At 71.4% G+C, this 57,671-nt stretch carries 47 protein-coding genes, 2 tRNA genes and 1 pseudogene (2 of these 50 only partly in view); 27 read left to right on the plus strand and 23 right to left on the minus strand.

The features are described from left to right. The 5 genes in view from L3Q67_RS38190 to L3Q67_RS38210 are tightly spaced (at most 39 nt apart) and all read right to left on the minus strand, a layout consistent with a single transcriptional unit that may run on beyond the window. On the minus strand, nt 1–1,258 hold the 5' portion of the coding sequence (locus tag L3Q67_RS38190; protein WP_499186276.1) for an acyl-CoA synthetase. It extends 347 nt beyond the left edge of the window; 1,258 of the gene's 1,605 nt are visible here — the first part of the coding sequence; its start codon is at nt 1,256–1,258; the stop codon falls past the left edge of the window. Nucleotides 1,259–1,297: 39 nt separating this feature from the next. Next, entirely contained in the window at nt 1,298–2,479 is a 1,182-nt protein-coding gene (locus L3Q67_RS38195; protein WP_499186277.1) for an ROK family protein, read from the minus strand. Next, entirely contained in the window at nt 2,463–3,329 is an 867-nt protein-coding gene (locus tag L3Q67_RS38200; RefSeq protein ID WP_499186278.1) for a carbohydrate ABC transporter permease, read from the minus strand. The genes L3Q67_RS38195 and L3Q67_RS38200 overlap by 17 nt, the downstream gene beginning before the upstream one ends. Continuing rightward, nucleotides 3,326–4,264: a carbohydrate ABC transporter permease gene (locus L3Q67_RS38205; RefSeq protein ID WP_499186279.1), complete on the minus strand. Its 939-nt coding sequence runs from the start codon at nt 4,262–4,264 to the stop codon at nt 3,326–3,328. The genes L3Q67_RS38200 and L3Q67_RS38205 overlap by 4 nt, the downstream gene beginning before the upstream one ends. A gap of 16 nt (nt 4,265–4,280) precedes the next feature. Beyond that, on the minus strand, nt 4,281–5,648 hold the full coding sequence (locus tag L3Q67_RS38210) for an ABC transporter substrate-binding protein (protein WP_499186280.1): 1,368 nt from the start codon (nt 5,646–5,648) through the stop codon (nt 4,281–4,283). A 127-nt stretch (nt 5,649–5,775) separates the two neighbouring features. Between L3Q67_RS38210 and L3Q67_RS38215 the strand changes: the two genes are divergently transcribed. The 8 genes from L3Q67_RS38215 to L3Q67_RS38250 all read left to right on the plus strand — a co-directional run bounded on the left by L3Q67_RS38215 (nt 5,776) and on the right by L3Q67_RS38250 (nt 14,891). Beyond that, nucleotides 5,776–6,825 (plus strand): zinc-binding dehydrogenase, encoded by a 1,050-nt coding sequence (locus tag L3Q67_RS38215; RefSeq protein WP_499186281.1) that lies wholly within the window; start codon nt 5,776–5,778, stop codon nt 6,823–6,825. Nucleotides 6,826–6,827: 2 nt separating this feature from the next. Continuing rightward, nucleotides 6,828–7,625 carry a sugar phosphate isomerase/epimerase family protein gene (locus L3Q67_RS38220; RefSeq protein WP_499186282.1) on the plus strand — a complete coding sequence of 266 codons (798 nt, stop codon included), beginning with the start codon at nt 6,828–6,830 and terminating at the stop codon, nt 7,623–7,625. Beyond that, on the plus strand, nt 7,622–8,899 hold the full coding sequence (locus L3Q67_RS38225; RefSeq protein ID WP_499186283.1) for a glucosidase family protein: 1,278 nt from the start codon (nt 7,622–7,624) through the stop codon (nt 8,897–8,899). The genes L3Q67_RS38220 and L3Q67_RS38225 overlap by 4 nt, the downstream gene beginning before the upstream one ends. Nucleotides 8,900–8,909: 10 nt before the next feature. Beyond that, on the plus strand, nt 8,910–9,485 hold the full coding sequence (locus L3Q67_RS38230; RefSeq protein ID WP_499186284.1) for a carboxymuconolactone decarboxylase family protein: 576 nt from the start codon (nt 8,910–8,912) through the stop codon (nt 9,483–9,485). 175 nt (nt 9,486–9,660) lie between these two features. Further along, a complete protein-coding gene (locus L3Q67_RS38235) occupies nt 9,661–11,130 on the plus strand; it encodes a DUF1996 domain-containing protein (protein ID WP_499186285.1) in 1,470 nt (489 codons plus the stop codon). Nucleotides 11,131–11,208: 78 nt separating this feature from the next. Beyond that, nucleotides 11,209–11,649, plus strand: a complete 441-nt coding sequence (locus tag L3Q67_RS38240) for a phosphatase domain-containing protein (protein ID WP_499186286.1) — start codon at nt 11,209–11,211, stop codon at nt 11,647–11,649. A 10-nt stretch (nt 11,650–11,659) separates the two neighbouring features. Then, entirely contained in the window at nt 11,660–12,445 is a 786-nt protein-coding gene (locus L3Q67_RS38245) for an alpha/beta fold hydrolase (protein WP_499186287.1), read from the plus strand. A gap of 109 nt (nt 12,446–12,554) precedes the next feature. Then, complete coding sequence (locus L3Q67_RS38250; protein WP_499186288.1) at nt 12,555–14,891, plus strand: ATP-binding protein; 2,337 nt, start codon at nt 12,555–12,557, stop codon at nt 14,889–14,891. Here the strand turns inward: L3Q67_RS38250 and L3Q67_RS38255 are convergent. Next, nucleotides 14,866–15,282, minus strand: coding sequence for a DUF2000 domain-containing protein (locus L3Q67_RS38255; protein ID WP_499186289.1), 417 nt, complete (start codon nt 15,280–15,282; stop codon nt 14,866–14,868). The genes L3Q67_RS38250 and L3Q67_RS38255 overlap by 26 nt on opposite strands. A gap of 77 nt (nt 15,283–15,359) precedes the next feature. Here L3Q67_RS38255 and L3Q67_RS38260 point away from each other — a divergent pair. After that, nucleotides 15,360–16,133: pseudogene (locus L3Q67_RS38260) on the plus strand (helix-turn-helix transcriptional regulator); the annotation flags it as partial. On the opposite strand, the gene L3Q67_RS38265 reads toward L3Q67_RS38260, so the two are convergent. Both L3Q67_RS38265 and L3Q67_RS38270 read right to left on the minus strand, forming a co-directional pair. Beyond that, on the minus strand, nt 16,094–17,239 hold the full coding sequence (locus L3Q67_RS38265; protein WP_499186290.1) for an MFS transporter: 1,146 nt from the start codon (nt 17,237–17,239) through the stop codon (nt 16,094–16,096). The pseudogene L3Q67_RS38260 and the gene L3Q67_RS38265 sit on opposite strands and share 40 nt — an antisense overlap. Before the next feature lie 49 nt (nt 17,240–17,288). Next, entirely contained in the window at nt 17,289–18,209 is a 921-nt protein-coding gene (locus tag L3Q67_RS38270; RefSeq protein ID WP_499186291.1) for a LysR family transcriptional regulator, read from the minus strand. 97 nt (nt 18,210–18,306) lie between these two features. Between L3Q67_RS38270 and L3Q67_RS38275 the strand changes: the two genes are divergently transcribed. The 3 genes from L3Q67_RS38275 to L3Q67_RS38285 are packed head-to-tail and all read left to right on the plus strand — an operon-like array spanning nt 18,307 to nt 21,183. Further along, nucleotides 18,307–19,590: a CitMHS family transporter gene (locus tag L3Q67_RS38275; RefSeq protein WP_499186292.1), complete on the plus strand. Its 1,284-nt coding sequence runs from the start codon at nt 18,307–18,309 to the stop codon at nt 19,588–19,590. Between the two features lie 16 nt (nt 19,591–19,606). Further along, nucleotides 19,607–20,878, plus strand: coding sequence for an acyclic terpene utilization AtuA family protein (locus L3Q67_RS38280; RefSeq protein ID WP_499186293.1), 1,272 nt, complete (start codon nt 19,607–19,609; stop codon nt 20,876–20,878). After that, the gene (locus L3Q67_RS38285; protein WP_499186294.1) at nt 20,875–21,183 is read left to right on the plus strand and encodes an AtuA-related protein; all 309 of its coding nucleotides are present in this window, start codon (nt 20,875–20,877) and stop codon (nt 21,181–21,183) included. Before L3Q67_RS38280 ends, L3Q67_RS38285 begins: the two co-directional genes overlap by 4 nt. Here L3Q67_RS38285 and L3Q67_RS38290 read toward each other — a convergent pair. From L3Q67_RS38290 to L3Q67_RS38320, 7 genes are all read right to left on the minus strand, one after another. Beyond that, the gene (locus L3Q67_RS38290; protein WP_499186295.1) at nt 21,154–21,543 is read right to left on the minus strand and encodes a CU044_2847 family protein; all 390 of its coding nucleotides are present in this window, start codon (nt 21,541–21,543) and stop codon (nt 21,154–21,156) included. The two genes, L3Q67_RS38285 and L3Q67_RS38290, sit on opposite strands and share 30 nt — an antisense overlap. Before the next feature lie 22 nt (nt 21,544–21,565). Beyond that, the gene (locus L3Q67_RS38295; protein ID WP_499186296.1) at nt 21,566–22,888 is read right to left on the minus strand and encodes an ABC transporter substrate-binding protein; all 1,323 of its coding nucleotides are present in this window, start codon (nt 22,886–22,888) and stop codon (nt 21,566–21,568) included. Next, nucleotides 22,888–23,970 (minus strand): GlnX family signal transduction membrane protein, encoded by a 1,083-nt coding sequence (locus L3Q67_RS38300; protein WP_499186297.1) that lies wholly within the window; start codon nt 23,968–23,970, stop codon nt 22,888–22,890. The genes L3Q67_RS38295 and L3Q67_RS38300 overlap by 1 nt, the downstream gene beginning before the upstream one ends. Beyond that, on the minus strand, nt 23,967–25,358 hold the full coding sequence (locus L3Q67_RS38305) for a vWA domain-containing protein (RefSeq protein ID WP_499186298.1): 1,392 nt from the start codon (nt 25,356–25,358) through the stop codon (nt 23,967–23,969). The genes L3Q67_RS38300 and L3Q67_RS38305 overlap by 4 nt, the downstream gene beginning before the upstream one ends. Nucleotides 25,359–25,366: 8 nt before the next feature. Further along, nucleotides 25,367–27,472: a serine/threonine-protein kinase gene (locus L3Q67_RS38310; protein ID WP_499186299.1), complete on the minus strand. Its 2,106-nt coding sequence runs from the start codon at nt 27,470–27,472 to the stop codon at nt 25,367–25,369. Further along, a complete protein-coding gene (locus L3Q67_RS38315) occupies nt 27,469–28,935 on the minus strand; it encodes a S1 family peptidase (RefSeq protein WP_499186300.1) in 1,467 nt (488 codons plus the stop codon). Before L3Q67_RS38315 ends, L3Q67_RS38310 begins: the two co-directional genes overlap by 4 nt. A gap of 91 nt (nt 28,936–29,026) precedes the next feature. After that, nucleotides 29,027–30,433: a serine/threonine-protein kinase gene (locus tag L3Q67_RS38320; RefSeq protein WP_499186301.1), complete on the minus strand. Its 1,407-nt coding sequence runs from the start codon at nt 30,431–30,433 to the stop codon at nt 29,027–29,029. A gap of 162 nt (nt 30,434–30,595) precedes the next feature. Between L3Q67_RS38320 and L3Q67_RS38325 the strand changes: the two genes are divergently transcribed. Further along, complete coding sequence (locus tag L3Q67_RS38325) at nt 30,596–30,997, plus strand: DoxX family protein (protein WP_499186302.1); 402 nt, start codon at nt 30,596–30,598, stop codon at nt 30,995–30,997. Here L3Q67_RS38325 and L3Q67_RS38330 read toward each other — a convergent pair. Next, on the minus strand, nt 30,994–31,605 hold the full coding sequence (locus tag L3Q67_RS38330; protein ID WP_499186303.1) for a LysE/ArgO family amino acid transporter: 612 nt from the start codon (nt 31,603–31,605) through the stop codon (nt 30,994–30,996). The genes L3Q67_RS38325 and L3Q67_RS38330 overlap by 4 nt on opposite strands. Nucleotides 31,606–31,673: 68 nt before the next feature. Between L3Q67_RS38330 and L3Q67_RS38335 the strand changes: the two genes are divergently transcribed. Continuing rightward, on the plus strand, nt 31,674–32,570 hold the full coding sequence (locus L3Q67_RS38335) for a LysR family transcriptional regulator ArgP (RefSeq protein WP_499186304.1): 897 nt from the start codon (nt 31,674–31,676) through the stop codon (nt 32,568–32,570). A 5-nt stretch (nt 32,571–32,575) separates the two neighbouring features. Here L3Q67_RS38335 and L3Q67_RS38340 read toward each other — a convergent pair whose 3' ends face one another. After that, nucleotides 32,576–33,076: a pyridoxamine 5'-phosphate oxidase family protein gene (locus L3Q67_RS38340; RefSeq protein WP_499186305.1), complete on the minus strand. Its 501-nt coding sequence runs from the start codon at nt 33,074–33,076 to the stop codon at nt 32,576–32,578. 107 nt (nt 33,077–33,183) lie between these two features. Between L3Q67_RS38340 and L3Q67_RS38345 the strand changes: the two genes are divergently transcribed. Together L3Q67_RS38345 and L3Q67_RS38350 are read left to right on the plus strand one after the other, a co-directional pair. Next, the gene (locus tag L3Q67_RS38345; protein ID WP_499186306.1) at nt 33,184–34,422 is read left to right on the plus strand and encodes a glycoside hydrolase family 27 protein; all 1,239 of its coding nucleotides are present in this window, start codon (nt 33,184–33,186) and stop codon (nt 34,420–34,422) included. Nucleotide 34,423: 1 nt separating this feature from the next. Further along, nucleotides 34,424–35,338, plus strand: coding sequence for an aminoglycoside phosphotransferase/kinase family protein (locus tag L3Q67_RS38350; protein WP_499186307.1), 915 nt, complete (start codon nt 34,424–34,426; stop codon nt 35,336–35,338). A 6-nt stretch (nt 35,339–35,344) separates the two neighbouring features. Here L3Q67_RS38350 and L3Q67_RS38355 read toward each other — a convergent pair whose 3' ends face one another. Continuing rightward, the gene (locus tag L3Q67_RS38355) at nt 35,345–36,511 is read right to left on the minus strand and encodes a pyridoxal phosphate-dependent aminotransferase (protein WP_499186308.1); all 1,167 of its coding nucleotides are present in this window, start codon (nt 36,509–36,511) and stop codon (nt 35,345–35,347) included. Nucleotides 36,512–36,686: 175 nt separating this feature from the next. Here L3Q67_RS38355 and L3Q67_RS38360 point away from each other — a divergent pair, with 175 nt between their 5' ends. Next, a complete protein-coding gene (locus tag L3Q67_RS38360; protein ID WP_499186309.1) occupies nt 36,687–37,340 on the plus strand; it encodes a DUF4142 domain-containing protein in 654 nt (217 codons plus the stop codon). A 117-nt stretch (nt 37,341–37,457) separates the two neighbouring features. Here the strand turns inward: L3Q67_RS38360 and L3Q67_RS38365 are convergent, their stop codons facing one another. Next, a complete protein-coding gene (locus L3Q67_RS38365) occupies nt 37,458–38,126 on the minus strand; it encodes a response regulator transcription factor (RefSeq protein WP_499186310.1) in 669 nt (222 codons plus the stop codon). A gap of 92 nt (nt 38,127–38,218) precedes the next feature. Between L3Q67_RS38365 and L3Q67_RS38370 the strand changes: the two genes are divergently transcribed. From L3Q67_RS38370 to L3Q67_RS38400, 7 genes are all read left to right on the plus strand, one after another. Continuing rightward, the gene (locus L3Q67_RS38370; RefSeq protein ID WP_499186311.1) at nt 38,219–40,621 is read left to right on the plus strand and encodes a tetratricopeptide repeat protein; all 2,403 of its coding nucleotides are present in this window, start codon (nt 38,219–38,221) and stop codon (nt 40,619–40,621) included. A 115-nt stretch (nt 40,622–40,736) separates the two neighbouring features. Further along, the gene (locus tag L3Q67_RS38375) at nt 40,737–41,171 is read left to right on the plus strand and encodes a hypothetical protein (protein ID WP_499186312.1); all 435 of its coding nucleotides are present in this window, start codon (nt 40,737–40,739) and stop codon (nt 41,169–41,171) included. After that, nucleotides 41,168–42,970 carry a WXG100 family type VII secretion target gene (locus L3Q67_RS38380; RefSeq protein WP_499186313.1) on the plus strand — a complete coding sequence of 601 codons (1,803 nt, stop codon included), beginning with the start codon at nt 41,168–41,170 and terminating at the stop codon, nt 42,968–42,970. The genes L3Q67_RS38375 and L3Q67_RS38380 overlap by 4 nt, the downstream gene beginning before the upstream one ends. Next, nucleotides 42,967–43,734 (plus strand): ESX secretion-associated protein EspG, encoded by a 768-nt coding sequence (locus L3Q67_RS38385; protein ID WP_499186314.1) that lies wholly within the window; start codon nt 42,967–42,969, stop codon nt 43,732–43,734. Before L3Q67_RS38380 ends, L3Q67_RS38385 begins: the two co-directional genes overlap by 4 nt. Nucleotides 43,735–43,748: 14 nt before the next feature. Next, the gene (locus L3Q67_RS38390) at nt 43,749–44,084 is read left to right on the plus strand and encodes a type VII secretion target (RefSeq protein ID WP_209666209.1); all 336 of its coding nucleotides are present in this window, start codon (nt 43,749–43,751) and stop codon (nt 44,082–44,084) included. Then, on the plus strand, nt 44,081–44,698 hold the full coding sequence (locus tag L3Q67_RS38395; protein WP_499186315.1) for a YbaB/EbfC family nucleoid-associated protein: 618 nt from the start codon (nt 44,081–44,083) through the stop codon (nt 44,696–44,698). Before L3Q67_RS38390 ends, L3Q67_RS38395 begins: the two co-directional genes overlap by 4 nt. Nucleotides 44,699–44,735: 37 nt before the next feature. After that, nucleotides 44,736–49,301, plus strand: a complete 4,566-nt coding sequence (locus L3Q67_RS38400; RefSeq protein ID WP_499186316.1) for an RHS repeat-associated core domain-containing protein — start codon at nt 44,736–44,738, stop codon at nt 49,299–49,301. On the opposite strand, the gene L3Q67_RS38405 is transcribed toward L3Q67_RS38400, so the two are convergent. Continuing rightward, entirely contained in the window at nt 49,291–52,665 is a 3,375-nt protein-coding gene (locus L3Q67_RS38405; RefSeq protein WP_499186317.1) for a TM0106 family RecB-like putative nuclease, read from the minus strand. The two genes, L3Q67_RS38400 and L3Q67_RS38405, sit on opposite strands and share 11 nt — an antisense overlap. Nucleotides 52,666–52,770: 105 nt before the next feature. Here L3Q67_RS38405 and L3Q67_RS38410 point away from each other — a divergent pair, with 105 nt between their 5' ends. Together L3Q67_RS38410 and L3Q67_RS38415 are read left to right on the plus strand one after the other, a co-directional pair. Beyond that, nucleotides 52,771–53,709 carry a hypothetical protein gene (locus L3Q67_RS38410; RefSeq protein WP_499186318.1) on the plus strand — a complete coding sequence of 313 codons (939 nt, stop codon included), beginning with the start codon at nt 52,771–52,773 and terminating at the stop codon, nt 53,707–53,709. A gap of 93 nt (nt 53,710–53,802) precedes the next feature. Next, nucleotides 53,803–53,876 (plus strand) — tRNA-Pro (locus tag L3Q67_RS38415). Between the two features lie 1,545 nt (nt 53,877–55,421). Here the strand turns inward: L3Q67_RS38415 and L3Q67_RS38420 are convergent. The 3 genes from L3Q67_RS38420 to L3Q67_RS38430 all read right to left on the minus strand — a co-directional run bounded on the left by L3Q67_RS38420 (nt 55,422) and on the right by L3Q67_RS38430 (nt 57,490). Next, complete coding sequence (locus L3Q67_RS38420; protein ID WP_499186319.1) at nt 55,422–56,213, minus strand: hypothetical protein; 792 nt, start codon at nt 56,211–56,213, stop codon at nt 55,422–55,424. A gap of 603 nt (nt 56,214–56,816) precedes the next feature. After that, nucleotides 56,817–57,284: a cupin domain-containing protein gene (locus L3Q67_RS38425; RefSeq protein WP_499186320.1), complete on the minus strand. Its 468-nt coding sequence runs from the start codon at nt 57,282–57,284 to the stop codon at nt 56,817–56,819. 122 nt (nt 57,285–57,406) lie between these two features. Beyond that, nucleotides 57,407–57,490 (minus strand) — tRNA-Ala (locus tag L3Q67_RS38430). Between the two features lie 92 nt (nt 57,491–57,582). Between L3Q67_RS38430 and L3Q67_RS38435 the strand changes: the two genes are divergently transcribed. Further along, nucleotides 57,583–57,671, plus strand: partial view of a hypothetical protein gene (locus tag L3Q67_RS38435; protein WP_499186321.1) — the start only. Its footprint extends 232 nt past the window's final position; 89 of the gene's 321 nt are visible here — the first part of the coding sequence; it begins with the start codon at nt 57,583–57,585; its stop codon lies beyond the right edge, outside the window.

Here is a 57,671-nt window from a genome sequence, read left to right on the forward strand (position 1 = left end):
AACCGTCGGCGTCGAGCACACCGAGGTCACCGGAGTGGAACCAGCCACCGCGGAAGGCCTCGGCCGTCTTCTCCTCGTCGTCGTGGTACCCGAGTGTCGCGTGGGGACTGCGGTGCACGATCTCGCCGATTTCGCCCGGCGGCAGCGGGTTGTCCTGCTCGTCCACGATCGCGGTCTCCACGTTGATCGACGGACGCCCGGCCGAACCGGCCTTCGGCAGCTGCTCGTGCGGCCGCAGGATCGTGGCCAGCGGCGCCATCTCCGTCTGCCCGTAGAAGTTCCAGAACTCCACCTCGGGCAGCCGCTCCCGCAGTTCGCGCAGCACCTCCACCGGCATCGGCGACGCGCCGTAGTAGCCCTTGCGCAGGCTGGACAGGTCGGTGCGGTCGAAGTCCTCGTGCCGCAGCAGGGAAATCCACACCGTCGGCGGCGCGAACAGCTTGGTCGCCCGCTCCCGCTCGACCGCGGCGAGCAGCGCCGCCGGGTCCGGGCCGGGCAGGATGACGCTGGTCGCGCCGAGGTAGACGTCGACGGAGAAGAAGCAGTCCAGCTGCGCGCAGTGGTACAGCGGCAGCGAGTGCACCTCGACGTCGTCCGCGCTCATGCCGCCGTCGATCGCGCACGAGACGTACTGCGCCAGCAGCGACCGGCTCGACAGCATCACGCCCTTCGGCCGCGACTCGGTGCCCGAGGTGTACATCAGGCGCAGCGGGTCGTCGTCGCCGACCACCACGTCCGGCGCGCTGACGTCCCCCGGCTCCTCGATCCAGTCGGTGACCTCTTCCCAGCCGGGTTCGTCGTGCGCCCCGCTCGCCGAGATGCGGCCGCGCGGCACGTCGTCGAGTTCGGCCGCCGCCAGTGCCTCGTTCGCCGTGCCGACCAGTGCCGCCTCGGCGACCATGCCGCTGACCCCGGCGTGACGCAGGATGTAGGCGACCTCCGCCGCGCCCAGCATGAAGTTCACCGGAACGAGGACCACGCCGAGCTTGGCGGTGGCGAACACCAGTACCGCGAACTCCCAGCAGTTGTGGCTCAGCAGCGCGAGCCGGTCGCCCTTGGCCAGCCCGCGGGCGGCCAGCGTGTGCGCGCAGCGGTTCACCGCGGCGTCGAACTCGGCGAAGCTCACCCGCCGGTCGCCGGAGACCACCGCGAGCTTGTCCGGGTACCGCAGCGCGGTGCGCCGCACCAGGTCCCCGACGGAGTGCCGGCGGGCGCGGGCGATGGCGTCGGTGGTCTGCGGGGTGAAGGCACTGAGCATGGACGAGTCTGTTCCGCGTGAGCGGCCGCGCGCAAGTGATCAAGGCGCGGTGGCGGCCCCGTCCAGCACGCGGTCCACCGCTTCAGGTGAGTACACCGACTCGACCACCATCGCGCGCAGGCCCAGCACCCCGGCCCGGTCGCCGAGGTCGCTGGTCACCACCTTCAGGTTCCGCGTGGCCCTGGGCAGCGCCCGCTGGTAGAGCAGTTCGCGCACGCCGGTGACGAACTGCGTCTCGGCGAGGTCCCCGGCCAGCACCAGCACCTGCGGGTTGACCAGGCACACCACCGTGCTCAGCACCTCGCCCACCAGCTGACCGGCTTCCCTGGCCAGCGCCGCGGCCGCCGGCGAGCCCGCCGCCACCTGCTCGACGAAGTCCCGGCTGGACGCCGCGGGCACGCCCGAGGCGGTCAGCCGCTCGGCGAGCGCGCCACCGCTGGCCAGTGCCGCCAGGCAGCCCTGCGCCCCGCACATGCACCGCGCCTGGGACGACGCGTCGACCCGGATGTGCCCCAGGTCGCCCGCGCCGCCGTCGATGCCGCGGTAGAGCTGGCCGCCGAGCACCAGGCCCGCGCCGATGCCGGTGGAGACCTTCACCAGCACCAGCGACGGGCAGTCCGGCGACCGGCTCATGTGCTCGCCGAAGGCCATCGCGTTGGCGTCGTTGTCCACCAGCACCGGCACGCCCCAGCGGCGGCCGAGGTGCCGGGAGACGGGGAAGCCGTCCCAGCCCGGCATGATCGGCGGCTCGCGGACCGTGCCGGTCTCGAACTCGACCGGCCCCGGCACGCTCACCCCGATACCGCGCACGTCACCACGGCGCAGCCCGGCCCGCTCCACCAGCGCCGCCAGCTCGCCCTCGACCCAGTCCAGCACCGGCGCCGGGCCGTCGGCGATCCGCAGCGGCGTCAGCGACTCCGCCAGCGACGTCCCGGCGAGGTCGAACACGCCGAGCCGGGCGTGCGTGGCGCCCAGATCGGCGGTGAGCACCACGCCGTGCCGGTCGTTGAACTCCAGCTTCACCGGCGGCCGCCCGCCGGTGGACCCGCCCACCCCGCCGCTGCGCAGGAATCCCGCCGCCCGCAACGCGTCCAGCCGGTGCCCCACGGTGGACCGCGCGAGTCCGGTGTGCTCCTGCAACTCCGCGCGCGTGGTCGCCCGGCCGGTCCGCACCAGCCACAGCAGGTGGCCGGCGGACGAGCGGTCATCCCTTGTCAGCACCGCTGGTGAGCCCTTCGGTCAGCATCCGTTCCGCCGCGTAGAACAGCAGCACGATCGGGATGGTCAAGACCACCGAACCGGCCATCAGCACGGTCTTGGGCACCTCGATGCCGCCGGAGAGCTGCGCCAGCCCGAGCGAGACCGTCCACTTCTCCCGGTCGGCCACCAGGAACAGCAGGGCGAACAGGAACTCGTTCCACGCGATCATGAAAACGTACAGTGCGTTGGCCATGATCGCGGGAGCGGCCAGCGGCATGGTGACCCGCGTGAGCACCTGCCGCCGGGTGCAGCCGTCGATCGCGGCGGCCTCCTCGACGCTTTCCGGGATCGTGGTCAGGTAGTTGCGCAGCATGTAGATGGAGACCGGGATGGTCTGCGCCACGTAGACGATGGTCAGCCCGACCAGCGAGTCGCGCAGGCCGAGCTTGGTGAACAGCACGAACAGCGGCACGGCCAGCAGGATCGCCGGGAACAGGTAGACCGCCAGGAACAGGAAGTGCACCTGCCGGTGCCCGGCGAAGCGCAGCCGGGTCACCGCGTACGAACCCGGGATGGACACCAGCAGGGTCAGCAGCACGGTGCCGACCGAGACCAGCGCCGAGTTCGCCAGCAGCCCGAGCATGCCCTGGCCGCCGGAGTCCTCGGAGGAGAGCACCTCCTCGTAGGTCGCCGTGGTCCACTGCGAGATGCTCACCCACAGCGCGCCCGGATCGCGGAGCAGGTCCTCGATCGGCCGGACCGAGAGCATGATCATGTAGTAGAACGGGAACAGCGTCGCCAGCCCGAGCCCGGCGAGCACCACCCACCGCAGGACGCGGAAGAGCTTGGTCTCGAAGGTATCCCGGTTCACGACTTGTCCTCCGGTTTCGGCGCGAAGAACTTCAGGTACACCGCCAGGAACACCAGCAGCACCGCGGCCAGCGCGAGCGCCTGCGCCGAGGCGGCGCCGACGTCGAACCGCGCGGTGATGAAGTCGTAGACCCGCACGCTGGCCACGTCGGTACCCGCGCCACCGCCGGTGAGCAGGTAGACGTCGTCGAACTTGGTGAAGTTCATCACGAACCGCAGCATGGCCAGCAGCGCGATCACCCCGGCCAGTTGCGGCAGCACCACGTGCCGGAACCGCTGGGTCGGCGTGGCCCCGTCCACCCTGGCCGCCTCCTCCAGCTCACCGGGGATCGCCTGCAGGCGCGCGAGCAGGAACAGGAAGGCGAACGGGAAGTACCGCCAGCCTTCGAACACGATCACCGTGAGCAGCGCGACCGGGATCGGGATGTCCAGGCCCAGCAGGGAGATCGTGGTCTCGCGCTGGGTGAGGAAGGCGATCGGCCGGTCCCAGCCGAAGATCCGCGCGCCCCACTCGTTGACGATGCCGTACTGCGGGCTGAGCATCACCTCCCAGACGAAGGCCACCGCCACCACCGGCGCCACGTACGGCAGCAGCATCGCCCCGCGCAGGAAACCCCGGCCGCGGAACGGTTTGCGCAGCGCGAGCGCGGCGGCCAGGCCGAGCAGCAGCGCCAGCACCGTGCCGCCGATGGCGTAGACCAGCGTGGTCCCCACCGAACTCCAGAACCCCGGCGAGCCGAAGACGGTGACGAAGTTCTGCAGGGTGTAGCGCTCGAACAGGCCGGTGTCGCGGACGTTGATCAGCCGGATCCGCTGGAAGGCCAGGACCACCGTCCACAGGATCGGCAGCACCACCACGGCCAGCACCACCAGCAGGGTGGGCGAGATCATCGCCAGCCCGGCGCGGTTCTCCTGCTGCCGGAGCGTTCCCTTCATGGTTTTCACCGCGCCCTCACCTCAGCGAAGTCTGGATCGAGCGGATCTCCTCCGCGGCTTCACCGGCCGCGTCACCCGGCGAACTGCCGCCGAGCATCGCGTCGACCGCCTTCGGCACGGGCATCTCCCCGGCCGTGGCGCCGACCAGCACGCCTTGTCCCTGCTCGAAACCCCAGCGGGAGAAGCGTTCCGGGCTTTCCCGCAGCGCGGCGATCGTCTCCGGCGGGTAGATCTCGGCGAGCGGGCGCTTGGTGTCCACCCCGGCCGGGAGGCTCTCCCACGCCTTGGTGAACTTGTCCGGCTCGGCCGCCGTGCCACGCCGGGCCGGGATCTTGCCCTCCGGCGCCATCGCCAGCCACTCCGGGTACGCCTGCTCCCCCATCATGAACTCGACGAGTTTCTTGGCTTCCTCGCGCTTCGCGCCGACCTGCACGGTCCACGAGGTCAGCTCGCCGTACTGGGCGGGTTCGGCCGAGTCGGGGCCGGCGATCGCGCTGATCACCCCGCTGTTGCGCGCCAGGAACTCCGGGTCGGCGGTGCACTCCGGGCACGCGGGCAGTGCGTCGTCCCGCAGGCCACCGAGTTCGTCCAGCAGGAACGACGACCACACGATCATCGCCGACCGGCCGGCGAAGTAGGTGGCACGCGTGCTGTCGATGTCCTGCGCGCCCGGCGGGGCGTGGTTCCCGGCCACGTCGCCGACGAACTGGAAGGTGTTGCGGCAGGGTCCGCTGTCGAGCGCGATGGCGCCGTCGTCACCGACGAGCTCGCAGCCGTTGCCGACGGCGAGCCCTTCGAACGCCTGCCCGGTGGCCGCGTCGTTGGCCGCGGTGGCCATCGAGATCCCGGACATCTCGCCCTGGTCGAGCCGCCGCGCGGCTTCGGTGATCCGGTCGTAGGTGTCCGGCGGCGCGAGCCCGGCGGCGGCGAACAGGTCCTTGCGGTAGACCAGGATCTGCGCCCAGCCGTCGGAGGGCACCGCGAGCTGGCGGTCGCCGTCGCGGGTGAGTTCGAGCGCGCGGCCGGAGAAGGTGCCCGGCCCGAGCGCCTGGACGACCTCCTGGCTCGCGGCCGTGTCGAGCAGTTCGTTCCCGGCCAGCTGCCAGGTGGAGGTGAGCGGCAGCGCACCGATGACGTCGGGCAGCTTGCCCGCGGCAGCCGAGGACATCACCAACTGGCTGAACTGGTTCTCGTCGATGGCCACCAGGTCGACCGGGATGCCGGTCTGCTCGGTGAACCGCTGGGTGAGCCGTTCGGTCGCCTGGAACCGGTCGGGCAGGTTCTCCAGGCTCCAGACGACCAGTCCCGGCCCTTGTCGCGGAGTTCCCCCACAGGCGGTGAGCAGCGCCCCGCCCAGCACCACGCTGAGTGAGATGGCCGCCACCCGGACGCTCCATCGCATTCCATGCCTCCACTTCTGGCTGCAGGAGCCACATCGAAGCAGACCTTATGATTGGTGACAAGACATAAGTAGGTATAGTCCCGGTCGTAACACCGAGCGAGGAGGGCTGTTGCCCGGCGTAGTGCAAGTCGTCCAGTTCACCGGTCCGCGGCGGGTCGAGCTCGCCGAGATCCCGGCCGATCCGCTCGGCCCGGGCCAGGTCCGCGTGCGCACCCGGTTCTCGGGCATCTCGGCGGGTACCGAGCTGACCGCTTACCGGGGTACGAACCCGTACCTCACCCGTACCTGGAACGCCGAACGTCGCCTGTTCACCGATACCGCCGAGATCCCCGGACTGCAATACCCCGTGGTGGGCTGGGGTTACTCCGAAGCGGGGGAAGTCGTCGAAGCGGCACCCGGCACCGGGTTCGCGCCCGGCGACCAGGTGTGGGGCATCTGGGGGCACCGCAGCGGTGCCGTGCTGCCCGCGGAGAAGGTGCGGCCGGTGCCCGAAGGCCTCGATCCGCTCGCCGCTTCGTTCGCCAGGGTCGGCGCGGTCGCGCTCAACGCCATCCTGGCCGCGGACATGCACCTCGGCGAGGTGGTGACCATCTTCGGCCAGGGCGTGATCGGACTGCTGGCCACGCAGATGGCGCGCCAGAGCGGCGCCGAGGTGGTCGCGGTGGACGCGCTGGCCCCCCGCCGCGCGGAGGCGCTCAAGGCCGGTGCCGTGCTCGCGCTCGACCCCGTCGGCGAGCAGGTCGCCGAGGGTGTGCGGGAGCACAGCGGCGGCAGCGGCGCGGACGTGGCGATCGAGCTGAGCGGGTCCTACCTGGCGCTGCACGAGGCGATCCGCACGGTCGCGCCCGGCGGGCGGGTGGTCGCGGCGGGCTTCTACCAGGACGAGGGCCGTGGCCTGCGGCTCGGCGAAGAGTTCCACCACAACCGCGTCGAGCTGATCAGCTCGCAGATCGGCGGCGTCACCGCGCGCCTGTCCGGTCGCTGGGACCAGGCGCGGCTCAACGAGACCTTCCTCCGGCTCAGCGCCCAGGGCCTGCTCGACCCGGCGTCGCTGGTCACCCACCAGCTCCCGCCGTCCCGCGTGGCGGAGGCCTACCGCCTGCTCGACACCAGCCCCGGTGACGCGCTGCAGATCGTGCTCGATTTCGACCAGGAGTAGTTGTGCCCGAATTCGGCTGTCAAGAACAGTTGCTGCCAGGAGAGACCCTGGAGCGGAAGTGGGAGTTCGCCCAGGCGGCCGGCTACCACGCGATCGAACTGCGCGGCCGGGGTGAGTACGCCCTGCTCGACCGGCTGCCCGAACTCCGGCGCGCGGCGGCGGCCGGGGTGGTCATGCCGACGGTCTGCGTGGAGATGTCCCACTTCTTCGCCGCCTTCGACCCCGACCTGCGGGCCGACGCCATCGCGCAGCTGAAGTCGCAGCTGTCGGTGATCGCCGAACTCGGCGGGCAGGGCGTGATGACCCCGGCGTCCTACGGGATGTTCTCCCGCCGGCTGCCGCCGTTCGAGCCGCCCCGCAGCGAGGCCGAGGACCACGAGGTGCTGCTCGCCGGGCTGACCGAGCTGGGCGAGCACGCCAGGACCGAGGGCGTGCACCTCTACCTCGAACCGCTCAACCGGTACGAGGACCACATGGTCAACCGGCTCGAGCAGGCCGCCGCGCTGATCGAGGAGACCGGGCTCGACTCGATCCGGATCGCCGCGGACACCTACCACATGAACATCGAGGAGGACGATCCCGTCACCGCGCTGACCAAGGCGGAACGCCACCTCGGGCACGTCCACGTCAGCGAGTCGAACCGGTTCCAGCCGGGCACCGGGCACGTGGACTGGCCGGGCGTGCTCGGCGCGCTGGCCGCGATCGGCTACACCGGTTACCTGACCCTGGAGTGCCGCCTGCGCGGGGAACCCACCACCGCACTCGGCGCGGTGCCGTCCTTCCTGCGGCGCGCGTCATGAGCCTCGGGCTGCGCGAACGCGCGAGCCGCGTGCTGCTGGACAACTGGCACGGGCAGTCCACCATCCCGGCGAGCGGGCTCTACCCGCACCAGTGGAGCTGGGACTCCGCGTTCATCGCGCTGGGCCTGCGCCACCTCTCGCCGCGGCGGGCCCAGCGGGAGCTGGAGTCGTTGTTCGGCGCGCAGTGGCCGGACGGGCGGGTGCCGCACATCGTGTTCGACGCCTCGACCCCGGCCGACGCCTACTTCCCCGGTCCCGCGTTCTGGCAGTCGGCCACGGTCACCGCACCGGGGCACCCGGCGACCTCCGGGCTGATCCAGCCGCCGGTGCACGCGCTCGCCGCGTGGGAGACCTTCCTCGCGGCACCGGAACTCGCGCGGGAACGCGGCTTCCTGCCCAGGCTGTACCCGCGGCTGGTGGCCTGGCACCGCTACCTGACCGGCCGCCGCGACTTCGGCGGGCGCGGGCTGGTGAGCATCGTGCACCCGTGGGAGTCCGGGATGGACAACAGTCCGGCGTGGGACACCCCGCTCAGCCGGGTGGCCCCCACCACCTCGCTGTTCACCCGGCGCGACCTGCAGCACGCCGCCGCCGGGGAGCGGCCGACGGACCTGGACTACGGGCGCTACGTCCGGCTGGCGCAGACCTACCGCGACCACGGGTACGCCGACGACCTGGCCACGCACGCCTTCGCCGTGGAAGACCCGCTGACCAACGCGCTCCTGGCCGCTTCGGAAGCCGCGCTGGCCGACATCGCCGTCGAACTGGGTCTGGACCCGGCACCGCACCTGGCCGAGCTGGCCCGGGTGCGCGACGCGCTGTCGGAGACCCTGTTCGACGGGGGCGACGGCTGCTTCCACGCCCGCGACGTCCACAGTGGACAGTCGTTGCGCTGCGGCAGCGTCGCCGGACTGATCCCGCTGGTGGTGCCCGGGCTGCCGGTGGCGGACGCGCTGGTGAAGACCACCGTGGGCCCGCGCTTCCGGCTCGGCGAGATCGGCCTGCCGCCCAGCTTCGACCTGACCGACGCGATGTTCGAGGCCACCCGCTACTGGCGCGGCCCGGCCTGGTTCAACATCGGCTGGCTGCTCTGGCGCGGCCTCCGGCTGCACGGCGAGCACGAACTCGCCGCCACCGTCCGCGCGGGCCTGCTCAGCGCCGCCGACGACGTGGGGTTCCGCGAATACGTCGATCCGCTCACCCGCAACGGCCACGGCGCCAGCGACTTCAGCTGGACCGCGGCGGTGATCCTGGACCTGCTGGCCGCCGCTTAGGCTCGGGGTCATGAGTGAAGACGTGAGCCGGTTCCCCGTGGTCGAACTCGACGGTCTGCCCGAAGACCTGCGCGAGCGCGTCGGGGCGATCGCCGGGAAGTCCGGGTTCGTGCCGAACATCTTCCGCGCGCTGGGCCACCGGCCCGCCGAACTGCGGGCGTTCCTCGACTACCACGACGCGCTGATGGACCGCTCCGACGGGCTGAGCAAGGCCGAGCGCGAACTCGTCGTGGTGGCCACCTCGAGCGCGAACCACTGCACCTACTGCGTGGTCGCGCACGGCGCGATCCTGCGCATCCGCGCGAAGGACCCCGAGCTGGCCGATCGGGTGGCGGGCAACCCGTGGCAGGTCGAGCTGGACGAGCGCGGGCGCGCGATCGTCGACCTCGCGCTCGCGCTGGCCCGTGATTCGGCGAAGTTCGGCGAGGCCGACCTGGCGCGGGCACGCGCGGCGGGACTCACCGAGGACGAGATCTGGGACGTCGGCGCCATCACCGCGTTGTTCGCCCTGTCCAACCGCCTGGCGCACCTGACCGCGCTGCGCCCGAACCCCGAGTTCTTCACCATGGGCCGTCCGGCCCAGTAGTACTGCGCCGGATGGCGCAACCTCATCCGCGAGCTGAACAAAACTCGCCGGGCGGACGTAAATCCCGTTCGAAGCCGTGTCTTCCCCGGCCGGAGCAATTTCTCGGCAGCGATCGGGGAATTGTCCCGGCGACGCGGCCCCACCCCGACGAAGTTTGACCCCGATGAGGTACTCCATGGCCCAGCACAAGGGTAGACATCGCATTTCGAAGCGCACGAAACTGACCACCGGCGCGATCGGCCTGGTGATCGCGGTCGGCGTGGTGGTTCTCAACGCGAGCGCCGGTGACCCCGCACCGGCGAGCGCGGACGGCGCCGACAAGTCGCTGTTCGTCGACATCACCACCGTCACGCCGAACGTGAAGACGCCCCAGCCCCAGCGAAGAGCCAGCAAAGGTACGTTCACGGTCGACTGTGGACGGAACGAGAACGGGCACTTCAACCCGGACAACTTCATCGCCCAGCCCGGCGTCCGCAACGGTGCCCAGCACCTGCACGACTACGTCGGCAACCTCTCCACCAACGCCGATTCCAACAACCGGAGCCTGGCGCGGGCGGGGACCACCTGCCGCAACGGCGACAAATCCACCTATTTCTGGCCGGTGCTGCGCATCAACGCCGAAAACGCAGAAGAAGCGCCCGCGGAAAATCCGCCGGCTGAAGAACAGAAAGCGAAGCGCAAACAAGCGCAGGCGGCCGATCAGCAGGCCAAGGCCGAACCCCGGGTCGACTGCCCCGACGTGGCCAGCCAACTGCCCGACGAGATCCCCGAGCCCGTCCAGGACGAGGTCGAAACCGAACTGGGCAACCTCGACGGCCAGCTCGACGCGGCCGAGCAGAAGGTGCAGGGCGGCGAGGACCCGGCCGCGGTGCTCGAACCGCTGAAGGCCGAGCGGGCGGCAGCCATCGACCGGATGGCGAACGCGATCGACGCCGAGGCCGACAAGCCGCAGAACCTCGGCGGACTGGCGCCGTGCGCGGTCAAGGACCAGAACAACGCCGGTGTGGCCAACGGTGACGAGAACAGCGACAACGCCCAGGCCGAGGGCACCGAACAGGAAGCACGGCAGCCGCAGCCGGAGGAGAACGACAACAACGAGCTCGAGGGCAACGAGGGCGAGATCCAGCGGCCGGAGGCGGTCGACCTGACCTTCCGCGGCAGCCCGGTCGGCAAGGTCACCGCGATGCCCCGCTTCCTGCGGATCCTCTACGGTGACGCGAAGGTGGGCACGAACGGGCCGAAGAACGCGCGCGATTCGTGGACCTGCAGCGGTTTCGAGGACCGGGTGCTGATGAACAAGTACCCGATCTGCCCCGAGGGCAGCAAGGTGGTGCGGTTGCACGACTTCCCGAGCTGCTGGGACGGCCGCAACATCGACTCGGCCAACCACCGCGACCACATCGTGTTCCCCGACCAGAACGGGCGGTGTGCCCGCGGGTTCCGCGCGGTGCCGCAGCTGCGGATCACGCTGACCTACGACGTCCCGCGTGAGGTCCAGCTCGCCGGGCAGTACGCGGTCGACTCCTTCCCGGAGGAGGAGCACAACCCGCTCAGCGACCACGACGACTTCGCGAACGTGATGTCGCAGCGGATCATGTGGCGCCTGGTCAACTGCGTCAACCGCGGCAAGACCTGCCAGGAGTGAGTTCGCCGGGTGCGCGGGGCCGGACCGGCGGCTCCGCGCACCCGCCGGTCCGGCCCGGTTTTCTGGCACGATGGCCGGGTGAGTGTGACCCAGCTGACCGGCGCCATCGAACTTCCCGACGGTTCCTGGGTGCGCGGCCGCGGCCTGCGGCGTGGCGCACCGGAAGGCGACCCGCCCGACCACGGCCTGTACCTCGGGACGCGCGTGCTGCGCCGTTCCCACGGCGGGCACATCGCCTGGGCGCAGGAGTGGATCAGCTGGCCGGACTTCCTGCTCCCGCTCGACCGCCAGGCGGCGGTGACGCGCATCCGTGCCCTGCACGCACTGGCGAAAGAGGGCCACCGCGTGGAAATCGCCTGCGGCGGTGGCGTCGGCCGCACCGGCACCGTGATGGCCTGCCTCGCGCGCCTGGCCGGCGTCCCCGGGGGTGAAGCCGTCGCCTGGACGCGTGAGCACTACCACCCCCGTGCGGTCGAAACCCCTTGGCAGCACAAGTGGGTGGCCCGCTTCCCGGCTTAAGATCGGTCGTATGCCGTTCGCACGCACGCCCGATGATGTGAAGCTGTACTACGAGGTGCACGGCCAGGGCGAGCGCGTGCTGGTGCTGCTCGCCGGGCAGGCGAACAACCACCACTGGTGGGACACCGCCCGGCCGGACTTCGACCCGTTCTTCCGCACGGTGACCTACGACCACCGCGGGGTCGGGCGCAGCGACAAGCCCGACGACGACTCGTACAGCACCCGCGGGTTCGCCGAGGACGTGGTGGCGATCCTCGACGACCTCGGCGTGGAGCGCGCCGACGTGTACGGGACCTCGATGGGCGGGCGGGTGGCGCAGTGGCTCGCCGCCGAGCACGCCGGGCGGGTGGGCGGGCTGGTGCTCGGCTGCACCTCCCCCGGCCTGCCACACGGGCTCGAGCGCGACCGCGAGGTCAAGCGGTCGCTCGGCCAGCGTGACGCCGCCGCGGCCCGCCGGGCGTTGCTGGAGCTGATGTACACGCCCGGCTGGATCGCCACGCACCCCGGGCCGTACCACACGCTGGGTGACCCGGACATGCCTCCGCACGCCCGCCGCGCGCACCTGCTCGCCAGCGCGCAGCACGACAGCTGGGACGCCCTGCCGCGGATCACCGCGCCGACGCTGGTGGTGCACGGCAGCGAAGACGTGTTCAACCCCACGGCCAACGCCCCCCTGCTCGCGGAGCGGATCCCGGGCGCGCGGCTGCACCTGATCCCCGGTGCCCGGCACGCCTACTTCGACGAATTCCGCGACGTCGCGGGCCCGCTCGTGCTCGATTTCCTGCTGGACGGGTAGCTGTCACTGCGGGTGATCACGCAGCGGTATGCTCGGACCGCGCCGGTTGAACAGCTAGCCGGGTTGACTTCGCGCCCGGCGCGCACCGGCAGCCGGGAGGCTACCCACCATGGACAGACGGTCAGCGGCGGAGCGGCTTTTCGCGGGCCCCGGTGAGACCCGCGCCCGGCTGCGCCGCACCGACTGGGCGGCCACCCCGCTCGGCCCGGTCGAGGACTGGCCCGTCGAACTGCGCAGCGCGATCCGCACCGTGCTGCCCTCGCGGATCCCGATGCTGCTGTGGTGGGGGCCGCGGCTGGTGCAGATCTTCAACGACGCCTACACCCCGGTGCTCGGCGACAAGTACCCCGAGGCCATCGGCCAGCCCGGTGCCGAGTGCTGGGCCGAGGTCTGGGACGAACTCGGCCCGCTGGCGCAGGGCGTGCTCGACGGCAGCGAGGCCACCTACACCGAGAAGCAGTTCCTCCTCATGCGCCGGCACGGCTACCTGGAGGAGACCTACTGGACCTTCTCCTACAGCCCGGTGTACGCCGAGGACGATTCGGTGGCCGGGGTGTTCGTGGCGACCACCGACGTGACCAGCCGGGTGCTCAGCGAACGGCGGCTGGAGACGCTGCGCAGGCTCGGCACGATCAACCTGGCCGGTGCCGAGCACCCGGTGACCGACGCCTGCCGGGAAGCGGTGCGGATCCTCGGCGACAACCGGGCGGACCTGCCGGTGGTGGCGGCCTCGCTGCGCGGGGACGGCACCGAGATGGCACCGGCGCCGGTCTTCCGGTTCGAAACCGGCGCGCCGGCCCAGCTCATCGAGTTCCCGCTGACCGTGACCGGCTGGCCGGAGCCGGTCGGCGAACTGGTCGTCGGGATCAGCCCGTACCGCGAGTTCGACGACTCCTACCGCGGCTTCCTCGAACTCGTCGCGGCGCGGCTTTCAGCCATCCTCACCGACGCGCTGGCCTACGAGACCGAGCGTCACCGCGCGAGCGCGCTGGCCGACCTGGACAAGGCGAAGACCCGGTTTTTCCAGAACGTCAGCCACGAGTTCCGCACCCCGCTGACCCTGCTGATCGGCCCGCTGGAAGCCCTGCTCGAGCAGGGCAGCCTGCCCGCCGACCAGCAGCACACGATGACCGCCGCCCTGCGCGCGGCCCGGCGGCTGCAGCGGCTGGTCGACACCCTGCTCGACGTGGCCATGGCCGAGGCCGACCAGCTCCAGCCCAAGCTCAAGCCGGTGAACCCGGCCCAGCTGACCGCCGAATGCGCGGCCATGTTCGGCTCGGCCGCCGAGGACGCCGGGCTGGACCTGCGGCTCGACCTGGGCGAGGGAACGAGCACGGTGATCTCGCTGGACCAGGAGATGTGGGCCAAGGTCGTGCTCAACCTGCTGTCCAACGCGCTGAAGTTCACCCACCAGGGCACGATCACCGTCGGCCTCGCGGTGCGGAACGACGATTTGGTGCTCAGCGTGAGCGACACCGGAACCGGCATCCCCGACACCGAGCAGGGCCGCGTGTTCGAGCGGTTCCACCAGGTCGAAGGCACCGCCGGGCGGACCGGTGAAGGCGCGGGCATCGGGCTTTCACTGGTCTCGGACCTGGCCGCGGCGCTGGGTGGCGCGGTCAGCGTGGACAGCACCTTGGGCTCGGGCAGCACCTTCACCGTCACCGTGCCGTGGCGGCCGGTCGACGCGGAACCGGCGAAGCCGACGGTGGGCGCGGCCATCGGCGCGGAGTTCGCCGACGAGGCCCGGCAGTGGGTGCCCCGCCCGGACGAGGAAGCCGGCGACACCGGCCGCCCCGGCGAAGCCCGCGTGCTGCTGGTCGAAGACAACGCCGACATGCGCACGCACATCCTGCGGCTGCTGCGGGGTCAGGGCTGGCAGGTCGACGCGGTGGCCGACGTGGACGCCGCGATCGAGCGGATCGCCGCGCACCGGCCGCACCTGGTGCTCAGCGACGTGATGCTGCCCGGGCGCGACGGCGTCTCGCTGCTGCGTGAGCTGCGGAGCGAACCGTCCACCGCGCGGCTGCCGTTCATGCTGCTCACCGCCCGCGCCGGCGCCGAGTCCACTGTGGACGGGCTCGGGCACGGGGCCGACGACTACATCACCAAGCCGTTCAACCCCGGCGAGCTGGTCGCCAGGGTCCGGGTCAACCTCGAACTGTCGTGGTTCCGCGAGAAGCTGATCGCGGCCGGTGAACGCGAGGCCATGGACCTGCGCCGGGCGCTGGACACGCGGAGCACGGTCAGCGAAGCCGTCGGGCTGGTGATGGCGGCGTTCCGGTGTGACGCGGACGCCGCCTTCGAAAAGCTGGTCAGCTTCTCGCAGCACCGCAACGTCAAGGTGCGCGAGATCGCCGCCGAGGTGGTCGCGGACTTCGTCGCGGCCATCGGCGAGGAGAAGCAGGCCGACGGCCAGGTCACCGATGCAGACTCGCGCCCTTGAGCACCTTGTCCACCGCGTTCTTCGGCCCGTGCAGCGCGAGGCCGACGAGGTTCAGCTTCTCGGCGGGCACCGCCCGCACCGCGGCGCGGTTGTCCGCGTCGTTGCCGGTGCTGAACAACTCCTCGGTGAACACGGCCAGGCGCAGCCCGCGGGAAAGCGCGCGGCCATGGGCGGCGGTCAGTAGTTCGGCGTCGCCGGCGAAGACCAGCACGGGCTGGCGGAACATCGCCAGGTATTCGGTGCCGTCGGCGTCGGCGTAGGGCTCGCCGATCAGTGCGGGGTCGGCTCCGGCGATCGCGCTGCTCAGGAAGGCGGTGACGTTGAGCCGCTGCCACGACTCCAGGTCTTCGCGCAGCAGGACGGCGATCTTCGTGTCGAACCGGGCGGTCACGGTGGTGCTCCTCGTTCGGGTGGCTGGACCGCTCCAGTCTCACGCCCGGCGCCGGGGGCGTCTTGTATGTTCCTGACATGATCAGGGCCTGGAAACCCGGGGTGCCGGGGGTCTCCGAGGTCTTCCACGCGCACTTCGTCGGCCACGCCTACCCACCGCACACGCACGACGCCTGGACGGTGCTGATCGTCGACGACGGTGCCGTGCGGTTCGACCTGGACCTGCACCACCACGGCATCGGCACGCCGTCGGTGACCGTGCTGCCCCCGCACGTGCCGCACGACGGGCGGTCGGCCACCGAAGCCGGGTTCCGCAAGCGTGTGCTCTACGTCGACACGTCGATACTGGGTGCCGAACTGGCCGGGGCCGCGGTCGACCAGCCCACGTTCTTCGACCCGGCGCTGCGCCACCGCCTCCACCAGTTGCACCTGGTGCTGGCTCAGCCGGGCGAGGAACTGGAAGCCGAGAGCAGGCTGGCGCTGGTGCGCGAACGGCTGCGCACGCACCTGCGACGCCGGGCCGAACCGCGGCCCGTCCCGGTGCACCGCCTGGCCGGTGACCTGCGGGGCCTGCTCGACGAGCACACCGTCGACGGTCTCACCCTGGAGCACGCCGCGCAGGTGCTGCACGCGCACCCGACGCACCTGGTCCGCTCGTTCACCAGGGCGTTCGGGCTGCCACCGCACCTGTACCTGACCGGGCGGCGCGTCGACCTGGCGCGGCGGCTCCTGCTCGCCGGGCAGCGCCCCGCCGAGGTCGCCACCGCGGCCGGCTTCTACGACCAGGCGCACCTGGGCAGGCACTTCAAGCGTCACCTCGGCGTCAGTCCCGGTCGCTTCACCGGGCGCCGGAGCCCGGCCAGCGCGAGTGCGGCCACGAGTCCGCCGAGCAGCAGCACGGCCGACGGCGAGAAGGCGTCCACCACCAGCCCGCCGAGCCACGCCCCGGCCGCGATGGTGGCCTGGAACGACGCGGTGAACAACACCGTCGCGGCCTCGGGCGCCTCGGGCGCGGCCTTGGCGAACCAGGTCTGCGAGCACACCGGCACCGCGCCGTAAGCCAGGCCCCACACCACGAGCAACACCAGCGCCCCGGGCGGGCTGCCGCCGAGCACCGGGAGCAGCGCGGTGGTGACGGCGAGCGTTCCGGCGACCGCCGCGAAGGTGCGGCGCGGCCTGCGGTCCACAGTGGACCCGGCGAGGAAGTTTCCGGCGATGCCCGCGATCCCGTAGGCCAGCAGGAAAAGGGTGATCGCACCCGGGCCGAGCCGGGTGACTTCCAGCAGGAACGGGGTCACGTAGGTGTAGGTGCCGAAGTGCGCGAGCACGATCAAGAAGGTGACCAGGAGCGCGACGCGGACGCTCCCCCGCCGCAGCAGGGCGTTGAGCACCGGCGCGCTGGTCACCTGCCGCGCGGGCAACGAAGGCAGGCAGACCAGCATGGCCAGGAACAGGACCGTGGTGAACACACCCAGCACGACGAACGCCGCTCGCCAGCCGGCGAGGTCGCCGATGAAGGTGCCCGCCGGTACGCCGAGCACCGAGCCCAGAGGCACCGCGGCGAAGATCACCGCGGTGCCGGTGCGCACCCGCTCCGGCCGGACCAGGCGGGGCGCGAGCCCGGCACCGGCCGACCAGAACGCGCCGATCACCAGCCCGACCAGCACCCGTGACACGAGCATGACGGGGTACGAAGGCGCGAGGGCGGCGAGGAAATCGGCGAACGCCAGGAGCAGCACCAAGGCGCACAACAGCTTCCGCCGATCGAGGCGGCCTGCCGCGGTGGTGACCACGGGTGCGGCGATCGCCGCCAGCACACCGGGCAGGGTCATCATCAACCCGGCCGTGCCGTCGGAGACACCGAAGTCCCTGGCTATCGGGGTGAGCAGCCCGATCGGCAGGATTTCGCTGGTGACAAGGGAAAAGATCCCGAGCATGACGCAGAAGACGGCGGGCATGGGCCCAGTCCACCAACCGGTGCGCGGAAAGTCCGGCGCCTTCGCGACATCACCGTGGAAGCCACTGTGATTCCGGCGGCAGCTCGGCCCGATCGGTGAACAGGGCGTCGAGGAACGCCCGCACGGCGGGAGCCAGCGGGCGCGCGGGATCGCGCACCACGGCGATGGTGCGTTCCACCGCGGGCAACGGCGCGTGTGCCAGGCCCGCGAAGGAAACCAGGGGCAGCACCAGCCCCGGCACCACGGACACGCCCAGCCCGGCGGCGACCAGGCCGGCCACCGCGGCGATGTTCCTGGCTTCGATCCGGCGGCCGGTCCGCACCGCACCGGCGTCGAGCGCGCGATCCACCAGGCGCCGGATGCTCGACGCGGCCCCGAAGGCGATGAACGGCTCCCCCGCCAGCGAAGACCAGGTCAGCGCCGGACTCCCGGCGAAGGCGTGCTCGGGCGGGAAGATGCAGCAGAACCGGTCCGCCGCCAGCTCGCGCACCTCCAGATCGGGCAACGGCTCGGTCACCACGGTCACCGCCAGATCGACCGCGCCCGCCCGGACCCGGTCGAGCACCTCGCCGGACAACGCGTCCTCGATGGACAGCTCCACCGCCGGGTGCGCCCGCCCGTAGGCCGCGACCACCGGCGGCAGCAGGATCGCGGCGAGCGACGGGAGCGTGGCCACCCGCACGTGCCCGGCGGATCCCTCCAGGAATCCGGCGAAGTGGCGCATCCCGGCGTCGAAGGCGTCGAGCACCCCGCGGGCGATGCGCACGAACTCGGCGCCCTCCGGGGTCAGTTCGAGCCGTCGCGTGGTGCGTTCGAACAGGGCCACGCCCACGCGCCGCTCCACCTCGCCGATCGCCCGGCTGAGCGAGGACTGCGCCAGGTGCAGCCGCTGGGCGGCACTGGTAAACCCGCCCGCGTCGGCCACTTCGACCACCGCGCGCAGTTGCGGAACGGTCAGATCCATGCGCATGGTGCATCAGTCTATGCGAAACCCTTGCTTGACCTCGATAGGCGAGCTATCGCACAGTCGACGGCGTCAACGGCGACGGGGAAAGGCCTGGAACACGATGCTGGCAGTGGCGGGTTTCCTGACCATCGCGGTCTTCCTGGCCGGTGTGCTCTCGCGCCGGGTCTCGGTGCTGCTCGCGCTCACCGTGATCCCGATACTGGCCTCGCTCGCCGTCGGCGCGGCACCCCGGCTGGGCGAGCTGATCGGCAAGGGCCTGACCACGGTCGCACCGGTGGCCATCATGATCACCTTCGCGGTGCTGTACTTCTGCCTGATGATCGAGGCCGGGCTGTTCGACCCGGCGGTCGCCCGGATCCTCCGCTGGGCCAAGGGCGATCCGCTCAAGATCACCGTCGGCACCGCGGTGCTCACCCTGCTGGTCGCGCTCGACGGCGACGGCGCCTCCACCTTCCTGATCACCGTTTCGGCGATGCTGCCGCTCTACCGCAGGCTCGGCATGCGCCCGCTGGTGCTGGCCGGCGTGATCTGCCTGGGCGCCGGCGTGATGAACATGGTGCCGTGGGGCGGCCCGACCGCGCGGGCGATGGCGGCGATGGACCGCGACAGCGGCGAGCTGTTCCTGCCGTTGCTGCCCGCGATGATCGGCGGGGTGCTGTGGGTGCTCTTCGCCGCCTACCTGATCGGCCGCGCCGAGCGGAAACGCCTCGGCGTGATCGCGCTCGAACCGCCCGCAGAAGCCAAGGCCGAGCGCACGCGCGCCGACCGCGTTCGCTTCTGGCTCAACGTGGTCCTCACGCTCGCGCTGGTCGCCGCCCTGCTCGCCCAGCTGGCGAAGCTGGAGATCCTCTTCGTCGTGGCGTTCGTGCTGGGCCTGCTCATCAACCGGCCGAAGTGGCCGCAGCAGCAGGAACTGTTCGAGAAGCACGGGCACAACGTGGTGCTGGTGACCACGATGATCTTCGCCGCCGGGGTGTTCACCGGCGTGCTGTCGGGCACCGGCATGATCGACGCGATGGCCCGCGCACTGGTCGGCGTCGTCCCGGACTGGGCGGCGGGCGCGCTGCCGCCGCTCACCGCGCTCACCGGCATGCCGCTGAGCCTGGTGTTCACCCCGGACGCCTACTACTTCGGCGTGCTGCCGGTGCTCGCCGAGACCAGCGCGGCGCTGGGCGGTGACCCGGCCGAGGTGGCCAGGGCCGCCCTGCTCGGCCAGATGACCACCGGCTTCCCGCTGAGCCCGCTGACCGCGTCCACCTTCATCCTGGTCGGCATGACCGGGGTGGACCTCGGCGCGCACCAGCGGTTCATCTTCAAGTGGGCGTTCGGCACCACGCTGGTGATGACCGCCGTCGCGCTGCTCACCGGCGCGATCTCCGTCTGAGGGGAACCAGGGAACCATGCGAACCACACGGATCGGCAGCGGCGCGGGCTTCGCCGGGGACCGCTTCGAACCGGCCGAAGTGCTGGTGCGCCAGGCGGGACTGGCCGACCTGGTGCTGGAATGCCTGGCCGAGCGCACGATCGCGCTCGGCCAGCAACGCAGGCTCACCGATCCGGACGCCGGGTTCGACCCCCGGTTGCTCGCGCGGTTCCGGCGGTTGCTGCCGCTGGCGGCCGAACACGGCGTGCGTGTGCTCACGAACATGGGCGCGGCCAACCCGCTCGCCGCGGGTCGCGCGACCGCGGCCCTGCTCGGCGAACTCCGGCTCGATCGCACGGTCGCGGTGGTCACCGGTGACGACGTGCTCGACCGGATCGACCCCCGCACCCCGGCGCTCGAAGACGGCGTGCCGCTGGCCGACCACGGCGAGCTGGTCTCCGCCAACGCCTACCTCGGCGCGGACGCGATCGCACCGGCGCTCGGCGCGGACGTCGTGCTCACCGGCCGCGTCGCCGATCCCTCACTGTTCCTCGCCCCGCTCGCGGACCGGCTCGGCTGGGACCTGGCCGATCCGCACCCGGCCGCCGCCGGCACCCTGGTCGGCCACCTGCTGGAGTGCGCCGGGCAGCTCACCGGTGGTTATTTCGCCGACCCCGGGCACAAGGAGGTGCCCGGACTGGCCGAACTCGGCTTCCCCTTCGCCGACGTCGGCGCCGACGGCTCGGCGGTGTTCGGCAAGCCGGACGGCACGGGCGGCCTGGTCTCACTGGCGACCGTGCGCGAGCAACTGCTGTACGAGATCACCGATCCCACCGCCTACCTGACCCCGGACGTGGAACTAGACCTGCGCGAGGTGACCCTGCGCGAGACCGGCCCGGACCGGGTCGCGGTCCAAGGCGCGGTCGGGCGGACCCGGCCGCGGCGGTTGAAGGTCAGCGTCGGCTACCGCGCCGGGTTCCGGGCTGAAGCGGAGATCTCCTACGAAGGCCCGAACGCCAGGGAGCGCGCCGTGCTGGCCGGGGAGATCGTCACCGCGCGCCTGCCCGTGCCACCACGGATCCAATTGTCCACTTCGGACACCGAGAGCCGGTTGCGGGTGGCCGCGCTGACCCCGGACCGCGAGGCGGCGGAGGTGGTCTGCCACGAGGTCGAAGCCCTGTACACCAACGGGCCCGCCGGCGGTGGCGGCGTCCGCACGAGCACCACGGAGGTCATCGGCATCGTGTCCGCACTCCTCGACCGCGAGCGGGCCGAACCCACGGTGACGACGTTCCGGCCGGTGCGATGATCCTGCACGACATCGCGCACTGCCGCGCCGGCGACAAGGGCGACACCTCGATCCTGTCGCTGTTCCCCTACCGCGACGAGGACTTCCCGCTGCTCGTCCGCGAAGTGACCGCCGAACGCGTGCGTGCGCACCTGTCCGGTCAACTGCGTGGCGAGGTGGTCCGGTACGTGCTGCCGAACCTGTGCGCCCTGCAGTTCCGGTGCCGCCACGCGCTCGACGGCGGCGTGACCACCTCGCTCGCGCTGGACACCCACGGCAAGGGCTTGAGCTTCCGGCTACTCGCCCTGCCCATCGGCGGGCTCTGAGGCCTTGGCGGGCGCGGAATCCTCCACGGCTTCCTCCGGGCGCACCGCGGCCGGATCGCGCAGCCACTTCAGCTTCACCTCGAACTGGCCCTGCAGCCCGGTTTTCGCGATCACCGCGCCCGCCTGCGCGTCCAGCTTCACGCCGAACTTCAGCTCCACCTCGTCCGGGCCCATCGAGCGGAACCGGTCGAGCGCGGCGGCCGCGGCACCCCGCACCTCGTCGAGCGCGCGTTCGAAGGACATCCCCGCCTCTCGAAGCATGTTCTTCGGCCGCCCGGCGCGTTCGACCGCGTGCGGGACCTCCACCTCGACCAGCACCGAACCACCGTCGTCGAGCGGGAACCGCACGAACTCCGTCACTTCGCCTCCTCGTGTTGCTTTTTCAGCGGCCGCAGGGCAGGTTGAGCCGTTCCTCGGCCGGTAGTCCGACCCGGACCTGTTCGAGCACTTCGAGCAACCGGTCCAGCTCGCCGGTGTCGCCGGTGTTGCCCAGATAGTCCAGCACGGCGCGGTGGAACGCGTCGCTCATCGTCTCCGGCATCATGTCCGAGGCGTCGAAGCACCAGGGACCCGAGGTCAGCCGTTCGGCCACCCGCACGCTCAGCGCGTCCCGGTACACGCCCTGGTCGAGCAGGTTCCGGTTGATCGAGAAGGTCGCGCTGGTCTCTTCGGCGGGCCACACCGCCTGACCGCGCTCCGAAGCCAGGTACCGCATCAGCGCGCGGGCCGCCTCCGAATCGGTGAACATGCCTGCCAGGTCCGCCGAGACCCCGGCCGGTTCCACCGCCGGGTTCCCGGTGCCTTCCCGCACCGGGAACGGGAAGAAGTCGAACTCGTCGACGGTCGGTTTCGACCGGCCTGGCAGCTCGTACTGCTGGTAACCGCTGACCCGTGAGGACGCGAAGTGGTCCAGCACGCAGCCCGGCGGGCTGGTGAACATCGGCTTGGCGCTGTCGCCGAAACCCAGCAGCAGCGCGCCATCCGGACCGCCGCGCGCCGCGCCGGGCGCCGCGATCAGCTGTCCCCAGTCCTGCCATGCCTGGCGCACCTCGGTCGAGGTCCACGGCAGCTCACCGGCCGCGAACCGCTGGTAGACCTCGGGGCCGGACCGCCGCAGCAGGATGTCCTCGATCCAGTCGGTGCCCGGCCAGCCGGAGGTGCTCTGCGACTCCATGCCGAGGCACCACGGCGTCTGCCCGCGCGCGCCGAGCTCGCCGCTGAGCGCGACCAGTTCCGCCCAGGTGCGCGGCGGCGCGCCCGGCAGGCTGCCGCGGCGGTACCAGATCATGCTCTTCAGGTCCGCCTTCACCACCACCGTGTAGTACGCCGGCGTGCCGAGGCGTTGCAGGGGCAGCCACTGCGCGCCGGGCAACTCGCCGAGCACGTCCGTGAGCGGGCGCAGGTCGCCGCTTTCCACGTACCGCGCGAGTTCACCGGGATTGGGCAGCACGGCGATGTCCGGCGGCCTGCCCTTCTGCACGTCCGAGCGCAGGACCTGGCTGACCGAGCGGGTACCGCGGTAGTCGACCTCGATCCCGCTCTCGTCCTCGAACCGCTCCAGCACCGACTCGAAGGCGGCGCCCTCGGCGCCTTCCCAGGAGGCGAGCACGGTGAGCGTGCCCCCGGCGGGTTCCGGGGTGCCCGAGCACGCGCTCAGCCCGAGCAGCAGGATGCCGAGCAGCGCCCGGCCCAGTGAACGTCTCATCAGGACCTGAACCGGTATTCCTCGATGCGGTAGTGGAAACCGGCCACCACCAGTCCGGCGATCACCAGGCCGAAGCCGGCGATCAGGTACTCGGCGAACGCGGGCACGTCGGCGGAATCCAGCTGGTCGTCGATCCGGCCGCCGTCGTCGGCCGGATCACCGGTGGACGCGGGCGGGGCGGCGCCACCGTCCGGCACCCCGGCCGCGAGTTCGGCGACCACGCCACCACAGGCCGGCCCGCAGTGCTCACGCAGCAGTTCGACCAGCTTCGGCCTGCCCTGCGAGGCCCCGGCGGCGGTGCCCTCGCGCCAGGAAGCCACGGCCGTGTCCACCGTGCCGCCCGCGTCACGGGCCGCCGAAGCCGAGCCGAAGGCGAACGAGGTGGTCACGATCATGCCGACCAGCAGGCCGGTGGCGCCGAGCAGCCAGAAGTTCCACCGGCGCCGGAACTTCCGGCGCAACCGGACCTGCGCGTACCCCAGCAGGCCGAGCAGCGCCAGCGCCGGCAGCAGCCACAACGGGACCACCGCGGTGGTGAGCCAGCCACCGGAGAGCTGGTCGCGCAGCGCGGTGTGCTGCAGTTCGGCGAGCGCGCCGAGCCTGCCCAGGATGCCGTTCTCCGGCTGGTGCATCAGGCGTGAGGCGTACCAGAGATCGGCGGTGCCCAGCATGCGCCCGTCGTCCTGCCGGTAGTGCGCGTCGGCCTGCTCGACGAAGTTCGCGTAGTCGGCCAGCAGCCCTTCCACCACCTGCAGCGCGCGGCTGCCCTCGGTGCCCGCCGCGTTGTGCTCGGCGACCTGGGTCAGGCTCTGGCGCGCGATGACGATCTCGCTCTGGTGCCGCTCCCCCGGCCCGATCAGCTCGACCTGCCCGGTGGCGAAGCTGGTCACCACCGCGTTGTCCGCCTTGACCAGCGCGTCCTGCGCGGCCACCACCTCCAGCACCGCGGGCGCGGTCCGGGCCCGGACCTCCGCGACGGTGGCCTGGATGCCGGCGAAGGTGGCCAGCGCCGCGATCGTGGCCACCACGGTGGCGGTGAGCAGCCAGAAACGCAGCCGCAGCAACCGGCGCAACGTGCTCATCCGGCCGTCTCCACCGGCGTGCGGCACTGCCCGCACACCTTCGCCCGCGGGCTCAGGATCCGCTTGCACTCGCGGCACACCCGCACATCCCCGCTCTCTTCGGCGTCCCTCTGCTCGGGTTCGGCCGCGGCCGGCGAGCGCGGCGCCATCGCGGAACCGAGGATCGCCGAGCCGACATCACGCTCGCGTACGCCCGGTTTGAGCCGGAAGCCGCCGTCGCTTCCTTCCGTGACCAGCCGCCGCAGCCGGACGGCGAGGTTCTCGTCTCGGAGCTTGATCGCCAGCCGCAGCGCTTCACCCCACCGCTGGGCGGCCTCGGTCACCGCACCGGCCTGGTACCGCCGCTGCGCGTCCAGCACGACCGCACGCAGTTCCGCGTGCTCGGTGTGCTTGCTGACCTGTTCGTCCAGCCGGCTCGACAGCGTGAGGTCGTCGGTGAGGCAGCCGAGCACGGTGCTGCTCACCGCGGCGCCGACCGGCTCGACCCGGCCGAGCTGCATGTCCTTGTCCCGCACGAGGGCACCGGTGTCCACGTCGAAGCAGAGGTGGTACTCGCGGTCCTCCGCGCCCCAGCCCCCGGTGGGCAGTTCCAGCTTCCGCTCCCCGGCCGCCCGCAGGTGTCCCGTCATGTCCACCAAGGACGGGTAGACCTGCTTGACGAAGCGCAGCCCGGTGAACGGCATGGTGGTGATCCGCAGCCGCAGTTCGGGGATCGCCCGGCCCATGGAGGACTCGATCAACCTGCCGAAGTCCGCGGCCAGTTCGGCGTCGGCCAGCACCGCGTCGGCCTGCCCGTGCAGTGCCCCGCAGATCCGCTCCAGTTCGGCGGGGTTCCAGTCGTCGCCGATACCGCGCGCGTCGCAGTCGAACTTCCCGGCGCACGCGGCGAGCGCCTGGTCGAGGCGCTCCGGGTTCTCCGACTCGTTCTTGCCGTCGGTGAGCAGGATGGCGTGGCGGACCGCGTCCCGGTACGGCTCGAACAGGCTCGCCGCCAGGGTGAGCCAGGTGCTCATCGCGGTGCCGCCGCCCGCGATCAGGCGGCGCACCGCCGCCTTCGCCGCGGCCCGGGTCTCCTCGTTCGCCGGGGCCAGCCCGCGCGCCGGGTAGACCATCGACGCGCGGCCGGTGCCGCTGACCACGCCGAAGTGCACGCCGTCGCGCAGGGTGTCGATGGCGACCGAGGTGGCCTGGCGCGCGGCGGCGATCTTCGTCGGCGGCCAGTCCATCGACGCCGAGCAGTCCACCAGCAGCACCTCCGCCGCCTCGCCCGGCGGCCGCACGTTCACCGTGCGCACCTTGAGGATCGCGTGCATGGTCTCGTCGGACGGGGACAGGTACTTGGTCTGGTTGAGTTCGAGCTCGAACCCGGGTTCGGACTCCTGTGACATCGACGGCCTCACCTCAGCGTCAGCGGGCGGACTTCGTTGGCACGGTCGACCAGGTCGCCGTACTGGTGTTCGTCGCGGGCCTGCCCGGCGATGCGGCGGAACGACTTCTCCAGCCCCTTCCGCAACCCGTGCTCGGTCACCGGCGCGCCGAACAGCTCACCGCCGTGCCAGCCGCCCGCCCCGCCCCCGCGCAGGTATTCCAGCGCGGCGTGCCGGACGAGCGTGGTGAGCAGTTCCAGCGATTCGTTGTCGAGGAACAGTTCCGGCAGCCGTTTCGCCACATCCTCGAGATCGGCCTGGCTGACCGGCGCGGCCACCCGCAGGCGCACCACGGCGATGCGCGCGGCGTCGTAGTGGCGGGAGATCCCGGGCACCTCGTCGAGCGCCGCGATGGCGTTCTCCTTGTTCTCCCGGCGTTCCTCCTCGTCCTTGCCGCTCGACCCGAGCAGGCACCGCGCCAGGCCGAACGCGGCGCTGACCTGGCCGTCGTCGCGGGCCCAGAGGTTCTGGTAGAGCCGCAGCGCTTCCGCGCGGTCCCCGAGCACCTCGGCGCAGTAGCCGAGCGCGAGCTTCGGCGCGTCCTCCGCGGGCCAGGCCTTGCGCACCGCTTCGAACCGCGACTTCGCTTGCGCGGCTTTCCGCGGCTCCGAGCCCTCGCTTTCGGCCAGGTGCAGGAGCCCGAGGTGCCAGGCGATCCGCCAGTCGTGCTCGGCGCCGGGCCCCAGCAGCTCCTTCGCCCGGCTGATCGCCTGCTCGGCGGCCCGCGGGTCGCGCAGTTCGATGCGGGCACGCGCCCTGGTCAGCTCGACCTCGACCGCGTCGTCCAGGGTGTCCGGCTGCGGCAGGGGCAGCCGGGAGGCCGCCACCCGCGGTTCCGGCAAACCACTGCCCAGCACCGGATTCTGCTCGGTCCAGTACGCGAGCCCCGGCACCGTGCCGAGCCCGGCGTCGAGCAGTTCCGGCGTGTTCTCGAAGCGCACCGACCGCCGGGGCCGCAGGAACAGCACCTCGCGGCGGACGCCGTCCAGCTGCTCGGACATCTCGGCGGCGCTGGTGAACCGGCGTTCGTATTCGTCGGTCGCGCGGCTGATCACCAGGTCCAGCGATTCGGTGCCCACCTGGGCGCTCGACGCCCCCGGCGTGGCGTCGAGCAGGGTGCGCAGGGTGCAGCCGACCGAGTAGACGTCGGAGCGCACGGTCAGCCCGTGCGACCGGTGCTCCCGGTCGCTGATGCGGTAACCGCGGGTCAGCACGGGGACGCTCTCGCGGTCGTCGATCGCCCTGGTGGCCCCGAGGTCGATCACCTTGACCCGCTTGTCGCCGTGGATCACGTTGTTCGGCGTCATGTCCACGTAGAGCAGGTCCTCGCCGTGGAGGTAGTCCAGTGCCGAGAGGATGGCGCGCCCGTAGGTGATCACGTGCTCGACGCGCAGCAGTTCCGGGTGCTTCAGCACCTCCATCAGCGAAAGCCCGCCGACGTAGTCCATCACGATGTACTCGTCGTCACTGTCCGCGCCGCGGTCGGGGTGGGCGACGAAGTCCACGATCCGCACGATGTTCGGGTGGTCCAGCCGGGTCAGCACGTCGCGTTCGACCTGCGCGAGCCGGCGGGCACCGGCGTTGTGCCGGTCGATGACCCCCTTGAGCACCACGTACTTGTCCGGCAGGTGGGTATCGGTGGCCAGGTACACCCAGCCGAGCCCGCCGTGCGCCAGGCAGCCGAGCACCTGGTACTGCCCGCCGACGAGCTCACCCGCGGCCAGTTTCGGCCGGAAGTCGAACGGCTCGCCGTCCTCCTCGCAGAACCCCGCCCGCAGCGCGGGCTGCCCGCGGTACGGACGGCCCACCTCGGCTCCGCACCGGCCGCAGAACTGCTGGTCCACCGGGACCTTCGGGTCGGTCAGCACCAGGGTGGCGGGATCGGGGGTCTCGACCGCGGGCAGCGACCGGAACTCGCTGTCCCCGGCCAGATCGCTGTCCGTGCCGCGGCGCTGGCTCGAGGGCACCACCGGCTTCACCTCGGGGCCCGTGGCGACCCGGCTGTGCCCGCAGACGTCGCAGAACCCGTTCGGCCCGACCGGGAGTCCGTGGCAGATCGGCACGCCGGCGCTCACGTCCGCGCCAGCTTCCGCCGGACCGCCGTGGCGTAGGAGTGCACCAGCGGGACCGCGTCCGGGAGCGAACAGGGGCGCGTGCTCAGCGCCGCCTTCGCCGGAAGGTAGACCTCGGCCAGCTCCTCGTCCTCCATCAGCCCGTGGCGCACGGCCATCGCGTTGTAGGCACTCAACTGCCCGCGCAATTCGTCGTACTCCTCCGCCTTGGCGGCCAGTTTGTGCTGGTAGACGGTGAGCTGGTCGCGTTGCTCCCGCACCCAGTCCTCGATCCGCGCCAGGCGCCGGTGCATCCGGGTGGGTTCGTCCGCGTCGGCGGCGCCCAGCAGCAGCACCAGTTCCGCGCTGCGCGGGCGGAATTCGGGCAGTGGCTGGATCTTCCTGGCCAGCCGCCGCGCCTGCACCAGCACACTGTCCTCTTCGGACTCGAACCCGGCGGCCAGCTGCCGCAGGCGGTCCAGCCGGGCCGCGTTCTCGTCGCGCTGCCAGTCGCGGGCGATCCCGGCGCCCGGCGCGTTGTCCGCGCTGAACTGCACGATCACCTGCGCCCCGCGCTCCAGCAGCGGCCGGACCACCTCGTGCAGCAGCCGCTCCGGCTGGCTCGAACTGTCGACCGCGGCCAGCGCCACGGTGGGCGGCCACTGGGCGCGCGCGCGTTCGGCTTCGAGCCGGTGCGACACCTCGCGGGGGCTCTTGCCGGTGGTGTCCAGCGTCAGCATCCGGCCGGCCTGGTCCCCCGCCACTTCGCTGAAGCCACTGGTGATCGCGGTGTGCCGGTCGGCGATCAGCACCGTGATGGTGCCCGGCGCCTCCGGCAACTCCCCGGCGACGAACTCGGCGAGCGCCGGAACGTACCCGGTGAGCACCCGGGTCGGGATCATGAACGCCAGCCCGGTGGTCTCGTCGGTGTACTCGGTGACCACCATGCCGATCACCGCGCCGGTGGCCTTGTCGATCACACCGGCCCCGCTGAACCCGCGGCGCACGCGCTCGCCCGGCAACGGCGAGTTCAGCTGCACCCACTCGCCCGCCGGGCCCGCCAGTTCGGCGTTGTTCACCCACACGCCGTTGTCGTGGGGTTCCGGGAAGCCGTAGGTGTGCACCGTCCGGTCGCGCACGGCCCGGGTGTGGCAGAGCGGCGCGCCGGGCACGGCGGGTTGTTCGGCCAATCGCAGCAGCGCAACGTCACCACCGGCGGCCGTTTGGGGGACCCAGCCCTCGCGCACGACAGTCGCGGCGACGCAGGGCCGGCCGGGAAGGCCGACGAAGCGCACGCGGACCCGGAGTCCGGCCGGATCGGCCTCCGGATCGTCGGAAAGCACGTGCGCGCAGGTGAGCGCGGTGTACTCGCCCAGGAAGATACCGGCCCCCAGGGTGAAACCCGACAGATCCAGGATGCTGATCCGCCACGGCTCCCCTGCGTGCCCGGCTCCGTTGCGCTGGCTGGTGCCCGTGATCCCCCTCACCGTAGGTAACCATACGACGGCTCAACGGTGCGGCGCCGCAACTTTCACGCATCCGTAATGCAAACCGGCGGGGATCACCCGTTCGCGGGCGTCAGCGCTGGCTGTCGATGAGCCACTTGCCGCCGCTCTGCACCAGTGTGTAGGTGTGCTGCTCGCGTTCGGTCGCCCCACTGGACCTGGTGTAGACGATGCTGACGGAGACGGTGTTGTTCCCGGTCGCGCTGACGTTGGACACCTGCACATCGCTCATCCCGCCCCAGAACGCGGCGTAGTCGCCGTAGGTCTTGGCGCGGGACTGCTTCATCCGGTCGGACAGCAGGCCGTAGGCGGTTTCGGTGTTCCCCGGCAGCAGGTTGTAGTAGTCGGTGACCGCCTGCTGCAGGGCCTGCTCCGGGTTCGGCGCGGGCGACGAGGGCGGTGGTGCCGACGAACTCGGCGGGCTCGCCGAGGATTCCGGCGCGGCCGACGACTCCGGAGGCGGAGGGGGTGCGGGCGCGGTCTCCGACGTGCTCTGCGCGACCGGCGGCGGGTTCTCGGGGGTCTTTTCGCGGTTCATCAGCAGCACGGCGACCACCCCACCGGCGATCAGCACGACGATCACGCAGGCCAGCAGGATCGGGCGCAGCCGGCTCTTGCCGCCGCCCCCGAGTTGCGCGGGCGCGATCTGGACCGTCTTCGCCTCGGTGACCAGGGTGAGTTCCGCCGCGACGGCGGTCATTTCCGGGCGGGCGGCGGGATCGACGTCGAGCATGCGCGACAGCAGGCCGTGCAGCGGACCGGCGTGCTCCGGCGGCGGGAACTCGCCGTTGGCCACGCGGTAGAGCAGTGCGATCTGGTTCTCGCCGACGCCGAACGGCGGAGCGCCTTCCACCGCGTGGTAGAGCGTGGCACCGAGGGAAAAGACGTCGGACCGCGAGTCGGCGTCCTCGCCGCGCGCGACCTCGGGCGCGAAGTACGCCGGGGTCCCGGCGACGAAGCCGGTCGCGGTGAGCGTGCCGTCGCCCGCGGCACGGGAAATGCCGAAGTCGCTCAGCTTCGCGACCCCGTCGTCGGACAACAGCACGTTCGCGGGTTTGACGTCGCGGTGCACGATCTCGGACTCGTGCGCGGCGGCCAGTGCCGCGGCGATCTGCGCGCCGATCGCGGCCACTTCCTCGGCGCTGAGCCGTTCCCGGCGTGCGAGCACCTCGCCGAGGCTGGTGGAGGGCAGGTACTCCATCACCAGCACCGGGCGGTCGTCGTCCATCACCACGTCGAAGACGGTGATCGCGCTCGGGTGGGTCAGCCGCGCGGCGATCCGGCCCTCGCGCATCGCCCGCGCGCTCGCGTCGGCGACCACGCCGGCGTTGTCCTCGCCGTGGGGCAGGATCAGCTCCTTCAGCGCCACGACCCGGTCCAGGCGCTCGTCTTCGGCCTTCCACACCACGCCCATCGCGCCGGCGCCGATCCGCTCCAGCAGCCGGTAGCGTTCCGCGATCAGGCGGTCGGTCTCGGCCACGATGGTGGTTCCTCTCGGGAAAACGGTCGGCGGGACACGACCAACCGTAGTCACCCCGGCCAGTCCCGCTCGAACCAGTGGTGCGCGGATGTTCCCGATGGGTGGCAGCCCGGCCGCGGCGGCCCCTGGTCCCACCCCGCCGCGTGGGGCAGGATGCACCGCATGCCGGAGCGAGTGAGCGGTACCCGCGGTCTCACCGTGCTCAACGTCGTGCTGTGGATCGTGCAGATCCTGCTCGCCGCCGAGTTCCTCTACAGCGCCTACCTGCTCTTCGCCGGTGGGCACACCGAGCGGACCTTCGAGCAGATCGGGCTGGGCCAGTGGCTGCGCTACACCACCGGGGTGCTCGAGGCCGCCGGGGCGATCGGGCTGCTCATCCCCGGGCTGGCCGGTCCCGCCGCGCTCGGCCTGGCCGGGGTGATGGTGGGCGCGGCGGCGACCGAGTTGTTCGTCCTGGACAACGGTGACGCGACGCTCCCGCTGATCCTGCTGGCCGTCTCGCTGGCCGTGGCGATCCTGCGCCGGGACCAGCTCGTGGCGTTCGCCGCCCGCGTCCGGCGTTAGGCGCCGGCAACCAGCACCACCCCGAAGGTGACCATGGTCGCCGCGACCAGCCCGTCGAGCAGCCGCCAGGCCGACGGCCTCTCGAAGAACCCGGTGAGCAGGCGCGCGCCGAAGCCGAGCGCGGTGAACCAGCACAGGCTCCCCAGCACCGCGCCGACGCCGAACGCCCAGCGCAGGTCGCCCCGGGCCGCGGCCACGGAACCGAGCAGCAGCACGGTGTCCAGGTAGACGTGCGGGTTCAGCCAGGTCATCGCCAGGCAGGTGAGCACCGCGCGCCGCGGTGAGGCCGGCCGGTCGAGGTCGACCCGCATCCCGGACGGCCGGAACACCCGCCGCGCGGCGAGGAATCCGTAGCACAGCAGGAACGCACCGCCGAGCAGGCCGACCACCGTGACCGCCTGCGGCCAGGCGGCCACCACCGCGCCGACCCCGGCCACGCCGAGCGCGATCAGCACCGCGTCGGACACCGCGCAGATCGCCACCACCGCGAGCACGCCGTCGCGGCGGATGCCCTGGCGCAGCACGAAGGCGTTCTGCGCGCCGATCGCGACGATCAGCGACAGGCCGGTACCGAAACCGGCGGCCGCGGTCAGCAGGATTTTGCCCATGCCCCGAAGCTACGAGCCGGGGCGTCAACAGTACAGCTCAAGATTCTTACGTAACATTAGCGATCGTGATGAGCGAACTCCCCCTGGACCAGGTGCGCACCCTGCTCGCGGTGGTCGACGAAGGCACCTTCGACGCCGCCGCGGCCGCCCTGCACGTGACGCCGTCGGCGGTCAGCCAGCGGGTCAAGGCGCTGGAGCAGCGGACCGGCCGAGTCCTGCTGTTGCGCACGAAACCGGTGCGCCCCACCGATTCCGGGCAGGTCGTGGTCCGGTTCGCGCGGCAGCTGGCGCGGATCGAGCGTGACGCCAGGACCGAACTGGGCCTGGCTGACACCGGCGAACCGGCGCGGTTGTCCATCGCGGTCAACGCCGATTCGCTGGCCACCTGGTTCTTGCCCGCGCTGGCCGAGGTGCCCGGGGAACTGCGGGTCGTCTTCGAACTGCACCGCGAGGACCAGGACCACACCACCGCGTTGCTGCGCGAGGGCGTGGTGATGGCGGCGGTGACCTCCTCACCGGACCCGGTCACCGGGTGCTCGGTGCGCACGCTGGGCAGGATGCGCTACCTGCCGATGGCGAGCCCGGATTTCGCGGCCCGCCTGCTCGGCGACGCACCCCTGCGCCAGACGCTGCCGAACGCGCCGGTGGTGCTGTTCGACCGCCGCGACGACCTGCAGGACCGGCTCACCCGCAAGCTGACGCACGGCCGGGGCGCCGGACCGCGGCGCCACTACGTGCCGTCGTCGGAAAGCTTCGTCGAAGCGGTAGCCGCCGGGCTGGGCTGGGGCATGGTGCCCACCGCGCAGGCGGAACCGCACCTGCGTGACGGCACGCTGGTCGACCTCGCCCCGGAGCACGCGATCGACGTGCCGCTGTTCTGGCAGCAGTGGAAACTCGACTCGCCCGCGCTGGCCGCCACCGCCGACGTCGTCGCCAAGGCCGCGGCAGCCGCGCTGAACCGCTGACCCGTTCAAAAAGTCCACTTCGTCGGCGAGGTCATGTCCCGACCCCAGCCGAACACGACCTGCGGCAGCACGAGGAAGGCCGGTCCGCCGAGGCCCGAAGCGTCGGCCACCGTGCCGTCCTCGCGCGGCGAAATGGGGTAGTCGTATTTCGGGCCGTAGGCGTCGCACATGGCCTGCAGCGCTTCTCGATCCCGGCCCGTTCGTGCCACGCCTTCGACGATCACCACTTCCTGGCCGTCCTCCAGGTGCACGGTGATCCGGTCGTCCGCCGCCAGGTTCCGCACCGCGCCGGAGCCGGTGCTGAACCAGAAACCGTCGGCCAGCCACACACCCCAGACGGGACGGCAGTGCGGCCTGCCGTCCGGGCGCGTGGTGGCGATCCAGTAGTCCCGCGCCTCCACCAGCCGCTGGTGCGCCCATTCCCACGGCAGCAGAGCGCCTGCCGGGGCCGGGGCACCGAACATCGCCGGAGCGGAAACGCGGGGCCGGGCCAACGCGGGATCCATGGCCGCGCAGCGTACGCCCGGTATGCCTGAACGTCCTATTGACGCTCGCAGTTAGTTTGTTGTTGTCTTGTGTTCGTTTTTGTTGAACCTTGTCTGGAGGTGGGTTGATGATTCCGGTGAAGCGCGCCCTGCTCGTGACCTTGACGCTGCTCGCGACGGCGGGTACCACGGGCGCCGCGGCGCGGGCGGCCGAACCGGCGCCGACCCCGGCGCTGGGCTGGAACTCGTGGAACACCTTCGGCTGCGACATCAACGAGCAACTCATCCGCGACACCGCAGACGCGATGGTCTCCTCCGGCATGGCCGCGGCCGGCTACGAATACGTGGTGGTCGACGACTGCTGGTTCGACCCCGAGCGCGCCGAGGACGGCTCGCTGAGAGCGCACCCGGAACGCTTCCCCAGCGGCATGAAGGCGCTCGCCGACTACATCCACGGCAAGGGCCTGAAGTTCGGCATCTACCAGGTGCCCACCGAACTGACCTGCGCCCAGCGCGGCGGCGCCTATCCGGGCGCGACCGGCAGCCTTGGCCACGAGGCGCACGACGCGCAGACCTTCGCCGACTGGGGCGTGGACTACCTCAAGTACGACTGGTGCTCCCCGGAGGGCACGCTCGACGACCAGATCGCCGGGTTCACCCTGATGCGCGACGCCCTGCGCGCCACCGGCCGTGACATCCTCTACAGCATCAACGCGAACAGCTACCACCCCGACAAGAACGGCGCGAAGTACGACTGGGGCGACATCGCCGACCAGTGGCGCACCACCGAGGACATCAAACCGGTGTGGCGCACCGGGAACCCGAACACCTACCCGATGGGCGTCACCGACATCGTCGACGTGACCGAGCCGCTGCGCGACTGGGCGGGCCCCGGGCACTGGAACGATCCCGACATGCTGGAAGTCGGCGTCTACAACGTCGAAGGCTTCCCGGGCCTGACCGACACCGAGGCCGCCGCGCACTTCAGCATGTGGGCGATGCTGGCCGCGCCGATGATCGCGGGCAACGACCTGCGGTCCATTCCGGACGGTGTGCACCGCATCCTCACCAACCGCGCGGTGCTCGCGGTGAACCAGGACGCGAAGGGCGTCGCGGCGGACCGCGTGCGCGACGACGGCGACCTCGAGGTGTGGTCCCGGCCACTCGCCGGTGGTGACGTGGCGGTGGCGTTGTTCAACCGCTCCGCGCAGACCGCGAAGATCAGCACCACCGCCGAGGAGGTCGGCGCGGACGACGGGCGGCTGCGGATGACCGACCTGTGGACCGGGCGGAAGTCCTTCAGCCGCGGGGAAATCTCGGCCGACGTCCCCTCGCACGGCGTCGTGATGCTGCGGGTCCGCAGCTGAAATGACCGAGCTGCCGGACTGGCTGCCGTCCTGGTGCGCCGATCAGCTGGGCGAGGAACCGGCCGGCGTGGTGTTCGCGGTGCGGCAGATGTCGGCGGTGTACGGACTGCGGCTGGCCGGTGGCCGGGAGGTCGTGGTGAAGGCGCGGGAGGACGACGGCCGGACCGCGTCGTGCGTCGCCGCGCAGGCGCGGCTGGCGGACCGCGGTTTCCCGTGCCCCCGGCCGCTGACGCCCGTGGTCGGCGTCGGGACGCTGGCCGTGCACGCCGAGGAGTTCCGGCCCGGCGGTGAGCCGCTGGGCGGTGACTCACCGGCGATCGCCGCCCGGTACGCGGCGGTGTTCGCCCGGCTGATGACCGGCCTGGCCGACGTGACCGTCCCGCCGCCACTGCCGAACCCGCGCTGGGTGCGGTGGGACCACGCGGATCCCGGGCTGTGGCCGTCGATCGGGTTCCTGGACGACCGGGACCAGGACCTGGTGCCCGGATACGTCGTCGACGCGGCCGCCCGCGTGCGCAAGCGGCTGCTGGCCGCCGACCTGCCGTGCGTGCTGGGCCACGGCGACTTCGAGAAGCAGAACCTCCGCTGGCGGAACGGGCGGGTGTGGGCCGTGCACGACTGGGACAGCCTGGCGTGGCAGCCCGAGGCGGCATTGGCGGGGGCGGCGTGCGGAGCGTTCACCAGTGGCTCGCCGACGACCCTCGCCACGATCGGGAGTTCCGCCGCGTTCCTGGACACCTACCAGGAGCTCCGCGGCCGCCGGTTCACCGAGGAGGAGCAGGAAATCGCTTGGGCGGCCAGCTTGTGGGTGGCCGCCCACAACGCCCGATGGGAGGCCCTGCACGGAACTCCGCCGATTTCGGTCGAGGCCGTGCGCGTGCAGGCAGCCGAACGCCTGCGCCGCGCCGGTGCCTGACCGTCCTCACGAAACGCTGCGCACCACCTCGAAAGCGCCGGTGTTCTCGCCGGACCCGTCGTGCGGCCTGGTGAACTCGGCCAGGCCGGCGACGAGCCGGGCGACATCGGCCTCCGGGCGCACCACCAGCCGCAGGAACTGATTGCTCATCCCGAGTTTGTTGCCACACTCCCGGATCAGGATGCCGTGGCGCGTGTACAGGTGGTCGCGCAGTTGCGTGCCGTCGATGCCGGCGGAAAGCTTCACCAGCAGGAAGTTCGCCTGTGACGGGAACACGGTCAGCTCGGGCATCCTGGACAGTTCCACGCCCATCAGATAGCGGTCGCGGGCGAGCAGGTAGAGGCTTTCGCAGTACTCCTCGGCGTGCTCGGCGAGCATGAAGACCACGGTTTCGGCCAGGGAGTTGAGGTTCCACTTGGGCAGGGTCCGCCGCATCTTCCCGGCCAGCGCCGGATTCCCCACCAGGTAACCGAAGCGGATGCCGTGCAGGCCGAAGTTCTTGCCCAGGCTCTTGAGCACCACCACGTTCGGGCGGATCGCCGCCTCCACCGCGATCGACGGGTTGCGCTCCTGCTCGACGAAGTCGATGAACGACTCGTCGACCACCACCAGGTCCAGATCGGCCAGCTCGTCGACGAACCGCAGCACCTCGCGGCGCGGCAGGTAGTGGCCGTCGGGGTTGTTCGGGTTGCACAGCACCGCCACCCGCGACCCGCGAGCCCGGATGAACCGGGCGTAGGCGTCGAGGTCGAGCGCGAATCCGTCCTGCTCGAGCAACGGGAACATGTCCACCCGCTTGCCGGTCTCCATCGGCTGGTCGGTCCACCGGCCGAAGGTGGGGATCGGCACGGCCAGGCTTTCGCGCACCCACAGGTGGTCGATCCAGGTGATCAGCTCGGTGGACCCGTTGGCCATCGCCAGGGTCGCCGGGTTCAGCCCCAGCACGCGGGAGAGCTGGCGGCCGATGGTCTCGGCGTCGCTGGGGTAGAACTTCAGCACCGCTTCGAGGTTGCCTGCCAGCAGGTCGAACATGGCCGGGGTCGGGAAGTACGGGTTGCACGGGATGCAGAAGTCGATCACCGGCCCGCCCTGCTCACCCGCCCGCGCCAGTTCGAAGTACGACGGACTGTGCGCGGTCTGCCCGAACAGCGACGGGTCCACCCTGTGCCGCACCTGATCACTTCCTTCCGGTGGCCGGAGCCGGTCACCGGGGAACTACGCACCACCGGCGGGAACGGTTCAGTCCACGCCGGGCACCGGCGAATTCGCGCGCGGATCGAACGTCCGGCGCCGGTGTCCGTTTTCCACTGTGCAGACCCCGGCAGACCCCGCACGATCTGGAGGCAGAATGCGACACACGCGAACGACGCGGTTCCGCCTGCGCACACTGGCCATCGCACTCGCCGTCGTGGCACTGGCCGCGCTGGTGCCCGTGGTGATCTCACTGCGCAGCGGGGACACCGCGGCCAACGCGGTCACCGCCCCCGGCCAGCTCTCCGCGGCGCAGGCCGGTACCGCGGGCCCGGTCACCGAGCTGGACAAGACCTTCCTGGTCAAGGTGCGCCAGGCCGGGCTGTGGGAGATCCCGGCGGGGAGGCTGGCGCAGACCAACGGGTCCAGCGAGGCGGTCAAGCGCGCCGGGCACCACCTGCTCGAAGGGCATTCGCGGCTGGACCAGCTGGTCCGCGAGGACGCCGAGATCCTCGGCGTCGAACTGCCCAACGAGGCGACCGCGGAACAGCAGCAGTGGGTCGACCAGCTCAACGGCCTGCGCGGCGAGGAGTTCGACCGGTTCTTCGCGAACGTGCTGCGCTCCTCGCACGGCAAGATCTTCGCCACCATCGGCGAGGTCCGCGCCGGCACGCAGAACGACCTCATCCGCAGGCACGCGCGAGAGGCGAACCAGACCGTCCTCGACCACATGGAGGTGCTCGAGGACACCGGCCTGGTCTCCGCGGAAACCCTGGCCGAAGTGGAAACCGCCGTCACCCCACCGAAATGACCCCGCGGGGCGCACCGAGGACACGAATGTGGCTTCGGGGGCGCATTCGGCTCCCCAAGCCACATTCGTGTCGTGGCCCACACCCGTCCGGCTGTGGCCACAAAGGACTGGCCGGGGTCAGATCAGGCCGAGGCGCAGGGCGTGGGCCACGGCGTGCGTGCGGTTGCGCAGGTCGAGGCGGGTCAGCAGCCCGTGCAGGATGTTCTTCACCGTCCGCTCCGAGTACGCCATCTCCGCGGCGATCTCCGCGGTGTCGCGTCCCTCGGCGAGCAGCCGCAGCACGTCGGTCTCCCGGCGGGACAGGCCGCTCAGCGTCAGGTCGCGGGGTTCGAGCACCTCGCGCTGCAGCCGCGTCACCCCTTTGAGCAGCTCGCCGAGCTGCTCGGCGGGCAGCGCGCCACGGCCCTGGTAGGCGTCGTTGATCGCGTGCAGCAGCCGCGCGGTGGTCGCCTCCTGGCGGGGCAGCAGCACCGCCAGCCCGTGCTCGACCGCGGTCAGCAGTTCGGCGGGCCGGGGGTCGTCGGCGACCAGCACCACGCGTGCCCGCGGGTCGATCCCGGCGAGCACCTCGTGCAGTTTCCGGGTGCCGTCCGGCACCGCGACGACCACGTCGGCCTGGGCGTCCACCAAGTGGACACCGGGCTTGGCCTTCAGTTCACCGGAAACCCCGGCCAGGACGAACGGATCCGCGGCGAGCACCGTGACCCGGATCGGGGACGGAACCGCGCGCAGGGCCGGTTTCCCAGGCGGAGCGGGGATTCGGCTGGTGGACAAACTCGAGGTCACCACCCTAGTCAAGCGGCTAGCACACCGGCAGACCAGGCGGAACAACCGGCAGGTTTTCGCGCCGGCCAATTCTGCCGGTTAAATGGACCGTGGTGAACGACGGACAGCGAAGCGACGAAGCGGCCTTCGGCGCGCTCCTGCTCCGCCACCGCCGTGCGGCCGGGCTCACCCAGGCCGACCTGGCGGAGAACTCGGGTGTGAGCATCCGCGCGCTGAGCGACCTGGAACGAGGGCGTGCCCTGGGAGCACAGCGGCGCTCGGCGACCGCGCTCGCCGACGCGCTCGGGCTCGTCGGCGGGGACCGGCAGGAGTTCCTCGAAGCCGCGCGGCAGGGCCGCCGCCGCACGCCGAAATCCGAGGAAGAGAACGACAGTGCGCCGTCGGTCACACTGCCCCCGTCCGTGCCGGATCTGCTCGGCCGCGAAGGCGAATTGGCGAAACTGCACCGGGAAGCGGTGTCCGACGCGGCGGGCGGCGTGGTGGTGTCCGTGGTCGGGCACCCCGGCGTCGGCAAGACGGCACTGGCGGTCACCGCGGCGCACCAGTTGCGCCCGCAGTTCCCCGACGGCGCGTTCGCGCTGGACCTGCGCGGCATGGACGAGGAGCCGACCAGCCCGCGCACCGCGCTCACCCAGTTGCTGCGCGCGCTGAACGTGCCCCCGCAGCAGATCCCGATGACCGTGCCCGAGCAGAGCGCGTTGTTCCGCTCGCTGCTCGCCGGCCGCCGCATCCTGCTGCTGCTCGACAACGCCGCCGACGAAGCGCAGGTGCGCCCGCTGCTGGCGGCCTCCCCCGGCTGCCTGACGCTGATCACCTGCCGCAGCGCGCTGGCCGGGCTGGAATCGGCGCGGTGGCTGTGGCTCGAGCCACTGGTCGACCTCGGCGCGGTCGAACTGCTCACCGCCATCGCCGGGGAAGCCAGGGTCCGCGCCGAACCGCGGGCCACCGCGGAGCTGGTGGCGTTGTGCGGAAATCTGCCGCTGGCGGTGCGGATCGCGGGCAACCGGCTGGCCAGCCGCCCGCACTGGACGATCGCCTACCTGACCACCCAGCTGCGCAACGAGCGCACGCGGCTGAGTTCGCTGTCGGCGGGCGATCTGCAAGTGCGTTCGGCCTTCGAGATGTCACATCGGCGCCTCTCCCCCGCCGCCCGCCTGGTCTTCCGCAGGCTCGCGATCGTGCCGGGCCCGGACTTCGGCAGCGAACTGGCCGCGGTCGCCACCGGCATGGCCGAGGCCGACGTGCAGATCCACGCCGACGAACTGGTCGACGCCAACCTGCTGCAGGCGGCCGCCGCGCCGGGCCGGTACCAGTTCCACGACCTCATCCGGATCTTCGCGGTGGAACGCCTGGAAGCCGAGGAGAAACCCGGCGACCGCGATCGCCACCGGCGCACCGTGCTCGACCACCTGCTGCACACCGCGACCGAGGCCGGGCGCGCCTTCATGCCGGACGCGCTGGTCGCGCCGACCCACGCCGCGCGCCGGTTCGACACGCGCGAAGGCGCGGGCGCCTGGCTGGACCTGGAAGCGGGCAACTGGCTCGCGGCCCACCGCGAAGCGCCGGGGGAAGGCCTGCACCGCGAGGTGGTCGACCTCGCGCGCGCCCTGCACTGGTACTCCGACGGCCGGACCCAGCAACGGCCGTGGGACGAGATCTTCCAGCGCGGCGTGGATTCCGCCCGCGCGCTGCGCAACCAGCTGGACGAGGCGGTGCTGCTGAACTTCGTCGGCTGGGCGCGGTACTTCTGCTTCGGCGACAACGACGGCGGACTGTCCGCGCACAACGAGGCGCTGGCGGTGGCCATCGAAATCGGCGACAAGGCCGAGCAGGCGTGGGCGCTGGGCTACCGGGGCTCGGTGCTGATGCGGCTGGGCAGGCTGGACGAAGCGCTCGAGAGCGTGCGCCGCGCGGTCGAGCTGTCCGAAGCGCTCGGTTTCTGGACCGGCGAAGGCACCATCCGCAACGCGCTCGGGCGCATCCTGCGGGTCCACGGCAAGCACGAGGAATCGCTCGTCGTGCACCGCGGAGTCCTCGCCGACGCCGACACCAGGCAGGCCGAAGCCAACCCGGACACCCGGCGGTTCCTGCGCTCGGTCACCCTGCTCGACATCGGCGGCACGCTGCTGGCCATGCGCGACTGGCAGGGGGCGGCGAGAACGCTGCGCGAGGCGCGGGGTTACTTCGAGGAGTCCGGCTTCCGCATCGAGGAGGCCGACACCGCGCTGCACGAGGGCATCGCCCGCCGCGAGGCCGGCGAGTACGACCTGGCCCGCGAGTGCTTCACGCTGGCGCTGAGCGTGTTCACCGGGGTGGCGAACCGCTGGAAGCGCGCGAACACCCTGGCCGAGCTGATCACCATGCTGGAGCTGACGGGCGATCCCACGGCGGACGAGTACCGGGCGGGCGCGCTCGCGCTGTGTGCCGAGCTCAAGACCGGTGCGGCGGCCGAGCTGGCCGCCCGGCTGCGGCACGAAACCAGCCCGCAGGGGTGAGTGGGCAGCACCCGGTGTCGGATCGGGCAGCACCGGCCGCACCCGGCTGAACCCGGGCGCCATCTCCGGTTGACTCGCGGGGAAACGACACGGTCGATCTCAGGGAGCCCCAACGGTGGCCGAGGAAGAACCAGTTGCTGCGCAGCGGCTGATGCCCACCCAGGCGACGGTCGTCGCGCTCGCCGCCCGCGTGGAGGGACTCCGGGAGCAGGTGGCTTCCGGCGATCTCGCGGTGGACCCCGCGATCGGCGAGGAGATCCGCAAGATGCTCACCGAGCAGATGGACCAGGTCGAGGTGTGGCTGCGCCGGTCCATCGACCTGTCCCGGCAGGCGCCGCTCGGGCAGAACCCGGTCGCCGAGGCGATGGCGGGCAAGTTCCAGCAGCGGGCCGGTGACGCCGACTCCGCCCTCGCCGGCGTCCTGGTCCCCTACCGCGAACTGCTGGCCAAGGCCCACGAGACGGTGGGCGTGGCGATGCAGCGCTACGGCGACTTCGAAGGTCACTCGACCAACCTGCTCCGCAACGCGAACGGGGAGACCAACGCGTGAACGACGACCAGCCGGACCCCGCCGACCTCGCGCTGACGCAGACGCAGAACTGGCGCTCACGCAGCCACCGCGAGCTGTACGAGTCGGTCCACCTGAACAACGACCCCGGCCAGGTCGGCCAGCTCGGCCAGGAGTGGACCGGCATCGGCGCGGAGATGAACGAGCACTCGCGCCGCATGGGCGAGCGCATCCGCTCCACCGAGAGCGGCTGGCGCGGCAACGGCGCGGACTCGGCCAGGGAGTCGGTGCTGGAGCTGGTGCAGTGGTCCGGCAACGCCGCGACCACCGCCGAGGAGGTCGGCCGCCGCATCGGTGAGCAGGGCCGGATCATGGAGAACGCCCGCTCCGCGATGCCCGAGCCGGTGGAGTTCGACTGGCAGGCGATGGTCACCAACGGCTTCGCCACCGGCGGGCTGGCCGGGTTCGCCGCCGCCGTGCAGGACGTGCGGGTCAAGAGCGACCAGGCCAACGCCGCGCACGAGCAGGCCGTCACGGTGATGTCGCAGATGGAGACCGCTTCGCGAGAGGTCGACTCCGGCACGCCGCGGTTCGTGGCGCCGGTGACCAAGGCGACGCCGATGATGGCGGTCAGCCGTTCGATGAACGCGGTCGAGGACATGGACGCCGCCGGTGGTGGCGGGGGCGCGGGCGGCGGTGCCGGTGCGCCCGGCGGCCCGAACAGCCAGCAGGAGGCGCTGCAGCGGGCCCAGCAGGGCACCTCGCCCCTCCAGCCGTTCCAGACCGGCCAGCCGCTGGCCGACACCACCACCACCACGGCGGGCTTCACCGGTCCCGGCGGGCCCGGTGGCTCGCCCCAGATGCCCGGGATGCCGAACGTGGGCACCCCCGCGGCGGCGAGCCTGGCCGGCGGCGGTGGCCCCGGTGGCGGCCCGGGCGCGCCCGGCATGCCGCAGATGCCGGGTGGCATGCCCGGCGGTATCCCGGGTGGTATTCCCGGTGGCGGCGGTCCCGGTGGTGCCGGGTTCGCCCCCAACTCGATGCCGCGCCAGGACACCACCCGCGCGCAGAACGCCCCCAGCTTCACCATGCCGAACACCCCGGGTGGCGGTGCGCCCGACATGGGCACCAACCCCAGCGGCTTCCGCGGTGGCACGCCGCCGCAGAGCACGCCCCCGAACTTCTCCATGCCGAACCTGCCCGGCGGCGGCAAGAGCGGCGGTGGCGGCGGGGTCGAGGACACCATCCGCCAGAACCGCTACCAGCCACCGCCCAAGATGCCCGACTACCAGGGCCCCGGCGGCACCCAGTACGGCGGCGGCACCGGTCCCAACCCGGGCCCCGGCGGCGTGAACCGCCCCGGTGTGAACCCCCCGCAGGTCCCGCGCTTCACCATGCCCCCCGGCCCGGGTGTCGGCGGCATGGGCGGCTTCGGCGGAGGCGGAGGCGGCGGCGCGGCCGGTGGCTTCGGCCCGGGCAGCGGTGGTGGCGGTGCCGGTGCCGGTGGTGCCGGGTTCGGCCCGGGTGGCGGCGGCTCGGGTGCCGCCGGTGGCGGTTACGGCCCGCAGGGTCCCGGCGCCTCGACCGGCGCGGGCACCGGTGGCCGGATGCCCGCCGAAGGCTTCGGCCCGCGCGGCACCGCCGCCGGGCCGGGCGCGGCGGGCATGGGTGGCGCGATGGGCGGCGGCATGGGTGCCGCCGGCGGTCGTGGCCAGGGCGAAGAGGACAAGGAACGGCGCTCGGCCGCCTACATCCAGGGCGAGGAGATCTTCCAGGTGCCGGGTGAGGACCTGCCGCCGCCGGTGATCGGCGCCCGCAAGAAGAAGCCGGAGCAACCGTGAACACCCCTGACTTCGTGCTCTCCGCGCACGAGTTCGACATCGTGTGGGGCGAGCTGGACCTCGGCCGGATGCCGTACCCGCTGGACGTGCCGAGCACCGGGCGCACGCTCGAGCAGCGCGCGCAGCTGGCCGCCGAGGTCTACCGCGAACTCGGCGACCGCGGGCTCGCCCGTGGCCAGCGGGTGGACGCGGACCTGGAGGCGCTGCTGCTCGTGCTCGCGCACTACGACGTGGCCGTGGACGCCATCGGGCACATCGGCTACCCGGTGCGCGCGCTGGCCGCCGCGCGCGGCGCCAACGCGGTGCTGGCCGTGCTGGCCGGTGGTGAACTGTGGTTGCGGGAAATCCGGCCGACCGCGCTCGCCCGGTCCATCGTGGAGGTGCTGCCGGACGGCAACGCCGGTCCCGGGCAGGCCATGTCCCTGCCGTACCAGGCACTCGCCGAAGCGGCCGAGCCGCAGGAGGACGAGGACGACCCGTACGGCGGCGACCTCGACGAGCGGATCGTGCTCAGCCGGGCGGGGATGTCCCGGAACGACGCCGGTGCGCTGCTGGAGCTGGCGAACAACCGGCGCGCCGGTGGTCAGCTCGGCGTGACCATCGGCGGCAGGCGCACCGAGCGGCTGCCCACGCTGGTCACCTGGTTCGACACGCACCAGGGCCGCTACCTGATGGTGCGCGAGGACTCGTGGCTGAGCATCGCGCCCGCCGACAACGAACGCATCGAGCAGCGGGTGGCCACAGTGCTGGCCGGCGCGCGCTGAGGGGAGGGGCAACCATGGCCTACGAGGTCGAGCCCGAGGATCTGATCGCACACGCGAGTCACCTCGACGGCATCACCGATCGGCTGAACACCGCGCTGGACGCCGCGCACACGGTGAGCATGGACGACAGCGCCTACGGGCTGCTCTGCTCGTTCCTGCCGCCGATCGTGAACCCGATGGAGGAGAAGGGGATCGAGGCGCTCAACGCCGCGGTGGAAGGGGTCACCACCACCGCGGGCAACGTGCGCACCGCCGCCGACTCCTACCGCGAGACCGACCGCTCGCACGTCAAGCCGCTCACCCAGTTCCGCCAGGACGCCGAAGCTACGAAGGTGGTACAGCTGCCATGACCAACGGACTCGGGGCCATCGGCCGCGACCCCGCCGAGGTGGAGGCCCGCATCGACCAGTGGGCACAGGGCTTCGCCGACAAGGCCCAGCGCTACCAGGCGGCCCAGGCGCAGGTGGAGCAGATCCGGACCAGCGCGAGCAGCCCGGACGGCACCGTGCGGGTGACCGTGCGCGCCGACGGCAGCGTCACCGACCTGCAGTTCAGCGAGCGCATCCGGCAGATCGCGCCGTCGGAGCTCTCCGCGATGGTCCTGCGCACGATGCAGGCCGCGCAGTCCCAGGTGGTCGGCCAGGTCGGGGAGACCATGCAGGCCGAACTCGGGGACGAGGACCAGCAGACCCGGTCGCTGATGATGGAGGAACTGCGGTCGCGGTTCCCCGAGCCGGAGCCCGAGGGCGAAGAGGCGGCCGGGGCGGTGTCCGAGAAGTGGGACTACGACGACAGCGACGACACCCCGCCGCCGCCCCCACCGGCTGCTACTCCGCCGCCCGCGCCACCGGCACCGCCGGTCCCGCCCGCGCCGCCCGCTGCGGGGCCGACCCGGCGGCCGAACCGCCGCCCGGAGGACGGCGACGACGACATGGACCCTGATTTCGACCCGCTGCGTGACTGACTGAGCAGCGACTGAGCTGAGGGGGCGGGGGAACGCCGTGGGCAATCCGCTGGTAGCCGAGGTCAAGGACTCGACGACAGCCATCTCGGGCATGCCGTTGCTGGAGTCGATCAGTGAGACCAGCAAGGCGATCGAGAGTGGTGACTGGGCCGCGGGGGTGCTGGGGGCGGCGGGGGCCGCGCTGGATGCGCTCGGGATGGCGATGGATCCGTTCGGGGCGATCCTGGCCAACGGGGTCGGCTGGCTGATCGAGCACGTGGGCCCGTTGTCGGATGCGCTGGACGCGTTGACGGGGAGTCCGGATGTGATCAAGTCGCATGCGGACACGTGGAAGAACGTCGGCACCGAACTGTCGTCGATCAGTGCGGATCTGGCGAAGATGATCGCTGAGGACACCGCGTCGTGGACGGGTCCGGCCGGGGATGCCTACCGCACCCGGGGTGCGGACACCGCGACGCTGCTTGCGGCCGCGCAGACCGCGGCCGAGGGCGCTTCCAGCGGGATCGGCACGGCGGGTGAGGTGGTCGGCGCGGTCCGCTCGCTGGTGCGTGACATCATCGCCGAGCTGGTCGGGCACATGATCAGCTGGGCGTTGCAGGTGCTGTTCACCCTGGGGATCGGTTTGGCGTGGGTGGTGCCGCAGGTGGTCGCCGCGGTGGCCAAGACCGCGGCCAAGATCGCCGACATCACCAAGAAGCTGGTCCAGGCCTTGAGCAAGCTCTCCCCGCTGCTCAAGAAACTCGGTGACTCCTTCGGCGACGCCACCAAGGCGTTGAAGAACATCAAAGAGGGCGCCCCGCCCAAGCCCGACACCGTGCGCTCCGGGGGCGGGGACACCACCCCCAGCGGAGCCACCCCCACCCCCAACCCCCCACCCGGCCAAAGCAACGGCGGAGGCGGCGGGACCACGCCCAGTGGGGCCAAACCCGACACCCCACCACCAGCCGCGAACACCCCACCCAGCCCCAGCACACCGGATCCCACGCCGACACCCAGCCCCAACCTGGGCGGAACGACTCCACCCAGCACCACGCCCAGCGGCAACAAGCCCGACAAGCCGAACGACCGCTCCACCGGCGCCGGCGATCGCAACTGCAAGTCGGACCCGGTGGACATCGCCACCGGCGAGGTCGTCATCGAGCAGACCGACCTCGATCTCGGCGACCTCGTGCTGCGGCGCACGCACGTCTCCTCCTACCGCGCCGGCCGCTGGTTCGGTCCGTCGTGGACGTCCACTGTGGACCAGCGCATCGAGGTCGACGAGGAGCACGTCTGCTACTTCTCCCCCGACGGCATGGTGCTGGTCTACCCGCACGCCGAGGACCCGGTCGACCCGCTGGCCGGGCCCCGCTGGCCGCTGGCCCACACCGAGCAGGGCTACACCCTCATCACCGCCGCGGAGACCCTGCACTTCTCCGGCCCCGGCCGCACCCTGCCCCTGCGCGCCATCGAGGGTGACCTGCGCACCGAGGTCTTCTACGACGACTTCGGCGCCCCTGCCCTGCTCCAGCGCGCCGACGGCGTCCGCGTCGGCCTGCGCGTCGAGGACGGTCGCGTCACCGAACTCACCGTGCTCGGCAACGACCACACCCCCGACGTCACCGTGCGGCGTTTCGCCTACGACGAGCGGCGCAACCTCGCCGACGTGCTCAACTCCTCCGGTCAGCCGCAGCACTTCGACTACGACGCGCACGCCCGCGTCATCGGCTGGCAGGACCGCAACGGCGTCTGGTACCGCTACGTCTACGACGCCGAAGGCCGCTGCGTGCGCACCGTCGGCGACGGCGCCTACCTCGACGGCGCCTTCGAGTACGGCGATGGCGTCACCACCCACACCGATTCCCTCGGCCACCGCACGGTTTTCGAACTCGACGAGAACCACCGCACCACCGCCGAAACCGACCCGCTCGGCCACACCACCCGCTTCACCTGGGACGAGCACGGGCACCTGCGCAGCCGCACCGATCCGCTGGGCCGCACCACGCGGTTCCAGCACGACCGCTTCGGCACGCCGACCGAGGTCGTCCGGCCCGACGGCAGCACCGCCCACCTCGCCCACCACGACGGCGTGCTGACTTCGGTGACCGTCCGCGGCGAGCACCGGATCTGGCACCGCCACTACGCCTCCGGCGCCCCGGACCCGCTGTCCGAGCCGGTCGGCACGTCGACCGGACTGCCGCTGCACACGGCCGAAGACCGCACCCCGCCGGGTTCCGCGGTCGAGCACGACCAGTTCGGCAGGCCGCGCGCGATCCCCGAGGTCGGCGGCGGGCACGTCCTGCTCGGCTGGACCATCGAAGGACGGCGTGCCTCCCGCACCGGCGTCCGCCACGAACGCGCGATCTGGCGCTACGACGGCGAAGGCAACGAGACCGAGCACACCGACGAACTCGGCCGCACCACCCGGCGCGAGTACGGCGCCTTCGGCCTGCTGGCCGCGGTCACCGATCCGGCGGGCGGGCGCACCACCTACGGCTACGACACCGAACTGCGGCTCACCTCGGTCACCGATCCCGAGGGGCGCACCTGGACCTACCGCTACGACCCGGTGGGCAGGCTGGCCGGGCAGACCGACTTCGACGGCCGCACGCGCACCTACACCTACGACGCCGCCGGGCAGCTCACGCTCGCCACCGAGCCGACCGGCCAGGTACTCGAATACCGCTACGACCTGCTCGGCAACCTCGTCGAGGTCCGCGGTCCCGAGGGCATCACCGCCTACGCCTACGACCCGGTCGGCGAGGTCGTCCGGATCACCTCCGCCGGGTCCGCAGTGGAATTCGAGCGGGACGAGTACGGCCGGGTGGTCCGCGAGACCGTCGACGGCCGCACGGTCACCTTCGCCTACGATCACAACACCGTCCGCCGCCGCACTCCGTCCGGGGTGGACAGTGAATGGACCTTCGACGACGAGGACCGCCCGAGCGCGCTGACCAGCGCCGGGCACGTGGTGCGCTACCGCCACGACCCGGACGGCCGCGCGGTGGCCCGCGAGGTCGACGGGTTCAGCGTGCTGGAGCAGGCGTTCGGTCCCGGCGGGCGGCTCACCACGCAGCAGCTCAGCGCCGGGGCGGCCCCGGTCCAGCGGCGGATCTTCGAGTACCTCGCCGACGGCAAACTCGCCGCGCTGCAGGACGAGATCGGCGGGCGCACCGCCTTCACCAGGGACAACGCGGCACGCATCACCTCGGTCACCGCCGCGCACGGCCGCGAGGAGCTGCGCTACGACCGCGCGGGCAACCTCGTCACCTGGTCCGGCGGCGCGGGCGTCACCTTCGACCACGACCACCTCGGCAGGCGCGTCCGCCGCCGCGAGACCCACCCGCGGGGCGAGCGGGTGTGGCACTACGGCTGGACCGGCGACCGCCTCACCACGCTGACCACGCCCGAGGGCCACCAGTGGCGCTACCACTACGACCCGCTCGGCAGGCGGACCGCCAAGCACCGCCTGCTGCCCGACGGCAGGCCCGCCGAGACCACCTGGTTCGTCTGGGACGGCGCCACGCTCATCGAGCAGATCCGCGTCGACGCCGACGGCACCCGGCACAGCACCACCTGGAACCACCTGCCGGGCACCGCCACCCCGGTCACCCAGCTCGACCGCGGCCCGGCCGGGGAACGCTTCCACTCGATCGTCACCGACCCGGTCGGCACGCCGACCGAGCTGGTCGACGAGCGCGGGCAGCTCGCCTGGCACAGCCGCCGGACGCTCTGGGGCCACGAACTGCCGTCGTCGGCGGCGCGGGCCACCACCCCGCTGCGCTTCCCCGGCCAGTACGCCGACCTCGAGTCCGGCCTGCACTACAACGTCTTCCGCTACTACGACCCGGCGTCGGCGCGGTACCTCAGCCAGGACCCGCTGGGCCTGGCCGCCGGGCCGAACCCGTTCGCCTACGTCGGCGACCCGTACGCCGACACCGACGTGCTCGGCCTGGTGTGCACCCGCAGCCAGGACCCGGACCGCGCCCCCACCACGCCGAACTCGACCCACAACGCGGGCAACACCGGCGGCAGCGCGGCGCCGCCGAACCGGCCGGTGCCGCCGGGCTTCAAGAACCCGCTCAAGGGCCCGACGGCCGACGAACTGGCGAACCTCGGCAGGCACTGGCACTCGCAGGTCTGGATGAAGCCGGGCAACCACGCCTCCACCAAGGCCTACCTGGACAGCCTGCCGCCGTACACCAAGATCGGCCTGGACCACCACGGGATCAAGCTCGGCCCGGGGTTCCAGCAGTACGACCCGGTGGTCAAGATGGACGGTCGCAAACCCACCAGCTACAACGACTTCGTCACCAGCGTGACCGCGCCCGGCGGCGACGGCGGCAAGAGCGCGGCGGCCGACCTGAACGACTGGGCAAAGGGGCGCAAGGACTTCGCCGATCTGCCGCCGCACGTCAAGGACATGGCCACGATCACCCACTTCGCCGAGGTCGGCCGCGGCTACTCCTACGACGTGGCCAAGTTCGACCAGAAGATGTCCGACATCTCCAGGATGACCCCGGACGCGGCCGCCGCGGAGTGGAAGCGGATGAGCGAGTGGTTCCCGCCGAAGCTGACCTACGCCCAGGACAGCACCGGCGCGGCGGGCAACTTCACGCCGTGAACGGCTCGGCGCCCGCCATCAGCCCGACCATGCCGGAGACCAGCCGCATCTGCTCGACCGTGCGGATGTCGGCTTCCACCAGGCGCGGCGAGCAGACCAGCACCGCGACCGCCTGAGCCCGCGACAACGCGACGTTCAGGCGGTTGCGGGAGAGCAGGAAGTCCAGGCCGCGCGGCAGGTCCACCGCGGACGACGAGGTCATCGTGGTGATCACCACCGGTGCCTCCTGGCCCTGGAACCGGTCCACCGTGCCCACCCGCACCCCGGGGAAACCGGCCCGCTCGAGCGCGCGGCCGACCACCCGCGCCTGCAGGTTGTAGGGCGCCACCACCAGGATGTCGCCGTCGTCCAGCGGCCGGACCCGGTCGTGGTCGGTCCACTTGCGACCGTGCAGGGCCCGCACGATCGCGGTCACCTCGGCGGCTTCCTCCACCGAGCGCGTGGTGTTGCCCCGGTGGTCCACTTCGGACAGGTAGAGCCCGGCGGGGACGCCGTCGATGCCCCGGTCCGCGGCGGTCGGGTGCGCGTGCAGCCTGCCCGCGTAGGACAGCCGTGAGACCGGCTCGCAGACCGCCGGGTGCATCCGCCTGGACTGGTCGAGGAAGTAGCCCAGTTCCGGCGGGATGACGTCGGCCTCGCCGATCAGGTGCCCGAGCGCCGAGGCTTCCGCGCCCGCCGGGTGCGTGCCCTGCACCACCTGCGGCAACTGCTGCGGATCACCCAGCAGCACCAGATTCTTCGTGCACATCGAGACCGCGAGCGCGTCGGCGAGCGCGAACTGCCCGGCCTCGTCCACGATCAGCACGTCGAACGGCTCGGCGCGCAAGTCGGCGCTGGCGAAGTTCCAGGCTGTCCCGCCGACGAGGTGCCCGGTGTCGTGCTCGGTGCGCCACTTCGCCAGTTCCTTGTTGCCCTTCGGCTGCTCCCACAACGATTTCGGGTCCGGGACCTTGCGCGCACGCTTGGCGCAGGGCAGCTCCGGCGCGTTCGCCATGGCCGCGCTGAGCACGTTCTCCACGGCCTTGTGGCTGTTCGAGGTGACTCCGACGGTTTTCCCGGCCTTCACCAGGTGCGCGATCAGCTTGCCCGCCAGGTAGGTCTTGCCCGCGCCGGGCGGCCCCTGCACGGCCAGCGCCGAGCCGTCGAGCGCGTCCACCGCCTCGATCACCGTGCGGACCAGGTCCTCACCGGACTCCGGCAGCTTCTTGCCCTGGCGCAGCCGGGGCGGCAGGCGGCGCAGCAGGTCGACGCCCGGGTGTGGCGGCAGTTCCGGCAGCCTGCCGACCACCAGTTCGGCCAGGTCGGCCACCGCCTCGTCCTTCGGCGTGGGCCGGACCGGTTCCCCGGGCAGCACGGCGAGCGGGCGGGCGTCGGTGGTCTCGTCGACCTTGCTGCTCTCCTGGATCGTCAGCTCCTCGGCCGAGGCGGCGATCACCTCGGCCTTCCTGGCCTCCGAGCCGTAGCGCAGGCGCACCTTGTCACCGATGGTGAACGGGTGCGGGTGCTCGGGGTCGGTGGCGATGGTCAGCGACCGCTTCGCGGTGCGGGCGCGGCCGGTCGGCGGCACCCACTCCCCCGCGTGCACCGACACCGGCACCGCGCAGCTGGTGTCCACCTCGAGCTCGGCCAGCGGCGCGGCGAGCTGGCGGAAGTGCTCCCACCAGGCCGGGTTCGTCTCGCGGCGGTGATAGCCCACCGACGCGGCGAGCAGTGCCTTCGCGCGGTCGGACTCGGTGAAGTCCACCGGGTCCGCGGGCAGGCCGTCGAGCAGCGGATCGACCAGCGCGGCCAGCCGCGCCGCGCGCTCGGCCCGGCGCTGCGCGGCGACCTCGTCGGCGGTGTCCTGCAGCAGCGCGTCCTCACCGGACTCGTCCGGCAGCGGTTCGATCCCGGCCTTCTCGCGGATCTGGTGCAGGAACTCGAACAACCGCAGGGTGGACACGCAGTCGTACTCGTTGTAGTCACTGATCCCGCGCAGCACCTCGGCCGCCTGCTCGGGTTCGCCGAGCTGCGAAAGCGTCAGGTACTCCTCGTAGGCTTCGATGCTCGACACCGCTGTCTTGACCTCGCCGTCGCGTGCCTCCGGCATGTACAGCGGTTCGAGGTACTTGATCGAGTACGAGCGCTGTGAGACCAGCAAAGCCTTGCGCACCACCGCGTACAGGTCGATGAGCACGCCGCCGCGCAGGAGGTCGTCGACCTGTTCCTCGCGGGTGCCGTGCAGTGCGGCGAGCTGCTTGAGCGCGGTGACCTCGTAGGGCGCGTAGTGGTAGACGTGCGCGCCGGGGTGGGCGGCCAGTCGTTCCATGGTGAAGTCGACGAACCGCTCGAAGGCCCGCTTCTCCTCCGCCCGGGAGTGCGCCCAGAACGGGGTGAACCGCTGGCCGCCGTCGGTGGTGACCGCGCCGAACAGGTACTCCAGCCCGCTGCCGCCAAGGGCGTAGGGATCGCCCTCCATGTCGAAGAAGACGTCGCCGGGGCTGGCCTGCGGCAGCGCGGCGAGCGGCTCCGGATCGATGATCTCGTAGCTGACCTCGCCGGTCTCGTCTTGCCGGACCTGGATCTTCGCCTGGGCACGAAGCGTGGTGAAGCTGGCCTCGGACAGCTCGCGGGGCCGGTCCTCCGGCTCGGCGGTGGCCAGCGCGTCGATCGTGCCGAGCCCGGCCTCGGCCAGCTTGCGCCGCTGGTCACTGCGCATGCCTGCGACCAGCGAAAGGTCGCGATCGGACTCTCGGCCGGACGCGCAGTGGTCGGCGAAACCGCAGCTCGCGCACCCGGGCCGGGGGTCGGCCCAGAGTTGTACAGGCAGCTGCGCGGGCCGGGCGAGCAGGCGTTCCCGCAGCCGCCGGAGCAGCGGCAAGAAGTCGTCGACGCGCAGGGTGCGAGTGCTGCCGTCGCCGAGCAGGAGGTGCATGTGCGGCCCGGCGGGCCAGCCGGCGCTGCGCAGCGCGTCGGCGTAGGCGGTGAGCTGGAGCACGGCCGCGGGGCGGGCGTGGCGGGCCAGCTTCGTGTCGTAGACCTCGTAGCGGCCCTGGTCGTCGCGCAGCAGGAAGTCGGCCCGGCCGGTGAACTCGCCGTCGTCGAAGACCGCCTGGTAGATCACCGGGGCGCCGGACCACAGCGCGACGGCGGTGTCGGACACCGCGGTGGCGTGGTCGGTGTGCTCGATCTCGACCACCGCGTGCTTCTCGCCGCGGAAGCGGTCGAGCGTGGCCTCCTCGTGCGCGCGGCCGTGCTTGACCGCGAGCTGGTCGGCGCCGTTGCCCGGGCGGGGCGCGCCGGGCAGGCCCGCGGCGAGTGCCTGCTTGAGCACGCTGCGGTGTTCGCACTCGAGCAGGTCGGCGAGATCGGATGGGGTGTACATCGCCGGGCAGTCTCCCCCGCCGCCCGGCCGCTTCCGGCGACCGACACGCCGCCTGGTGACAGATGTCCATTGTGGGCCGGGGCCGGGAACCGCTATCCATCCCGCATGAGACTTCGACATTCGCTGGCCGCGCTGCTCCCGGTGGCCGCCCTGCTGGTGCTGCCGGGCACGGCCACGGCCGCCGACGCCGACCTGGCCGCGCGCTGGGCACCCATCCACTACCAGGACACCGACTCGTCCGACGCCGACGCCGACTACCTCTCCGCCATCGACTACGACGGCAACTGGGACGGCCTGGACAACTGGGAGCACCAGGACGACTCGGCGGCCCGCCTGACCGGCGCGGTGTACTACTCGGTGACCGAGACCTCGACGCACTGGTTCCTGGTCTACGGCTTCTTCCACCCGCGCGACTGGGACGACCAGCCGGACCCGCTCAGCCGGAACACGCACGAGAACGACATGGAGGGCGTGCTGCTGACCGTGCGCAAGGACGGCAGCACCTACGGCAAGGCCGAGGCGATGATCACCATCGCGCACAGCGACTTCTACTCGTACGTGCCCGCGGGCAGCCCGTACACCGGGGGCCGCGAGTCGGTCGACGCGGTGTTGCCCATGCAGACCCACAACGGTGTGGCGCACCCGACCACGCGGCAGGAAGCGAAGGGCCACGGCTGCTACGCCGGCAACGGCACCACCTTCCCCGGCGGCGATGGTGTCGTCTACTACCCAGGCACGACGGGCGAAGCCCCCTCCGGCGGCAACGACCGTTCGGTGTCCTATCGCCTGGTGAACATCTTCGCCACCGGCGGCCTGTGGTCCCACCGCGCGGACAGCGCCACCTTCGCCACCTGGGGCACCTTCCGCGGGGACAACGGCAAGGACAACGCCGCCAACCCACCCTGGGGCTGGGACGACGCCAATGACGGGGATGACCTCCCGCGCGGCATGTTCACCTCGCACCCGGCTTACCTGGTGTCGCAGTACTTCGCGAACGAGGGCAGCTTCAGCCAGGCGTACCTGAACAACCCTTACGAGTCCTGACCTGCGGTGATGTCGTGCCTGCCCCCTGCCTACGGACCCGCTGGAGGGACGCGCTAAGCTCTTCCCCATCACCTCCCGCGGGACGGTGACAGCCGGGCTGTGGCGCAGTTTGGTAGCGCACTTGACTGGGGGTCAAGGGGTCGCAGGTTCAAATCCTGTCAGCCCGACCGGTAGCGGAAGCCCGCTGACCACGGACAGATGTCCAGGTCAGCGGGCTTTTTGTGCCAAGCTTCTCGCGAGTTCAAAGCGGCATTTTGAAGTCGCCTCTGGACCAACCTTGGACCACTGTCCAGACGGGGCGCCGTCTCCAGAGTTGTTTCTTCCTTGCTCGAGGTCGGCGCTTCCAAGGCCCACACAGGTCTAGTACCCGCGCGGAAGCTGCGGAACGAAGAAGTGATGTCTTCGCCGGGTGAGCGAATCTCCGGGGTGGCCCGGGCATGTGCACGGGTTCCCGCATGACTACCGCCAGCACCTCGCCGGATGGATGGTCGACTGCCGAGGACGCCGTGGTCGAGGCGATCCTGAACGCTCTCGGGCACCCGGTCGACGCGGCTCACAGGTTGCACACTTTCCGGACCAGGCGTGACAGAACCAGGACCAGCCACGCTTCGCGGCCGTCAGCCTGACCCTCGGGGTGCTAGAGGCGCCGACACACCCGCACTCGGCCCTGGACTGCCTGTACGCAGCCCGCGCCGACTACCGCGCCCTGAACATCACTGGCTTGCAAGTGTGCACGCTGCGACACCTGGGGCAGCTCCTGCTGTCGGTGAACCGGCCACACACCGCGCTGGAACGGCTCACCGAAGCCACCGCGCTCCTCGACCTCACCGCCCCCGCTGAAGCCACGGAGGCGGCCGCGGACGTCTTGCTGTTGCATGGTTACACCCACACCACACTCGGCCGGCCCGACCAGGCCCGCCGCTGGTTCACCCGCGCTGAGCAAGCGTTGACCCACCTCGGCGACCCCCGGGCGCCCTTGCTGAGCGCGGCACTGCTTACCCGGAAGGCCACCCTGCCGCCACCTTGCTTCTTGGAGCTGGCCGGGCCACCCGATCTGCCCACCCTCGCCCACAGCCTCCCCATAACCGGCGCCGGCTCGGAGGCATCGTCATGCTGCCGACCCGGATCCTGCCCCACCTGACCGACGAGGCGACGACCGCCCTGTCTGGGCCCTGTAACCAGTGACCACGCTCAGCGCCGCATCTACACAGCCTCGCCACCTACGGCCCCTCAGCGCCTCCTCGACGGTCAATACCCGCAAAGCACTCGAACAACGTTCCGCTGTGTATCGTCGCAAGTCACGAAGTCTCTTCCCGCGCGAGCGAGGGTGGTCCGGTCTACCGGCACAAGCTCCAGCTGGAGTTGAAGTCTTCCCCGCGCGAGCGGGGGTGGTCCGCCGCCGCGCCGTGGTGGGTGATGAGTAAGCGGGTCTTCCCCGCGAGCGGCGCGTGGGTCGTCGGGGTCGGCGTGGTGCAGGGGCGGGGTAACCAGGCAGATGTCGCCTGTCTGGCTGATCTGGCGCAAGGTGACCGGCGAGGCAGTGCGTAGGCGCCCCAGGTGCGACGCCGGACTGACCGACCTCACCGTCGTCACCTAGTAGGACGCCCGCCACGAGACCCTCAACGAAACCACCCGCGCCGAGATCACCACCGCCATGCGCGACTGGCTCCGCACCCACCACCTGACCCCGGGCCCGTCCCGGTCGTGCGGGACTACGCCGGGTTCTCCGCGACAGCGAGGTAGTCCGTGTAGATCTGCGGCGAGCCCGAGAACGAGGCGAGCTGCTTCCACTCCTCGTACATCTGCTTGGTGTCGCGGTGGGCGGCCGCGAACTCCGCGGCCTCGCCGGTGGCGATGTCGGGCTCGGGGTAGAAGACGTCCAGCGCGTCCAGGCTCGCGATCTCCATCATCATCACGTACTGGTCGAGGCGGTTGCCCCGCTCGCCCTTGAGCACGTGGAACCGCCAGTCCGGGTAGTCGTCGATCCGGTGGTGGTTCTCGGCGATGAAGCGGTCGAACATCTCCTCGGTCACACCGGCGCGCAACGCCAGGTTGTGGATCCCGACAACCCGGGCGACGGGATCCTCCCCCGGGCGGTCACGGTAGCGGGGGCCGGGCGTGACCGTGCTCCGCGGATTGTCGGCCAGCAGCCGGTAGTCGGTGAACAACGTCGGCAGCTCACCGAACGTACCCAGCCGCCGCCATCGCGCCAGCACAGCCCCCGCCTCCGGGTGCCGCGCCCAGAAGAGCCGGGCCAGCTCGGTCTGCTCGCCCTGGGCTGTGACGTAGCGGTCGCGTTGCTCGGCGCTCTCGATCTCGTACAACATCAGGTACTGCCCGGTCCGCTCTCCGCGCAACCCACGCAGCAGAGTCCACCGCCACCCTGGGTACAAGGGCAGGTGAACGCCTTCACCACGCACGAAGGTCTCGAACTCTTCCGGCGTAACACCAGCCTCTGTGTCGATGGCGATGTACTGGAAGGTGAACACCGACAAGCGTCCCATTGGGCATCCAATCCTCGGGCCGGGAACGGGATCGCGCATCCGACAGCACGACTCCCCGCACCACATCCTGCCCGCTCCAGAGCAACGAGGGCCGCGAGCCCTCCCCGCTCAACGCGATCCGACGGGTTTCACCGTCTGTGAAGATGTCTTCCCCGTGCGAGCGGGGGTGGTCCGTCCTGCGTGGAGGACAGGAGCGTCTTGCTCTGGTGGTCCCCGCGTGTGCGGGGGTGGTCCGCCTTCTACCCCGGCAAGTCGTTCCCAGTCAACGTCGTCTTCCCGCGCGAGCGCGGCGGTCCGGCGCCGGAAAGAGTCACACCGCCCAGCAACTGTCTTCCCCGCGCGAGCGGAGACTGGTCCGCCCGAAAAGGCACGCGCTGTGTCCACCGGCGCCGTTCTTCCTGACCCAAGCCGGTTGAGTCGCCGAGTGGGAGCGGTTCACCGAAGAACCGCGACGAGGCCTTGGTGCATCTGATCGAGGCCCACCGGCGCGCCGCACGGGGCGGTAGCCACGCGACGCGTCCGCGCATGGTCATCGAGGGTGGAGCTTCGTCTCTGGCCTCGCCGCCAGGCTTATCTCACCTATCTAGCACCGGACCCGATCGCTCAGTCTTGAGGGACAACATTCCTAGAGACCGCGTCAGTGGCCAGTTCGAAGTCGGCGAAGTCGAACCCGGGGGTTACCAGGCAACTGACGAGGACTTCGGTGTTCCCGGTGGGGAAGGCTCGTTGCCAGTGACCGGCGGGGACGTGGCATTGCAACTGTTCGCCGTCTTCGATCCTCTGGCCTAGTCGGTGCGTGGTCTCGGTGGTCGGTTTCGGTCCGGGTGGGCTGGTGACCAGGGTGAGTGGTCCGCCGCGGTGCCAGAGCCAGATCTCGTCGGAGGCGACGGTGTGCCACTGGGATTGTTCTCCTGGCGGCAGTAGGTAGTGGATCAGCGACGCTGTCGGGCGTTTCTCGTGCGCGATCGGATGGACCACGGTGAGGGGTGAGGTGTAGACGCGGCGGTACCAGCCGCCTTCGGGGTGGGGTGCGAGCCCGAGAATCTGGGCGGTGGAGGACGGGTGGGTCATCGCGCCTGTGCTCCTTGTCCGGGACGGTCCGAGAGGGATGGTGGGCGGACGCGTTCGGCCCGTAGCGATCGTAGTACTGCTCCAGCAGCCCCGAGTGTTCGAGCACGTCGTCCGCCCATGCCCGGAGCTAAGGGGACTCGAACCCCTGACCCCCTCACCGCCAGTGAGGATCTTGCAAGCTTTCTACCAGCACAAACAGAGAATCCCCTGGTCGTTCGCTGCCGTTCAGCCTGCCTCTGTGCCATTGCACGCAGCTGGGCGCGCACCCGCGCTCCAGGTTTGCTCCAGGGAAATTGGTGTGAAGCACCGGGCGACTGGGCCTCAGGCACGCCTCCTCACCTGGCCCTGGAACGTGTCACCAGGCAGGCTCGCCTTCGCAGGAAGGAA

Source organism: Saccharothrix sp. AJ9571, from assembly GCF_021725495.1.
In the GTDB taxonomy this organism is placed as follows: domain Bacteria; phylum Actinomycetota; class Actinomycetes; order Mycobacteriales; family Pseudonocardiaceae; genus Amycolatopsis; species Amycolatopsis magusensis.

What these genes read in the sequence shown, in the direction of transcription:
- L3Q67_RS38205 (WP_499186279.1), bottom strand. Translation starts at nt 4,264, where the DNA reads ATGAAGGGAACGCTCCGGCAGCAGGAGAACCGCGCCGGGCTGGCGATG.
- L3Q67_RS38225 (WP_499186283.1), top strand. Translation starts at nt 7,622, where the DNA reads ATGAGCCTCGGGCTGCGCGAACGCGCGAGCCGCGTGCTGCTGGACAAC.
- L3Q67_RS38230 (WP_499186284.1), top strand. Translation starts at nt 8,910, where the DNA reads ATGAGTGAAGACGTGAGCCGGTTCCCCGTGGTCGAACTCGACGGTCTG.
- L3Q67_RS38235 (WP_499186285.1), top strand. Translation starts at nt 9,661, where the DNA reads ATGGCCCAGCACAAGGGTAGACATCGCATTTCGAAGCGCACGAAACTG.
- L3Q67_RS38245 (WP_499186287.1), top strand. Translation starts at nt 11,660, where the DNA reads ATGCCGTTCGCACGCACGCCCGATGATGTGAAGCTGTACTACGAGGTG.
- L3Q67_RS38250 (WP_499186288.1), top strand. Translation starts at nt 12,555, where the DNA reads ATGGACAGACGGTCAGCGGCGGAGCGGCTTTTCGCGGGCCCCGGTGAG.
- L3Q67_RS38265 (WP_499186290.1), bottom strand. Translation starts at nt 17,239, where the DNA reads ATGCCCGCCGTCTTCTGCGTCATGCTCGGGATCTTTTCCCTTGTCACC.
- L3Q67_RS38270 (WP_499186291.1), bottom strand. Translation starts at nt 18,209, where the DNA reads ATGCGCATGGATCTGACCGTTCCGCAACTGCGCGCGGTGGTCGAAGTG.
- L3Q67_RS38275 (WP_499186292.1), top strand. Translation starts at nt 18,307, where the DNA reads ATGCTGGCAGTGGCGGGTTTCCTGACCATCGCGGTCTTCCTGGCCGGT.
- L3Q67_RS38280 (WP_499186293.1), top strand. Translation starts at nt 19,607, where the DNA reads ATGCGAACCACACGGATCGGCAGCGGCGCGGGCTTCGCCGGGGACCGC.
- L3Q67_RS38285 (WP_499186294.1), top strand. Translation starts at nt 20,875, where the DNA reads ATGATCCTGCACGACATCGCGCACTGCCGCGCCGGCGACAAGGGCGAC.
- L3Q67_RS38295 (WP_499186296.1), bottom strand. Translation starts at nt 22,888, where the DNA reads ATGAGACGTTCACTGGGCCGGGCGCTGCTCGGCATCCTGCTGCTCGGG.
- L3Q67_RS38300 (WP_499186297.1), bottom strand. Translation starts at nt 23,970, where the DNA reads ATGAGCACGTTGCGCCGGTTGCTGCGGCTGCGTTTCTGGCTGCTCACC.
- L3Q67_RS38305 (WP_499186298.1), bottom strand. Translation starts at nt 25,358, where the DNA reads ATGTCACAGGAGTCCGAACCCGGGTTCGAGCTCGAACTCAACCAGACC.
- L3Q67_RS38325 (WP_499186302.1), top strand. Translation starts at nt 30,596, where the DNA reads ATGCCGGAGCGAGTGAGCGGTACCCGCGGTCTCACCGTGCTCAACGTC.
- L3Q67_RS38330 (WP_499186303.1), bottom strand. Translation starts at nt 31,605, where the DNA reads ATGGGCAAAATCCTGCTGACCGCGGCCGCCGGTTTCGGTACCGGCCTG.
- L3Q67_RS38335 (WP_499186304.1), top strand. Translation starts at nt 31,674, where the DNA reads ATGAGCGAACTCCCCCTGGACCAGGTGCGCACCCTGCTCGCGGTGGTC.
- L3Q67_RS38340 (WP_499186305.1), bottom strand. Translation starts at nt 33,076, where the DNA reads ATGGATCCCGCGTTGGCCCGGCCCCGCGTTTCCGCTCCGGCGATGTTC.
- L3Q67_RS38345 (WP_499186306.1), top strand. Translation starts at nt 33,184, where the DNA reads ATGATTCCGGTGAAGCGCGCCCTGCTCGTGACCTTGACGCTGCTCGCG.
- L3Q67_RS38350 (WP_499186307.1), top strand. Translation starts at nt 34,424, where the DNA reads ATGACCGAGCTGCCGGACTGGCTGCCGTCCTGGTGCGCCGATCAGCTG.
- L3Q67_RS38360 (WP_499186309.1), top strand. Translation starts at nt 36,687, where the DNA reads ATGCGACACACGCGAACGACGCGGTTCCGCCTGCGCACACTGGCCATC.
- L3Q67_RS38390 (WP_209666209.1), top strand. Translation starts at nt 43,749, where the DNA reads ATGGCCTACGAGGTCGAGCCCGAGGATCTGATCGCACACGCGAGTCAC.
- L3Q67_RS38395 (WP_499186315.1), top strand. Translation starts at nt 44,081, where the DNA reads ATGACCAACGGACTCGGGGCCATCGGCCGCGACCCCGCCGAGGTGGAG.
- L3Q67_RS38405 (WP_499186317.1), bottom strand. Translation starts at nt 52,665, where the DNA reads ATGTACACCCCATCCGATCTCGCCGACCTGCTCGAGTGCGAACACCGC.
- L3Q67_RS38410 (WP_499186318.1), top strand. Translation starts at nt 52,771, where the DNA reads ATGAGACTTCGACATTCGCTGGCCGCGCTGCTCCCGGTGGCCGCCCTG.
- L3Q67_RS38420 (WP_499186319.1), bottom strand. Translation starts at nt 56,213, where the DNA reads ATGGGACGCTTGTCGGTGTTCACCTTCCAGTACATCGCCATCGACACA.
- L3Q67_RS38425 (WP_499186320.1), bottom strand. Translation starts at nt 57,284, where the DNA reads ATGACCCACCCGTCCTCCACCGCCCAGATTCTCGGGCTCGCACCCCAC.